Below are 57,671 nucleotides of genomic sequence, written 5' to 3' on the forward strand. Positions count from 1 at the left end.
TTAGGCCTGCCGCCAGCGTTCAATCTGAGCCATGATCAAACTCTTCAATTAAATATATCGAAATATGAATCGTCGTTATGTGACACTCTTAACGAGTGCCCACACAGATTGTCTTGTCTAAATTTTTAAAGAACATTCACTTGAAGCCGCTGCTTCTTAGTGACTCACCCTGTTCGAGTGAGGTGCGCATTTTACATCGTTTATTTTCGATGTCAACCATGTTTTTAAACTTTTTATTTGTTTGAAAACTTGGTTTCGCACTTGTTGCTAAGTTGGCTTTGTTTTTCTCGAAGCCCCCTCAGAACGTGGAGCGCATTATAGATACCTCTTGTGAAAGATCAACACTTAAATTGGATTTTTTTGCTTTTTAAGGCACTTTTGGTGTTAACCGCTCATTTCTGCATCATTTCTAGCGACTCAATCCATCTTTAGACTAGTTTTTTCACATTTTATTGTTCAATTTGTTACAAATGAGTAAACTATATACAGCCTCCAACACCATAATAAACAATAGAAAGGTAGGTATATGAAAGTAGGCTTTATTCAATGCGCTGTTATTAGCGCTATTTTTGCAATTGCAGGTTACTTGTTATTTTCTTCTGCTAGTTTAAACGTCCATGTTCCACTGACCGTCTCAGCAGCTCTGCTGATCAGCGGTATCGTTACTCCTTGGCTAGCGTCTCTTATTCAAAGTCCATCTTCCTCAGATGCCAGAGCACATTCTAATGACGGATCAGTAGAAACCTTATATGTAGGTAATTTGCCTTATAGAGCAAACGAGAACGCAGTAAAGGAATACTTCAGTAGCTTTATTGAAGTACAGTCGGTTCGCTTAATGAAGGATCGTAAAACTGGAAAAAGAAAAGGATACGGTTTTATCGAAGTTGTAACTGACGACTTAAACAGCGTTATCGATAAAACTAACGACTCAATCTTCCAGGAGCGAACCCTAAAAGTTCGCCCTGCAAAGGACAAAGTCGAACACGCGTAATTCTACGTACGGTTTAAAGGCTATAAAAAAGCCCGGTTAGCTCTCGCTACCGGGCTTTTATATTAGTAAATAGTTAGTTATTCACTTGTCTCAGCAGATTGAGGAAGTCCATTAAGTAACGTTTGATTGAAAGCGTGAAACCTATTTATAGCAGATACAAGATCTGGCACCTGCACGTCTTTCATCTCATTAATCAACCCACCTAGTAAGGTATTATAGTCTTCGTTACTTTCTAACGTACTTTCGGCATTAGCAAAAGTATCCATCATCTTTTCTAGATATTGCGCTATAGGGCTAACCACATTTCCAAACTTCGAATTATCGCTTTTGTCTTCATTGTAATGTTGGATGTTCTCATACGTCTTTAGCACTTCGGTCTGTGTTGTTCTATTTAACTGTAACGCGTAGCCAACTAACTCTTTATCGTCAAAGCCTAAACTTAACGCTTCTTCAAATGCTTTGTCGATGTCACCACTGTAAAAGGTGTCGGCGAGATCCTGAACTTGACCAACCAAATCAGCTATCGACTCTAACTCATCTTCATCAAGCTCGCCTTTCAATGAAAAGCTAATACCGCTTCGCTCGTAGTATTGGTACGAAGTTTGTTGTTGGTATGACGCTGAAAAATTGTTTTGGCCTTGCTCGCCACTACCGCCTGATTGCTCCTGAGATGCCTGCGCTTGGAAATTAAGTTGTTGAGACGCTTGGAACGAGCGAAGACTCTCAAAACTAAAACTCACTTCGTCGCCATCTTTAGTTCGAATCAGCAAGCTTCCGCTTTTCTCATCCGATGCAGCTACCGCGTTTAAGGACGAAAGCGTTACAGCGTTCGGCTGCTGGCGACCAAATATGTCAGTTTCCAGATCGTTTATTCCTGTATCGATGAGATCGCGGCTTTTTGTCATCCCTTGCTCAATCTCTTCATTCATAAAACCAGCGAGGTCTTTTTCAGCCCAAGCGAATCCACGGCTTACGCCTTCTCTCGCTTGGCTAAATAAGCCATTAAGCTTTTCTTCGCTGGCACCACCGTTTGCCGCACCTCTAATGACGCCACCTACGAACTTAAGTACGTTTCTGGCAACTTTTTCAAAGTCGAACAAACTGTTCGACTTATCTTCAATGCTTTTCTCTTTGGCTTCTTGTGGCTTTTGGCCATCTATAACTAACGCTTGGTTAAGACTACTACTTACCACACGTAAGCCGATGCTAGTTTGGCTACTGGAAACAGATACTGATGCCGCTTGTTGTTTAGAAAACTCAGCCGCTTGCTGCAATCCGTCTTGCTGTAACTGCTTTTTCAACATTTCGTTCGGGTGAACTGATGCCTTTTGATCTGCTTTTTGATCGACCTTCTGGTCGCCCATAAAAGCCTTAATTTGACCCACGTTCATAATTTGATCCTCACTATCCTCAATCTTATTATCGGCAAAGAATCAGTATTGTTTAATTTTAATACAGCTTTTTTTACAGGGTCGTTCCTAATAATAATGCAGAAGTAGATAGCGCTTGTTGCAGTTATTTTATAAGGGACTACAATTCGCGACCTCAACATTGAATGGAGAATTTTATGACCGCGACCGAACAACAACGCTATCAAGCTCAGTTGGACGAAAAAGTAGAACGTCTTACTGCGTTACTTTCTCCGTTCAATGCGCCTGACTTAACCGTATTTCCATCGCAACCAACGCACTACCGTATGCGCGCCGAATTTAGAGTATGGCATGAAGGCGATGATTTGTTTCACATCATGTTCAACCAGGAAACAAAAGAAAAGTACCGCGTAGATAGCTTTCCTCCTGCTTGTAAAGCAATAAACGATGCTATGGCGCTGTTGCTTGAAGAAGTAAGACCAAATGAAGTGCTAAGAAAGAAGCTTTTTCAAATCGATTATCTTTCTGCACTATCTGGCGAGCTTGTCATCAGCCTTTTATACCATCGTCAACTAGATGAGAAGTGGCAAGAGGCTGCAAAAGAATTAAAGGCGAAACTCGAGGCTCACTTTCCGAAAGTAAACATCATCGGCCGTGCGAGAAAACAAAAGCTTATTATCGACAACGATTTTGTTATTGAGCGCTTACCCGTTAATGGCAAAGAATTCATATTTAAGCATATCGAAAATAGCTTCACTCAGCCCAATGCCGAAGTGAACTGTAGCATGATTGAATGGGCACTAGATTGCGTAAAGCCGCTCTCTGGCGATTTACTGGAGATGTATTGCGGTGCAGGTAACTTCTCACTGCCGCTAGCGCTTCACTTCGATAATGTTGTGGGGACCGAAATAGCCAAGCCCTCTGTACAAGCTGCGCAGTTTAATATTGAACAAAATCAGCTCAACAATGTGAAGATCGTAAGACTCGCCGCTGAAGAATTCACTCAGGCTATGAAAGGTGAACGTACGTTTAGTCGCTTAGAAGGCATTGATCTAAGTACATATAATTTCACAACTGTATTGGTTGACCCACCAAGAGCTGGGTTAGATGAAGACTCACTTAGAATGATTCAGGATTACGATAATATCGTGTATATCTCGTGTAACCCTGAAACATTGGCGCAAAATCTTGAGCTTTTAAGTGAAACTCACGACGTTGCTCAATCGGCATTATTCGATCAATTCCCGTTTACTCATCACATTGAGGCTGGCGTTTTACTTACACGCAAAAGCTAGTTTTGGTACAAATTGACAAGGCCTTTGGAGTCACAAAGGCCTATGAAGACGTATTAAAATAAGGTGGCTTTGATTAGAGCAAACGATGTGGACTTAAACCACTAATTCAATTATACGCTTTTTTGCGTTGCACCTAGTTGAACGAAGCGAAGCTGCGCTTTCACTCTCTCACCGATTTCTCGGCGAAGTTTATCGTCTGCTTCTAATGCCTCTGCCCCAGCACTGAATACGAGCCTTACCATAGCATCAGCTTGAAGCTGCGCGCATGCGTATTCTACGCCCTGCTGTTCAATAATGTAGTCGGTCAACTCGTCGATGAAGTGTTGAATCTCTCTAAATACTGCCAACCGATAAGCCGACGACGTACCAGTATGCTCGCGTAGTAATAAACGAAATACGTTTGTATTTGCCGCAATAAATTCCATGAAGGTTTCAACAGAAGTATGTATTACGCCGCCTCCAGAGGCTATACGCCGCCTTGCCTGACGCATAAGCTGCCGCAATGCTAAACCGGCTTCATCCACCAGCGTTAAACCCAATTCGTCCATATCTTTGAAGTGTCGATAAAAAGACGTAGGTGCTATACCTGCCTCTCGGGCAACTTCACGCAAGCTGATTGCCGATAAGCTGCGGTTTTCATCGAGCAAAGAAAACGCAGCATGAATGATATTTTGGCGGGTTTTTAATTTCTGTTCTTGTCGACTCACATTCGCACCATAGGTTGATTAGCTCTGAACGGCTTGATGATTTTTAGCGCTTGGGGTTGAAGCCCTTACGTCATCTGTATAGCCATTAACGCAATCAAACTTCGTACATCAAAGACTAGCATGTGTAGTTTATCGCAACACACACCAGTGGGGAAAGAGAAACAGAATCATCTCTTTTATAAACAAGCATTAAGCAGAAAAAGCCACAATTAACGAGCGCTTCAGCGTAGCTTTACTATAATTAAACTTTACACATGTAAGCAGAACTAATCTGGGTTTTGCTTGCCTGAAGCCTCGTAAAACGATAAATTAGCGAACAGTTGTAAGCCAAGTTGTATAAAATGAAAAAACCTCCTCTTATCCTTACTAATGTGCTGGTATTTATTATATCTGGCGCAATTGCGTTTATTGGTGTGCCGCTATGGGTGGCGTATCAAGGCATCGATTGGGCAGAAATCGGTGCGGCTATATTCCTATTTTACTTTACCGGTATGTCTATAACTGCCGGCTACCACCGCTTATGGTCGCATAAAACTTACGACGCCAATGTGGTTGTTCGTGTGATCCTTGCGATTGGTGGCGCTATGGCGCTGCAAAATAGTATTTTGCACTGGTCGTCAGATCATCGCGTTCATCATCGTCATGTTGATGATAACGACAAAGACCCCTACTCTGCCAAGAAAGGGCTATGGTTTGCGCATATCGGCTGGATGTTGCGTGAGTACCAGGCCAAACGTTACGATGACTACAGTAACTGTAAAGATCTTCAAAAAGATAAAGTGGTGATGTGGCAGCATAACTACTATTTGCCCATCGTGCTGGCGGCCAACTTTGGTATCACAGGTCTTCTGGGCTATTTAAATGGTGACGTATTAGGCATGATCTTGGTAGCCGGTGTACTTCGCCTGGTGCTAGTGCATCACGTAACCTTCTTCATCAATTCTCTTGCTCATTTTTGGGGTAGCCAGCCTTACACCGATAAGAACACAGCACGAGATAACGGTATTCTTGCGTTTTTTACCTTTGGTGAAGGTTATCACAATTACCATCACATCTTTGAGTACGACTATCGTAATGGCATTCGCTGGTATCAGTTTGATCCTACAAAATGGCTTATTAAAGGGTTATCACTGGTAGGACTGACATCCAACCTTCGCAAAGTGCCAGAAGAGCGCATCGAGAAAGCATTGGCTGCCATGCAGCTGCAAAGAGCAAGTGAAAAAGTATCGCTACTGCCTAATGCTGAAGAAATGATGCATACCATTCAAGAAGAATACGACTTGTTAATGCAGCGCATGAGTGAATACTACGCCACGAAAAAACGTGTTATGCGCGTTAAACAACGCACCCTAAAGCGCAGTATCGAAGGGCTTGAGCTTGCATACAAGTACAAAGAGCTGAAACACGCATTTGCTGTACAGAAAGAGAAATGGACACAGTTACATAGTTTGTCATTGCAAATGGCGTAAATTGACGCCCTCTTTTATACGTTTGAACGCTAAAAACCACATAAGTGTCTGCTTATGTGGTTTTTTTTTATTCTATAGTTGGATAAGGTCGTTATACTAAAACCAGAATCATTCATTTTGTATTACGGCTAACCTAGTGGTGACATCGCATTACAAAAGTAACAACATGGGAAAGTAAGATGGCAACGAAGCAAAAAACCAAAGCCCCGTCGTATCATTACGACGCTATCGTTATTGGCACAGGTCCTGGTGGAGAAGGCGTTGCAATGCAGCTTGCCAAAGCCGGAAAAAAAGTGGCGGTTGTTGAGCGCTACGAGGCAGTGGGAGGGGGTTGTACCCATTGGGGAACCATTCCATCGAAAGCGCTTCGTCACTCAGTAAGTCGTCTTATTGAATATAACTCTTCTCCCTTGTTTGCCGACAACCACTTAAGTAAGAGTCTTACGTTTTCTGACATCATGCGCCATGCTAGCGGTGTGGTAAAAAGCCAAACTCGACTTCGCTCTTCTTTCTACGACAGAAATCGTGTGACGCTATTTCACGGCGAAGCCAGTTTCGTAGATGCGCATACGTTAGAGATAACCCGTAAAGATGGCTCTAAAGATACTGTCACTGCAGGCCAGATTGCTATAGCCACAGGGTCGCGTCCTTATTGTCCTAAAGACATCGACTTTAATCACCCGCGTATTTATAACTCAGACACTATCCTATCTTTAGATCACGATCCCAAATCAATAATTATCTATGGCGCTGGGGTCATTGGCTCTGAATATGCCAGTATTTTCAGAGGACTAGGCGTAAAAGTTGACCTCGTTAACATGCGCGATCGCTTACTGTCATTTCTTGATGACGAGATATCAGACGCACTCAGTTATCACCTGTGGAACAATGGCGTACTCATCCGGCACAATGAGGCCTATTCTTCGGTTGAAGCTACCGATGACTCGGTTATTTTAAACTTAGAGTCGGGCAAGCGTATGCGCGCAGATTGTCTCTTGTTTGCTAACGGAAGAACGGGTAATACAGATACACTTAAACTCGAGAATATTGGTTTAAAAGCCGATGGCAGAGGCCAACTCAAGGTTAACGAAAATTATCAAACTGACGTAGACAATGTATTTGCAGTCGGCGATGTCATTGGCTATCCAAGCTTAGCATCTGCGGCTTATAACCAAGGTCGCTTTGCCGCTGAAGCTATGCTTGGCATAAAAACACATTCGGCATTGGTAGAAGATATTCCGTCAGGCATATACACCATCCCAGAAATAAGTTCTGTTGGTAAAACAGAGCAAGAGCTTACTGCAGCAAAAGTGCCTTATGAAGTGGGAAGAGCTCAGTTCAAACATTTGGCCAGAGCCCAAATCGCGTCAACGCAGACAGGAAGTCTGAAAATCTTGTTTCATCGCGAAACTAAAGAAATCTTGGGCATTCATTGTTTCGGTGAACGTGCCTCCGAGATTGTTCACATCGGCCAAGCGATCATGCAGCAAAAGGGCGAAGGCAATACCATAGATTACTTCGTTAACACTACGTTTAACTATCCAACCATGGCAGAAGCTTATCGAGTTGCTGCTATTAATGGACTTAATAGAATTTTCTAACGGACACAAAAAAGCCGGCGAGATTGTCGCCGGCTTAATATGCGTTAACTAAGAAATTAGTTACGGTTCGCAGCAAGCGCGTTAAGCGAATCTTTATGTGCTACGATGTCGATGTGCATATTTTCTTGATCGAACGTCATTGTTGCAATGGCGTAGTCACCCTGACTATCGCTTGCAATGTCGATCAACTTTGCTTGTGCATCACGGAAACGAATGTTATTGCCGATTTTGTCAGACATACATTGGTTATTCATTTCGAATGTTTTCGCATCCATGCAATCGAAAAGCTGGTTATCACCAGATTCCGCATGCGCAATACCAAAGGCCGCTGATAGAGCTAGGGTTAGTACTACTTTACGCATGTTTCTTCTCCTGTGTTACAGTGTACTACTGTCACTATTAAACATACTGTATATACATAAGATAGTCAAACTGAGATCATAGTTTTGTGACAAAAGTATGACAAAGAGAAATATTTGGAGAAAAATGTGAAAGGCCACGATGCTCTGGTGGTTAAAGCGAGAAATTGTAGACTGTGTGCCCCTCACCTACCGCATCAACCCAACCCCATATTTAGCACTGCACCATCAACTAAAGTGCTTATTATTGGGCAAGCACCGGGGTTGGAAGCCCATGAACGCACCATTGCGTTTGATGATCCCAGCGGAGATCGGTTACGCGATTGGTTGTCTGTCTCGAGAGAGACCTTTTATAACCCTAGCTTAATTTCGGTGCTGCCAATGGGCTTCTGCTTTCCAGGTTATAAAAATGGAGCCGATGCCCCGCCAAGAAAAGAATGTGCTCCCGCTTGGCATAATGACTTTCTTCTTTATTTAAAACCTGAAGTAACGCTTTACGTGGGACGTTACTCGCAACAGTATTATTTACCGCAACACAAAACGTTAACAGAAGCTGTACGCAGTCCGACTGAAACACATTTCGTACTGCCCCACCCGTCAGGAAGAAACAACAGGTGGCTCGCTAAAAACCCTTGGTTTGAATTAGATATCCTTCCCAAGTTGCGAGACACTGTCGAATCTGTATTAAAAGTTTAGTCGTGCTCTTCCAGAAACGCTAAAAGCGCATCGAACGGCATAGGCTTCGCGTACAAGTAGCCCTGTGCTTCGTCACATCCAAGCTTTATCATGTAACTCGCCTGCTCTCTTTTTTCTACGCCTTCGGCAATAGTCAATAAGCCTAGCTTGTTACCCAAAGTCACAACGGTCTCAGCAAGCACTGCGCTTGCACCCGGTTTAATGTCTTTGACAAAAGAACGATCGACCTTCAATCGATCTAACGGGAGCTGCTGTAGATAACTCATGGAGGAAAAGCCTGTTCCAAAGTCATCAATGGCTATTTTCACCCCAAATTCTTTTAACGAACGCAATGCATCTATTACAATTTGCGGTTCATCCATCACCACGCTTTCTGTTATTTCTAGCTCTAAAAGGCTTGGGTCGCAGTTGGCGTTAGATAGTGCCTGCTTAACTTTTTCTACAAATAACCTGTCGCGGAACTGCGGAATAGAGATGTTAACGGCAACTCTTAGATGGCCGTAGCTTTTTTCTTTCAATTCCTGAAGACGACGGCATGACTCTTCTAGCACCCATTCACCGATATCAACGATAAGACCTGAATACTCAGCAAGTGGTACAAACACGGCGGGAGAAACATATCCCCCTTCACCATTGGGCCAGCGTAGTAAGCCTTCCATGCCAACAACTTTTTCATTCAGTAAGTCCACTTGCGGCTGAAACCACAGCTCCAGCTTTCTTGCTGCAAAGTCACTTCGGAGTTGGCGAATCATATCTAGGCGCCAAGTCGTCTGATCTTCAATATCTTTGGCGTAATATTCGAAGTTATCTGTCAGATTTTTCTTAGCACGGTTTAACGCAATATTCGTGCGCTTTAAAATCTCAATGCCGATGTGGCGTTTATTGTCTAACTTGCACAAACCAAGTGTTATATTAACCGGAAGGGTGTGATCACCTACCTGAAATGAAGATTGGAAAATGTTGTTGATGGTTTTGGGGCATACCAGATCGTCGGGACCAATAAGACCAAATACATCAGCACCTATGCGGCCTTTTTTCACTATGCTATCGAAAGAAGATTGAAAGCGATCGCTTATAGCTCGCAACAATTCATTGCCGACTTCTTGCCCTAAACCATCATTTATATCGGAAAAGTGATTTACGTCGATAAGGGCTACGCTATAGTTTTCTCCGGCAAACAAATGAGGTTTATCGAGCATATTGATAAACTCATTGCGGTTTGGCAAACGGGTTAACCAGTCTCTGAACGCCGCATTTCTTAATTCATGGAAAAGATTAACGTTTTCGTATCCCACTGAAATACTGGATAGAAAAACCTCAAGCAAGTGCTTGTCTAGCTCACTAATCTCGTGGGTTTGTCGAACAAATACGGCAGCTTCAAAACCAGCGCGGCTGATATACAGCACAGAGCAACTGGGCTCAAAAATGTGCTTTTTAAGACGTAGGCACCGACTAATGTTTTCTTCAATTTCAAGGTTTCTAAGCGTGAACACAGGCTGGTTTATAAATTTCGCATACTCACCCGCAGCGCCAAGCACGTAAACCTCTTCGTCCTCTCGGTCTAGCAAAGAACCCGCTCTCGCGCATAATAAACCTTCGGAGTCTAAACCAATAAGCGAACTAATTTGGGTAACTACACCTTCGCAAAACTCTTTCACCGAATGTTCTTCAAACAAGTTGGCTGAAGAGGTGATTATTTTTTCTAAACCAGCACGGCTTTGACTAATCGTTACAATTTGCTGATAAGAGCGTAGTGAGGAAATGATAGTAGTTAGTAATTTGGCGCGAGTAAGTTCTGTTTTGGTTTTGTAGTCATTGATATCGTAAACTTTAATGACTTGCTCTTCAGGCGCGTAGCCGGGCTGGCCCGTACGTAAGATAATTCGAGGTTCAACTAACTTCATGTCCTCGCGGATGTATTTAACAACATCAAAACCCGCGTCATCAGTCTCCATAACGACATCAAGTAAAATTATGGCAATGCTGTTGCCATATTCGTGCAGCATTTCTTTGGCTTGTTTTGCTGAATAAGCGTGGATGAAGTTTAATTTGCGATCGTTTACGATGAGATCAGATAGCGCGAGACGCGTTACGGTGTGAATCTCTTCATCGTCATCGACAATAAGAATGTTCCAGTCTTTGCCCAATAAGGTTTGCTCTTCAACTGAACCATCATCATCTAAAAAAATTAATTCGTCGTTATCGTAATCCATTGCCGACATTACCGCTCATTTCCTCGATACAAACAAAACAAGAATGCGCTACTCATTGTATTAAGGCAACGATTACATTGATAAATGGGTTACGCAATGCAATAGTGCTCTCATGTTACATGCCATTTTACATTCGATCATTTAAGCATTTATGAAGATTACATCCCAGCACTTTTCCCCTGAGGTAAAAAAACCACAGGAAACGGAAGAGAAGACTGTAAAGGTGACAGCCCAATCGCCTGCGGCTGAAAAAGCGGCCAGCAACGCAGTGAAAACCGATGCTAGTCGCCAACGCATGCTTTCCTGGTTTGCCAGAGTGGGTATAAGCCCCTCTATGATGTCCCCTGATCCTAAAAAGCAAAAGCATGCACTAGAAAGAAGAAAACAAATATTAGAAACCCAAAAAGCGAGCAATCTTCAAGCTGTATTAAATATAGCATTAAATGTGACGATCAACGAACAAACTAGCGATAATCTTGATCCCGACTGGTTTTTCGCATTTAGTACCATGGCTGAGGAAATTTACAGCCCGCCCATGCAGGAATTATGGGGAAAGATTTTTGCCGTTGAGGTGGCTCGCCCGGGCAGTTTTTCCCTTCGTACATTGCAGCTATTAAAGACGTTAACGCACAGGGATGCACAAGTATTCAATAAGGCTGTCAATGTTGCGAGTAGAAGAAATAACGATGCGGTTCCGCGTATTCTTGTGGGGTATCACAAACGCAAAGGCTTGCTTTCACTATTGAGACGTCCTGTTCCTGAGCAAATTAACTTAGCCAACGTAGGGTTGAGTTACCCTGATTTGTTGTCTTTGCAAGAGATGAAGTTGATTTATACCAGCGAAATTGAAAGTGCCGAATACAATGAAGGTCAGCAAGTAACCTGGCGATGCGTAAATGAAAATATTTCATTAACCAGTAAAACGTCGGGGGTTGCTTTGGTGTATTACAAGTTCACTTCGGTTGGCAGTGAGCTGTATAAATTAGTGACTAAGTTGCCTAATGAAGCGTATTTAACCAGCATTAAGTCGGTGTTAGGCGAGGTATTTAACGTAAGTTAAATACCGTCACCAAACTCGTGCAATCCACACTCGCGTTTCAAACCAAAGAAGCGCGTGTCTTGCTCACTCATTCCTTCTTGGAGCGACTGCGTGGTATGCCAATCACCGATGGATACATACCCTTGCTCCCAAAGCGGATGATAAGACAAGTCGTTATCTTTCAGGTAGTAATGTAAGTCTTTGTTGCTCCAATCAATGATCGGGTAAAGTTTAAACTGCTGCCCTACTTTTTGTAGAACTGGAAGCTTTCCCCTGGTATCTGATTGGCTTCTACGCAAACCTGCAAACCACGTACCTGCTTTCAGGTCACGTAAGGCGCGCTGCATTGGCTCAACTTTGTTCATCTTATTGTATTTCTCAATACCTTCGATGCCTTGTTCCCAAAGTCTGCCAAAGCGCGCTTCCTGCCACGCAGAAGACATCTCTGCGCTGTACACATGCAAATTTAGATTGAGCTTTTCTACAAGCTCATCAATGAACTTATACGTCTCAGGAAAAAGATAACCTGTGTCGGTAAGCACAACAGGAATATCCGGTTGTGCTTGGGTAAGCATATGCAGCATAACCGCCGATTGTGCTCCAAAGCTTGAAGACACAATATGAGTATCAGGCAAGTTGTCCAGCGCCCAAGCTACTCGCTCCTGCGCTGTCATTTTCTCTAACGTTTCATTGATATCAGCAAGGGCTTCCTTACTGATATCAAGCGTTAGTGGTTGCTGCTTAATCGCTGTATTATTCGTCATAGAAATCCCGTGCGGAGTCTACTACTGGTTTTACAACACCAGCGCGAACAACATAATCACCAAAGGCTTCACCCGCTTCACGATCTTTGGCCCACTGGCCAAACAGTGAATCTAGTTCTGCCATGATTTCCTGTTCGCTTATGTTTTCTCGATACATACGTGGAATACGTGTACCTTCTCGGTTTCCACCCAAATGCAAATTGTATTTGCCTGGGCCCTTACCTACTAAGCCAACCTCAGACAACATCGCGCGACCACAGCCATTCGGGCAGCCTGTTACACGGAAGATTACGCTGTCTTCTTCCAATCCGTGTTTGGCAAGCAAACCTTCTAATTCCGTAACGGCATCTGGCAAGTAGCGCTCAGCTTCTGCCATGGCTAACGGACAGGTTGGCAATGCAACACAGGCCATTGAGTCAAGTCGCTGGTTAGAAATCGATGGCGCTATTAAGCCATGTTCGCGGGCTAATGCTTCAATTTTGTCTTTGTCTTGCGGCGCTACACCGGCAATAATCAAATTCTGGTTTGCCGTTAAGCGGAAATCACCTTTGTGGAGCTTCGCAATTTCGGCACAGCCTGTTTTTAGCGTTTTACCTGGGTAATCTAAAATACGGCCGTTCTCAATAAATACGGTCAGGTGATATTTACCGTCAATACCTTCAACCCAGCCAAAGCGATCGCCACGTCCCGTAAATTCATACGCACGGCTGTCTTGGAAAGTCACGCCTGCGCGTTTTTCAACTTCAGCCTTAAAGTTGTCTACCCCAACACGCTCTAACGTATATTTGGTTTTCGCGTTCTTACGATTAACACGGTTCCCCCAATCACGCTGAGTTGTTACAACCGCTGCGGCAACGTCTAGCGTGCTTTCAAGCGGAATAAATCCGAAATCAGAGGCTTTACGCGGGTACGTGCTCTTGTCGCCGTGAGTCATTGCAAGACCACCACCGACAAGTACGTTAAAGCCAACTAGCTGTCCATTTTCAGCAATCGCAACAAAGTTAAGATCATTCGCGTGAACATCTACATCGTTTTGCGGAGGAATCACCACCGTCGTTTTAAACTTACGCGGTAAATAGTTATCACCCAAAATAGGCTCTACAGGCTTTTCAGTCGTTTCGACTTTTTCACCGTCTAACCAAATTTCAGCATACGCGCGGGTTTTAGGTAGTAAGTGTTCACTTATCTTCTTCGCCCATTCAAATGCCTGAAGGTGAAGCTCAGATTCAACCGGATTTGACGTACATAGTACGTTTCGGTTTACGTCGCCTGCCGTAGCAATAGAGTCGATGCCTACCTTGTTTAGCATTTGGTGCATGGACTTAATCTTAGGCTTTAACACACCGTGAAACTGGAAAGTTTGACGGGTTGTTAAACGAATGCTGCCGTACATGGTGTGATCGGCTGCAAACTTATCAATCGCTAACCATTGGTCAGGCGTAATAACACCACCAGGTAAACGGGCACGCAACATCACATTGTGAAGCGGCTCAAGTTTCTGCTTTGCACGCTCAGCGCGAATATCACGATCGTCTTGTTGGTACATACCGTGAAAGCGAATAAGCTGGAAGTTATCAGCGGTGAAACCACCAGTAAGATTATCTTTAAGATCGGTAGTGATGGTGCCACGCAAATTATTACTTTCACGCTTTAAACGCTCGTTGTCAGCCAGTTTGCCCTCAACGATAAATGGTGATTTTTCGTTACTCATTAATAGACATCCTTCTGATAACGTTTCGCTTTACGTAACTCTACAACATAGGCTTTTGCATCGGCTTCAGATTTACCGCCGTGCTCTTGCACAATACTAATTAGGGCGTTCTCTACATCTTTCGCCATGTGCATTGCATCGCCACACACATAGAAGTGTGCGCCCTGCTCTAGCCATTCATACACCTCTTTACCGTTTTCTAGTAAACGGTGCTGAACATATACTTTTTCTTCTTGGTCACGAGAAAATGCCAGCGTAATTTTGTCTAGCAGGCCTTCTTTAACGTAGCCTTGCCATTCCACTTGATATAGAAAATCTTGCGTGAAATGTGGGTTGCCAAAGAACAACCAGTTTTTGCCTTCTGCGCCTTGTACGTCACGCTCTTGCATGAACGATCTAAACGGTGCAATACCCGTACCCGGACCGACCATGATCACTGGCGTATTTGGATCAGCGGGCAAACGGAAGTTATCGTTACTTTCTACGAACACTTCTACGTCGCCATTTTCTTCTAGATATTCACACAAAAAGCCAGATGCGCCGCCTTGATGACGATGTCCAAACGCTTCATAGTCAACGTGAGCTACGGTTAAATGTACTTCTTCTTCCACTTCGGCTTGGCTTGATGCTATCGAGTACAAGCGAGGCGTTAGCGGTCGCAAAGCATCTACAAGCTGTTGTTCAGACAACTTACCCGGATGGTCGCGCACAATATCAATAATTTGACGTTCGGCCATGTAGGTACGCAGCTGCGCTTTATCTTCCATCAATTTAGCCAATGATTCAGAGCCTGTCGCCTCTTGATATGACTTAATGAAATTAGGGTAACTTAAAGTTAATTCAAGCTTCGACGTTAATGCTTCGGTGAGTGACATGGTCGCGTCAGCCACAGACACTTCTGTATTGCCGTTTAGTGACAAGATACTAATAAGCTCTGACACTAGAGATGCTGCATTTTTAAACCATACACCAAGCGCATCACCTGGCTTATAGGTAATTCCGCTATCTTCAAGGCTTATTTCAATATGGCGTATATCTTTAACAGAATCACGACCTGTGATTTTTTGTGCGTCAATTAAGGTCGCTTTAAACGGCGCTTTTTTGGTGTAAGTTTGCGCTGCTACACCCTGCACTGCCGCGCCAGTTTGCGCCGCTACCGCTGCTTGCGGAGCTGCACTGAAATCGTCTTTTAGCGAGTCGATGAGCTTGCTCAGCCATGCTTCGGCTTCCGTTTCATAATCAACGTCGCAATCTAGTCTCTCAACAATGGCTTTGCCGCCAAGCTTACCTAAGCGTTCATCAAAGTCTTTACCCGTTTGGCAGAAAAACTCGTAACTACTGTCACCTAAACCCAAAACTGCATATTTGGTATTAGCAAGCTTCGGGGCTTTTTTGCCAGCCAAGAATTCATGTAGCTCAATAGCATCGTCTGGTGCATCACCTTCACCATGGGTACTAACAAATACCGCAACGTGAGTTTCTGCTTTCAAGTTACGTGGCTTGTAATCTGCCATGCTAACCAGCTTGCTATTAAAGCCCGCTTCTTCTGCTTTCGCTTGACACTGCGCTGCAACACCTTTGGCATTACCGGTTTGTGAACCGTACAAAATAGTAAGCGTTGGCGCGTCACCCGCTACTGCAGAAGTGCCTTGCATCATTGGTGCAACCGAACCACCTTGTGCAGCAGCCATGCCCGCAGCATAACCACTTACCCAAGTAAGTTGATCACGATTTAAGCCTGCAATGGCTTGCGTTATTGCATTCCACTGCTGTTCGTTTAATACCGCGCCTGGCGCTGAGTTCGAATTAGAATCTTGTGACATAGTCTTTTAGCCTTTTATCAATGGCGCTAAGGCTAACGGCTTTCTTCAAGAAGAGAAAAGAATAAATGAAACTTTTTTATTACTGAAAGTGCTAATGACTGTGCGAATAGGTAATAACACAATTGAATTTGGGCGAGAAGCAATAAAAAGGGCGAGGCTGCAATCGCAGCCCCGCCCTTTAAAATCCGTATTTGAGGCTTAGAAGTGAAGTTCTAGCCCTGCGAATACACCATCAAATTCCATGTCAGCGTACACATCATCAAGGTCTTCAATATCTACCGTTACATTTCTGTAACCCACCTGAAGCGTCATATCAACCGCTAAACTTTCAATAAACGAGTACTGAATTGCAGCTTGATAATCACTAAGCTCATGGTCGTCGAACGACAAATAGCTTCCTTCAAAGTATGCTGATAAACCTGTAAACGGTAAACCTAGCTGAACCTTTGAGTAAGCCATTGGAACAATACCAGAGAATTCTGCAGATCCGCTTGTGTCACTCGCTCTATCCACAACGAACAGTGCGCCGTCGATGTACTTCGCATTAACACCTAAGTCAAAGCTCACCAGATCGTTATCAAATAACTCGTAGTACAAAATGAAATCTGTAGCATCAAGCTCTACATCTGTATTAACCGTGGTGCTTTCAGTAAACAGTTCGCCGTCAAAAGTGAATTCAGACTGAAGCGTTGTGGTGCCCGAGTTATCTAATGTCGTGTGATTTACTTTTACATTAGGTAAAAACGGTACAGGATGCTCAAAGGCAATGTATAGCGCCGTATTGGTCTCATCATCAAAGTTAAAGTCAGCGGTGTTGTTGCTATCAGCAAAACCGCCCTGCGTGTCGGTTTGCCATACTTGGGCTCCAACATATACGCCTGCGATAGTGTCTGCATGAGATGAAACTGAAACTAATGCGCATCCCAATGCGGCAGCTATAAGACCCTTTTTCATTAATTATCCTTGATTAAGAAGTTCTGAAAGTTCAATTAAAGCAGCGTTTGCACGAGAAATATAGTTTGCCATTACCAAAGAATGGTTCGCTAACATGCCAAATCCACTACCATTTAAAATCATTGGACTGAATACCGACTGCTGTGTCGCTTCCAGTTCACGAATAATTTGCTGAAGACTAACCAATGCATTCTTATCTTCCAATACGTCGTAAAATTCAATTTCCACGGCTTTTAGAAAATGAAGTAAAGCCCACGTAGCACCGCGTGCCTCATAGAAATTATCGTCTAGTTTCCACCAACTCGTTTTAACTACACGCTGGCTGGCTACAGGAGAAGACTGCTTTGCATTCGAGTCACCCGCCAGATCAGTGTTCAATCTAGCCGATCCTACGCTGGCACTAAGTCTTTGTGAATAACTGCCCAACCGTTTTTCTACCTGTTTCAACCATTCGCGCAAGTTGTCTGCGCGAGTATAAAACTGACTGTCGGTGTTTCGGGTATTCGCTAGCTCGTCACGGTATTTTTTTAGAAGCTCTATACCGTCAGAGTAACTCGATTCAGAAGAAGGCAACGCCCAGCTTTTGTGATCCATATTAAACTTAGGGTGAGCTTTTGTAAGGTATGGATTTTCAATAGATTGGGATTGAGAGCGGCTGAAGTCTTTACGCATAGAGAGTGCAAGGTCTCGCACCATTTCCAGCGCACCGAATTCCCATGCGGGCATGTTATCTAAAAAGATGCCAGGAGGCGTAATGTCGTTAGAAAGATATCCACCAGGCTTATCAAGTAAGGTTTCCGACACATCAATCATGGTTGTTGTTAATGTGTAACCCGCAATATTAGTTGGATTCTCAACAGGCGAGTTTTGCTTTAAACGTTGTCTAACATCAAACGTGTCTGGGGATAGGCTCCAATACCATCCTATTAGCCAGAAAAGTAAAACTATCACTACAGCGACAATCGCTATCCGTTTTGAGTTTATAGATTGTCTCATATAACACCAACCTTCCTTTTAAATAACAAATAGCCGACGGAGGTCAGCTATTTGTAGTCTTAATACTATGTGAAAAATGCGAAACCTTTGTGACGGTCGTCTTTATATCACCATCTTTTACTACGTTAACACAACTTAAATAAAATTATGATGATTATACATTATGGTGCATATTTCGGTCATTTTGCTGCTTATAAGCGGCAGAGTTTCGATTTTTCAAAGCATATAGCGCTATCGCGATAAGTATAATTGGCCAAAATGCACTTACTCCCACCACTAATAATGCTAAAAATCCTGCGCCTAGCGCTAAAAGAATTGTGCCCATAACGCTTACAGCAACAACGAAACCAACGATAGCGAGGACTACGCCGACTAGCGATAACACTGCTACGTTTTCCCAAGGACTTAGCAATTCATCTGACATGATTAAGTGCATACCCAACCAGCTATCTACTAAGCTGCCTAAACAATTCACCAAAATAATGGCGATGACCAATGCAATCAGAAAGTTCTTCATTACACTAATCTCGGTAATAAGATAACGGCTGCAATATAAGCCACTAGCGTAATAGGCGTAGCGATGAACAAGCCTGCTACAGCTGCCGCTCTAACCCATACTGCATCTATATCAAAATAACGTGCAACTCCTGCACACACACCTGAAATGATTCCAGAATCAAGGTCTCTATAAATTCGTTTTTGTGATGGTACTTTCATCATCTTCTCCTAAAATGCTTACTTCGATATCTACAATGCGGGCTGCGGCTCTCAAGGTCGCCTACGCGACCTTCTTCTTCTTAAGTTCAGCCAATTCCTTTTCGATAGCTTCATCTGCTTCCATTGCATCGAACTCGGCCTGCAGTGACGTTGCTTCATTCGACTTTGTTAGGTCGTACGCATCAACTTGCGCTTCTAGATGATCAATGCGCTGCTCGTAACTCTCAAAGCGCATCATGGCATCATCAATTTTTCCTTCGTGATCAGCTTGCTTCACTTTTAAGCGTGTTTGCGCTGAATGCTTGCGTTGAACCAGCGTTTTTTGCTTGGCTTTTGCTTCGGCTAACTTACTGTTCAGACGCGCAGTATCGCCTTGGATTTTTTCGATACTTTCTGCAATATGCGCTTCTTGTTCTTCAAGAGAAGCTAGCTTTGCAACATACTTTTGTTTTTCGATTAGTGCGGCTTTAGCCAATGACTCTTTGTCATTATTCATTGCGATCTGTGCTTTGTGCTGCCACCCTTCCACTTCTTTGTTTGCTGATGCCATATGGCGTGCAAGGGTTTTCTGCTGAGCAATAAAGCGCGCTGCATCAGTGCGAACCTCAACTAAGGTTTCTTCCATTTCTTGAATAATCAAACGAATGATTTTTTCAGGATCTTCCGCTTTATCTAACATTGCGTTGATGTTTGCTTGAACAATATCGTTAATGCGCGAAAACATACCCATGATTATTTCTCCGTTAAAAGTAGTGTTGTGGTTTCCAGCACTTATTCTTAGTTACGCTGACCGCTGGTTACCGCTGACTGAGTTCTCCTCAACACTCTAACTATTACAATCACCGTGCCATTTATTTAAAGCACTGTTTTCAAAGAACTTTAATTTAATTCCGGAAATCACCAACTGTTCAACAAGCGACCAAATACAATTTTTTAGCGTATTTAACCAATAGATTTGTTAATTTGACCACCCCTGTTTTTTGCGTTTTTAATGTCTAAGTCACTGTGCTACACGCACAAAAAAAGCGCCTTTCGGCGCTTTTGCTATATACCAATATCGAATTAGTCGGCATCTTGTTCTGTAGAACTACCTTCAGACGGGGTAACAACAACTAAATCAGTCACGCTGACCTTACCACTTCCGCGCATTTCTTGTGGGCTTAGCTCAAAGTGATACGTTGCGTTTGCTACTGCTTGGTACACGTCAGCCTTAATTTCCTGTGATGTGGTAGCCACTGCGTTTGAAACCACATTAGTTAAAAACGTTTGAAGCACTGACTCTTCTGCATTTGCTACGCTGCTTGCCATGCTTGCTGTCAGTAAAGTTGCTGCGATTAGTGAAGTTTTCATAATTTCCCTCTGAAGTTAGTCAGTGCAACAACAAGCCGTTGTTGCGATACTTAGAGGATTGCGAGAGCTGTGCCAACTCCTTTAAAAACACTTAAAGCATTGATATATATAAATTTAAATAAAAAAGCTCGCGAGACAGCGAGCTTTTAAGAATTGAACAAATATTAAACTTTGGTCAAAATTACTAAATCGTTAGTCTTTTTGACTATTAAACGCGGCGACTTCCTTTTGTGCACTTTCTACAGCGTCTAGCGCATTTAGCAGCAGATTGGGATCTGGATTTTTTCCTGTTCCATTTTGGCTTAAGTATCTACGCCAAATACGTCCACCCGCTTGCCCTTGATAAAGACCCAAAATATGCCGAGCTGCATGCCAGGGTTTGAAATAGGGATCGTCTTGGCGTTCAATATACTGCTGCATTTTCAGCACAATTTCTCGGCGTGACATGCTCTGAGCTTCAGTATCTCCGAAAATCTCTTTATCTACGGTAGCCATAATGTAAGGATTAGCGTAAACCTCACGCCCTACCATAACGCCATCAACAAGTTCTAGCTGTTGCTGGGTTTCTTCTAGCGTTTTAACCCCACCATTTATGCTAATTGATAATTCAGGGCGAGCCTGTTTAAGTCTATGAACCCGCGGATAGTTTAACGGCGGAATTTCGCGATTTTCTTTTGGGCTCAATCCCTGTAGCCACGCTTTCCTTGCGTGAACAATAAAGGTATCGCATCCGGCATCTGCCACGGTATCGATGAAACGAGCGAAGTCTTCATCTTCGTCCATATCATCAATGCCAATACGGCACTTTACCGTAACGGGAATATCTACCGCAGCCTGCATGGCTTTGACACAACTTGCTACCACCTCTGGCTGGGCCATCAAGCAAGCACCGAAGCTACCGTTCTTAACTCGATCACTTGGACAACCTACGTTTATGTTAACTTCATCATAACCGCGCGCTTGTGATAGCTCAGCACACTTGGCCATGTCAGACGGATCGCTTCCGCCCAGTTGAACAGCAACAGGATGTTCCTCTTGGTTATAACCCAGATAGTCACCCTTGCCGTAAATGATCGCGCCTGTGGTTACCATTTCTGTATAGAGAAGTGTGTGCTTAGACATTAATCGTAAAAAGTAGCGACAATGGCGGTCTGTCCAATCCAGCATTGGAGCGACAGAGAATTTACGATTTAGCGGAGTGATAGACACGACAGGAACCTCAGACACAGTTATTACTTATATACCTCGCGTACGCGCGAGCGGCGTATAGTACCTATGTTCAATAAAAAAACAATGTCGCTTGCCATTATTTGATAGGCCTATTCCAGCCTTAAAAAACAGCTCAAATCGTAGAACGCATAAGTAAATCTTCATAGATTATTCAACTTACTGAAAAGATGGCGTTTTTTGTATAAGGATTTTTGTAGGTATTTGCCACTATTATGCTTTTAGCGTATTTCAAAGTTCACGATTAGCGGCTATTGTATAAAGTAATAACCATAATTAGTAGCACAGACAAAAATGTGATTGCAGCTCATTAGCGTGTTCAACGCAAAGAACTGCGCCTTCCGGAGACATTTTATGGCGGACAAGAAGCCGAAGGATCAGCAAGCGCAAGACGTAACTCAAACTGAAGGCGCGCCCAAACCAGCAGACGAACTTGCTCAACTTAGAGAAATTTTGTTTGGTCAAACAAACCGTGCATTCCGTGCAGATCTTTCTGCGTTGGAGTCACGGGTCAACGACAGCTTCTCTAAACTGAATACGCATCTTGATAATCAGTTCAACGATATACGTAAGCTTATTGACCAACAGATCACAGAATTATCGAATCAGTTGGCCAGTGCTAACGACAACCACAGTAACGTGCAAGAGCAACTTCAAAACACCACTGACAAATTGCAAAGTGAATTGGAGATAGCGGAAACTGCTGCAAAGAATGACAACGATGCATTGGAAGCTCATGTGGTTAAAGAACTAGAGTCGCTTGATAATTTATTTAGTAAGCGTCACCAAGAGCTGCTAGAGAAGCTTCAGCAGGTAACCAGTGAGCTTTCAGAAAGTAAAACCGATAGAAAAACGTTGGCAAACTTACTTTCGACTATGGCCACCAACCTCGCTACAGATCATTAATTAATGACTGAAAAAGTGCCGCCGTCGGAGCTATCTGACAACTCTCTAGACAAAGTCAGAGAGCTACTCATTGGAAGGGACGACAAGTTCGTTCAAGAAAAGTTGAATCGCGATGCAAAAGGCATCGTGACAAACGTCGTTTCTGAAGCGCTCTTTGAACGCGAAACAAAGGACGGCTCAGTTAACAAAGTACTTGTTCCTCTTGTAGAGAAGTCGCTTCACCGCTCTATAGAAGCTAATAGCGACAAGATTGTTGGTACACTTTATCCCTTGGTTGGCACGCTTGTAAGAAAGGCGGTATCTTCATTTCTTGTTGAGTTTGTCGAGCGCACTAACGCGCTTATCGAAAACAGCTTAAGTCCCAAAAGCGTATCTTGGCGATTCAAAGCTTGGCAGTCCGGAGTCAGGTATTCTGAATTTGTCGCATCTCAAATTTACCAATACCAAGTCCAACAGCTGCTGGTCATTCATCGAGAGACCGGCACGCTACTTCACAGCATTTCTTCAGATCCTGATAAAGAAAAAGACGCAGACTTAATTTCGTCAATGCTAGTGGCCATTAATGACTTTGTGGCAGATGCGTTTGGCGTTACCAGTACTGAGTCAGAAAACGAGCTCGGCGAGATAAAAACGGAAGACTTTACGCTGCTAATAAAAATTGGGCCACAAGCGCTGCTTGTTGCTGCGGTTACGGGCAGTATTCCTCCAGAGGTACGCGGAAAACTTCAACAGGCGTTGGAAGACTTTCATCAGTTCTATCAGCAACCGTTGCTCACTTATGAAGGTGACAATGCGCCCTTCGACGGTTGCGAAACCATTCTTTCAGACTGCTTAATAAGCGAAAGAAAAGAGGGTGAAGGAAAAAAATCAAACCGATTAATAGGTGCACTAGTGCTTCTGGTGATTTTTTTCGCACTTGCAGTGCTGTCTTTTATGCGTTTGTCGCTAAGCATCTTAAAAAGCGACTTGCACGAGCTTCCCCCTCCACCTGGCATCATAGTAACTGATACTTATGTTTCCAATGGGAATGTGCACGCTAAAGTCCTTCGCGACCCAGTCGCTACCAGCATCGAACAATGGTTTAGCGATAATAACATCGATGCAGAAAGAGTTACTGTTATTGAAGAACCCTTTGTTTCTTTAAAACCAAGTGTGGTTGAACGCAAACTTGAAAAGCTCGTGAGCGACTATCCACTCAGCGAATCAGAAAGCCTATTAATTAAAAAAGGTGATGACCATAGCTTTATTATTTCAGGAACCGTATTCACCCCAACCGCAATTAACTTTACTCAGCAAATAAACGCTATTCCTGGTATTTCGACAGTTAACGTTGATACCACCGCGCTAAACGTCAAAGCAGCCTATCAAATTGACAATGCTGAGCTCCAGAAGGCCGCATTGAACCGACTAGTTAATAAGGTTTCCTCACAAAATGTACTTTTTGCTACTAACCAAGAAGCGCTTTCTGAAGTACAGTTAGCAAAATTAGAACCTCTGGCAAACGACATAAAACAATTGTTAACCCTTGCTGACAAGACAAAAACTGTTGTCAGTATTGTTGTAATGGGTGCCAGTGATAATTCAGGCTCAAGCGCACGAAATCGCGCATTGAGTCAAAAACGAGCAGAGAATGTTGTGAATTCATTAATTTCACTTGGCGTAGAAAGTGATATTATTATACCTGTAAGCTTAGGAGAGCTACCATTGCAGAAAGCATCAATGGGGCGTTCAGTCATGTTAAACGTTTTAATATCCAGTGAGCAGCAGTAAGGAAGCTTTGCAGTGATACAGAAAAAAGTATGTATTTTAGGGCCCACTGGTGTTGGCAAAACAAGCCTGATAAAACAGTTCGTTGAAGGTATTTTCTCCGAAAAATACAAGACCACTATTGGCGTAAAAATAGACAAGAAACAAGTCAATAAAGACGGACGCGGCGTTCAGCTTCTACTTTGGGATTTAGAAGGTATCGACAGATACTGTGGCTTCAACCCTCGCTACCTTCGCGGCGCAAGCGCCTACATTATTGTAGTTGACCAAACTCGGTCTCAATCCTTGCTTGAAGGCATGGAAATTCTAGAACTCGCACGCGAACACTACCCCGATATCCCCGCATTTTTTGTTGTAAATAAAACCGATCTCCCCACAAGTTGGCACTGGAGTGAGGAAGAACTCAATTCTTACGCTCAAAAATTCGCTTCACTAACGAAGACCAGCGCAAAGACCGGCGAAAATGTAGAGAGTTTATTCAGTACAATTGCGTTTTGGTAGGAGATTGCCATGGATATTCATTTATTAAATGCATTGGGCATTACTAACTGCGCGCTATTTAGGTGTAACTCCGAAAGCGACATTGAATGCTTAACGCCAGAACTTCCATGGCTAGGAAATGTTGTTACGATTGACGAAAACAACAAACTGCAAAAGAAGCATATCCCCTCCATTTTTTTAGACGACTTTTTTCTCGATGCCGACGAAGTATGGAAAGGCGAAACGTCATTTACGCTTTCATCTGGCTTTTGGACGGAGCACAATGAGAGCCAAGTACTTCGCTTAGAAGCATTGGCAATTAATAGCGAATCGGGTTCTCGCTATCTGGTCGTTAAAAACGTAGAAGAGCAATTTGACGAAAAACGTAAAACGCTGCAAGCCGCGCGGGAATTATTGCTAAGCCATCACGAAATTGTAGGTCAGCATGAGTATATTAGGCACAAATTAAATGGTGTTTTACGCAAGAACACCCGACTTCAAAAGCTCGTTCCGCCCATTCAGCAAGCTATTCACAACCTGGAAACCGGCGTTGTCATTTTAGACGACAAAGGCGGATTGATATTGGACAACAAAGCGTCTCATAGATTGCTGCTGTGTAATAGCACAACGCCAAGCTCTATTCGCGTCAACGAGCTTCTTACTGATATTGATGCGCCGGCAACGTTTCTTCCCGCACTGGTGCAGCGAAAAGCCCCCTGGCAAGGGGAGCTTTATTGGCAACCTGTTGACGATTATGGTGTGTGGCTTCAGGTTACCATTCACCCTGTATTACAAGGGGATGAGTTAACCCATTGGGTTTACCTACTTACCGATATTACCCATATCCACAATAAAGAAGAGAGCGTATTGACTGCCAGTGGAATGGACTCGTTAACAAAGGTAGCCAATCGCAATTTGTTTACCGATACAGTAAGAAGACTGGTTCAGGAAGAAATCGCATTCAAGTTGTTCATCATAGATATATGCGACTTTAAAAAGATAAATGAATCACTTAGCTATCAGTCGGGTGACGAGATCCTTAAATCGTTCGCACTGCGACTGCAAACCTTTGTCGGCAACAGCGGGTTTATAGCGAGAATAGGCAGTAATGAGTTTGCATTGGTGAAACGTGAAGATACCTTTAACGAACTTACCAGTGCTGAGTATATTGAACAGCTAGTCAAAAAGCTCACTCAAACCTATACCGTTCTCAATGGCAGCGAGCCGAACTTAGGCATTAATATTGGCGAGGCAAACTTCCCCCCGACACTGCCCGTCAACCGAATCACTTCTTCAATGTGCTGACATCGCCTTGCAGGCCGCTAAATACCAAGGTCGCAATGTGGTACTTACCTACAGTGAAGAACTGCACAAACAACATCATGCAATTAGCGAGCTTGAGAGTCAGCTACGTTCTGCCATCGAAAACAATGAACTCAAACTCTTTTTGCAGCCTATTGTCGATTTAGAGACTGGCAAAATTGTTAAATGCGAGGCATTGGCAAGATGGATAACGCCGGAAGGTAAGTTTATTTCCCCAGAAGTGTTCATTCCTCTTGCTGAAAAAAGTGAACTCATTTTCCCTTTCGGCGAGTGGCTTATCAATGAAGCTTGTGATGCTATAGAAGCGTTAAAGGCTTCTAATTTAGACATTAGGTTGGCCATTAATATCTCTGGCCGCCAAGTGTCAGATTTAGCACTACTAAACCAAATTAAAAACGCATTGGAAGATCACCAACTCCCCGGCTCAAACTTATCTATCGAGTTAACCGAAAGCGTGTTTGTGGAAAGCTTGGATACCGTTTCAGTATTACTCAACGAGCTTCGAGCAATGGGGATCACCGTGTCGATTGACGATTTCGGTACAGGTTTTAGTTCACTGGTGTATCTGAAGAAACTGCCTATCGATGAGCTTAAGATTGACCGTTCCTTTGTCAGTGAACTTGAGAAAAACACCGACGACCAAGCTATCGTTCAGGCTATTCTTGGACTGGCGAGCAACTTAAACATTAAGATTATTGCAGAAGGTATTGAAACCCAACAGCAGCAACAGTTTTTGCAAAATCATCGGTGTGCTTATGGTCAGGGTTACTTATATCAGCGCCCCGTTGCCATACCTGAATTTATAACTTTAGCGCAAAAGCTAAAGTAAGCTTAAGCAAAGCTTCATCAGCCATAAACAAAAAAGCCGGAGTACGATCCGGCTTTTTTACAGCTTGTATTTTACGCTTAAATTAGCCCCATATGTCCTGCATGGAACTCCAAGTGCTCTTCAATAAATGATGCAATAAAGAAGTAACTATGATCGTAACCTTCATGCATGTTAAGCGTAAGTTGCGTATCTGACTGTTGCGCAGCATGAACAAGTGACTGAGGTTTCAGCTGCTCGTGCAAGAACTCATCTTTTGTCCCTTGCTCTACTAGCAGAGGTACACTGTGTGTTTTGCTTGCTAATAGCAACGAGGCGTCGTAATCCTGCCATGCTGCCTTGTCGTCGCCTAAGTATCGACCTAAGGCTTTCTCGCCCCACGGACAATCTGAAGGATTTGAGATAGGGCTAAAGGCCGATACCGATACAAACTTATTAGGATTACGCATGCCAATAACTAAAGCACCGTGTCCGCCCATTGAGTGGCCGCTAATAGCGCGCTCTTTGGTTACAGGGAACTCGCTTTCAATAAGCGCAGGTAGCTCGTTCACAATATAGCTATACATTTTGTAATGCTTATCCCACGGCGCCTGCGTAGCGTCAACGTAGAAGCCTGCCCCAAGGCCAAAGTCATAAGATCCTTCTTCGTCATCTGGAACGTTCTCGCCACGGGGAGATGTATCGGGCGCTACAATAGCCATACCTAATTCCGCCGCTAGCTTCATTGCACCGGCTTTTTGCATAAAGTTCTGGTCGGTACATGTCAGCCCTGACAGCCAGTAAAGCACGGGCACTGGCTTTTCTTTCGAGGCGAAAGGGGGAAGAAAAATTGCGAAGGTCATATCGCATTGTGTTGTTTCAGCTTTATGGGTATAGCGTAAATGCCGTCCCCCGAATGCTCTATTTTCGCCAATAAGCTCCATTTCAGCTCCTTAAATACGTAAATTTGCACCTTTATTGTGGAATCAGTAAAGGCTCTATCGGATTTTAGATCAAGTTCGTTTACACTAAGCGCCTAATTTTTGAGGTAAGTACAATGGTAAAAGCACTGTTGCATCATATTGTTGGCACTATTTCGGTCATCTGCTATTTCGTCAATACGGTAGTGTGGTCAACGCCTATTTTTATTTTGGCTATTTTTAAACTTATACCTATTGCGCCGTGGCGACGATTCATTTCTTATTTACTCGACGCATGCGCGACTGCGTGGATCGGCGTTAATAACCTGAATCAGCGCATCAGCGGACGCACCAAATGGCAAGTAAACGGACTAGAAAAACTCACTCGAGATGATTGGTATCTCGTTGTTGCTAATCATCAATCTTGGGTCGATATCTTAGTTCTTCAACGTGTATTTAACCGAAGAATCCCATTTTTGAAATTTTTCCTCAAAAAAGAGCTTATCTATGTTCCCATTTTAGGTCTGGCTTGGTGGGCACTCGATTTTCCATTTATGCGCCGGTATTCCAAATCATTTTTGGCTAAAAACCCGCATTTGAAAGGAAAGGATATGGAAACCACGCGTCAAGCGTGTGAGAAATTTAGGAATAAGCCTGTAAGTATTATGAATTTTGTTGAAGGCACCCGCTTTACGCAAGCCAAGCACGACAAGCAGGCCTCGCCTTTCACTCATTTACTTAAGCCTAAAGCAGGCGGCATTGCATTCGTTTTATCTGCGATGGGCGATCATTTGCATAAGCTTATTGATGTCACAATTGATTATCCGAACGGCGTACCGTCTTTCTGGGACTTCGTTAGTGGTAAGGTTCGTGATATTCGTGTGAATATCAACGTAATGCCCATCAAAGACATTATGGAAAACGGCATTTTCAGCGACAATTATTTTGATGATCCGCAAGTTCGAGCCCGTTTTCAGACGTGGTTGAATGAACGCTGGCATGCCAAAGATCAACTTTTAGATTCACTAAACGCAACACAGAAACCATTATGATTCGCGCAGTACTCGCTCCTTTTATTTTCGTATTACATACTTCACTACAAATCCTCAATCTTGCGTTGTGGGGAGGCTTAATTATCTTACTGGGTTTGGTAAAACTTATTATGCCTAACGGAAAGATAAGAACGGCATGGAATAAAGTGATGCACGGGCTAATGTTTAGCTTCGGACGGGTCAGCGTTCTCATGATACGCTTGTTTAACCGCGTCGATATTGAGTGTTCGGTACACGGCGAGCTGTCAAAAGACCGTTGGTATCTGATTATTGCCAATCATTTAAGCTACCTCGACATTATTCTGCTCATCGAATTCGCAACGAACCGCATTCCTGCACCCAAATTTTTCCTTAAGAAAGAGCTTATTTGGCTGCCATTTGTCGGACTGGGTGCCTGGGCACTTGATATGCCGTTTATGCACAGATACACCCGTGCGTATTTAGAAAAGCACCCAGAGAAAAAAGGAAAGGATCTCGAAACCACCAAAGCGTATTGTGAGAAGTTTAGAACGGTGCCCACAACGGTCATTAACTTTGTAGAGGGAACTCGATTTACTTCATTGAAGCATCTGTCAAAGCAAAGTCCCTATAAAAACCTCCTGCCTCCCAAAGCCGGCGGCGTTTCCTTTACGCTCTCAGCTATGGGCGAATTATTTACCAACGTGTTAGATATCTCGCTGCTTTACCCGGAAAATAAGCGTCACCCTATGATGGCAATGCTTAGCGGTCAGATGACAAAAATCGTGATCGATGTGAACGTTACGCCGGTACCTGAATTACAACAGCATTCAGAACGCACTGAGTCTGAGTTTCGTCTTTATTTCCAAAACTGGTTGAACGGTCTATGGGAAAATAAAGACAACCGTATAAAGAAAATGTTGGAGTCGTAATTAATGGAAGTCAGTGCTTCAGTACGCGATAACTTTATTCACATAGTTAATGATATTTTCCCGAATCTTACTACTGAAGATCCGCTGTATAACGTCATCGCACTAAGTAGTATTTTAGTGGTGTCGGCGGTAATCTATATTATCGCAAGGCTATTGGTGCGCCCCCAGATAGCCAGTTGGGTATACAAATCCAATAACCTTTGGGACAACGCCTTGCAGCAGCACGGATTTTTCCGTCGCTTAATGCACCTGTTTCCTGCCCTGTTTATTTACTTAACCACACCGGTACTTATTAGCGATGAAGCCGTGATGCACGGTATGGTGATAAAGAGCGCTCAGCTATACATGTTATATAGCGGCCTTCTTGCCTTATATGCCATGTTGAGCACAGTGGAAGACGTTTATAACGCCTCAGCGCTTGCTAAACGCGCACCTATCACTGGCTTTATTCAAGTTACCAAATTGGCATTTGCTATTGTCACCATACTATTAAGTATCTCTTTAATTGTAGACAGAAGCCCGCTACTTATTGTGTCTGGCTTAACCGCCATTGCCGCTGTTTTACTATTGATATTCAGAGACACCATTCTGGGCTTTGTTGCCGGCATTCAAATAGCCGCTAACCGCATGTTTAATACGGGCGACTGGATTGCCATGCCTAAGTATGAAGTAGATGGTGAAATACTCGAGATAGGCCTTACCAACGTCAAAGTACAGAACTGGGATAAAACCATTTCTACGCTGCCGACTTACAGCCTTACTACAGAAGCAGTTAAGAACTGGCGCGGTATGCAAGAGTCTGGCGGACGCAGAATTAAGCGCGCCATTTATATTGATGTGCACTCTATTAAGCTTTGTGACAACGATATGCTAGAGCGCTTTTCGAAAATTCGCTATATCAACGAATATATCGATAAGAAGAAAAATGAGCTCCGGGCTTATCACCGAGATTACTCCATTGATGAGTCGGATCTGCTAAACAGCCGTCGCCTTACCAACATCGGCACTTTTAGAGCTTATTTAGAGGCATACTTGCGCAAGCACCCAGATATAAACCAAGAACTAACCCTAATGGTTAGGCAGCTACCGCCTAATGAGCTTGGTTTACCTTTAGAAATTTACTGCTTCAGTGCACAAAAGGAATGGGTGAGGTACGAAAAAGTACAGGCGGATATTTTCGACCACGTTATGGCTATGCTGGATTTGTTCGATTTACGCGCTTATCAACGTGATGGACATTTGTCGCTGCTTGCCCATCGCGAACAAAGCGCTTATAGAAACAGTCCCGAAAGCGACAATGCGCCTGAGGATGCTCTGGAGAAGAGCGAACCTAATCGATAAGGCAGTGATGAATAAAGACTTGTTCAAGACGAAAAAAAACCGGCTGAGATAGCCGGTTTTTTTAATGCTTATCGCTTAAGCCAATGCGTAGGCCATCAGTAAGCAAAGTACTAAACCAGTAACGCCAAAAAAACCGTACTCGATTTTTTCCTGCATACCTTCAGCACCTGCTTTAGCAGTCATAAAGCCCATAACGATGCTGCTTAGCCCTAGCGTAAAGGCAATTAGCGCAACACCAAACATAATTGCATTAATCCAATCAGCCATTGTGATAACCCCTTAAAAATATTGGCGGTATTATGCACCAATAAATAAGATTTAACCATGCTTGGATTGGCTTAAATGTACCGCTATTGGTATTAATTGATCTTAGTCAAAACTACTAATTAGTTGGTAATCTCACTAAATAGTGTATTTAGCAGAGCATAAAGAAATCATCAAATATCACTAACTATTTGAAAGATATATACTTTAAATATTGGCAAGGCCATTGCTCTACCTTAGGTATAACAGCGAGTATCGTTAGCGTCTATCTGACAGTGACACTACAACGCATTGCAGTTTGCTTCGAGCACTTTCGTTAACGCGTCACACGTAAATTAAGGAATGAACAATGTCTAAGAAACTATTACTTTCAGTTGCCCTTACCAGTACTTTAATGAGCGGCCACGCATTGGCGCATGACAGCAGCTTTCAAAACAACAGTTGTGACATGGAGCTTGATGGTCATATTCAATATTACCAAGGTGATCTAACGGTACAGATGGACAATGGCTCAGTGATGACGATTGACTCCCATCACAATATGACCATTAACGGCGAACCAGTATCGCTTGACAGCGAACAACAGCGCTGGGTAAGTGAATATTACAACAACATTGATATCGCCATCCCTATGACCTTGAATATCGCCAGTGAAGGGCTGCAAATTGCCAACGTGGCAGTAACTGAAGTATTTACTGAACTGTTAGGCGGCGATCAAATGGGTGACGATTTTCGTGAACTGTTCGACTCACTTGAAACCAAACTAAACACTTCATTCTATGATGACGCAGGGAATATTCGCGTTGATTCAACTAAATTCGATGAGCCAGGTTGGTTTGACGAAAGCTGGGAGCAAGAATTCGAAGCGCAAATTGAGTCTTTAATCAGTGAGTCTATGGGTAGAATACTTATTGCCGTAGGAACACAAATGTTGTGGGAAGGCGGTGATATGTCTGAGTTTGAGCAAAAGATGGAGCGCTGGGGTGAAGATTTAGAATATCGCTTAGAAAGCCAAGCGGCTGCGCTAGAAGAAAAAGGCGATGCATTGTGTAAGGTACTGAAGAAAGCGGATTATGCCGAAGGCAAAATGCAGGCATCCATATCTGGGCTAGATGACTTGAACCTGCTAGATCTTGATCAAGACAACCACCATGACCACAACGACGAAATGAAAATGTAGTTGGAGCATTTAGCGAACTAAACGCGCAAAACGAAACGACTTGCAACGCTAACCACTCACCTTAGAAAACCGACTTTAACCCAGTCGGTTTTTCATTTTTACAGTTAACGACAACCGCCCTCCAATTAATGTACTCTTAAGCCCTAAACAAAGGGGTATTTAATCGATGACTCAAAATGTAGTAATTAGTGGCTACGGCTGGTTAGCCAGCTATGTGGGCAAAGCACTTTCAGGCAAGGTCAATATTGTTGGCACCACTCGAAGCCAACAGAAACGTCTCGCGTTAAAAGACCAAGGTATCACCGCAATTGAATATGCCCTGGGCGAAGATACATCAGCGCTTTGTAACCATTTGCCAAACGCTACCTTGTTGCTAAATATTCCCCCTGGCAGGAGAAACACAGATCTCGCGTCATACACCAACAATATGCTGCAGTTGATAGACGCAGCCATCAGCGTAAAGGTAGCGCATATCGTGTTTATCAGCACCACGTCGGTTTACGGCGATGCAACAAATGAGGTAGTGTCCGAAGTCAGCACTACACAGCCGCAAACAGCCTCGGCCAAAGCCCACGTGACTATTGAAGACTATTTATTGTCTAAACGAGGTCAGGTTGATATCAGTATTGTTCGCCTAGCCGGTTTAGTAGGCCCAGACCGTCACCCCGCCCGCTCGTTAAGTGGAAAACAGTTAGATGCAGGAAATAAGCGAATAAACCTTGTACATGTGTACGACATTGTATCTGCGCTGACGACCATCATTTGTGGCAAGCCGCTTAACGATGTTATTCACCTTTGCAGCTTGTCTCATCCTAAGCGCGGTATTTATTACGTGGATGCAGCGAAGGCGATGGATATTGATGCTCCTCGCTTTTCTGATACTGAAGCAGAACCTGCTGGCAAAGTGATTGACGCCGAACAAAGCTGGGCAAGGCTAAATATTACACCAGAGTATAGCGACCCCTATCGCATGTTTTAGGCTTTACACTTAGTGAAAATACATACTCTGACACAAACAAAAACGGCAAGCTTTAGGCTTGCCGTTTTTAAGTTGAGCTCACTGCTAGCTCACGTCATTTCTTGTAAAACCTGACTATCCGAATAGGCTCAACCCGAAGTATTTTACAGCTACCGTGTTTACAAAAATCACGAGTAAAATAAGCGGAATAAAGGTTTTCAGCGAAATATCCACGTACTTTTCAAACCAGCTGCCTTTGTAACCACTGCTGCCCTCTTCCAAAGAAGCATTGAAGTTTGCACTCTTCCAACGATAAATAACAAACAAACAAATTAGCAAGCCGTTTAAAGGCAAAATCGTGTCGTAGAACACATCGTAAATGACATCAAACAGTGATTTATCTGCGCCAGCGTAGTGCATAAACGACGTAAGCATATCAACTTTACCGAATGACAACGCACTTAGGATGGCTAGCAAAATCATAATGCTTCCTAGCGACCCAAGCGCCCATTTACGGCTTACACCTTTTTCATCCATAAGCGCCGCAACAGGTACTTCAAAAATAGACACTAGCGACGTAATTGCCGCAAAGAACACTAATAAGAAGAACAAGCTAGCGACAATCGATGCGCCCATATATCCAATCGAGTCTTGTAACGCTAGAAAGATACTAGGCAGGTAAGTAAAAATCATGCCCACTGACGATTCACTTAAATCATCAGGGTTAATGTCTGGGTTAAAAGAGAAGATGGCTGGAAGGATCATCAAACCCGCAGTGAACGCCACGGCTGTATCCGTTAACGCCACCAGCTTTGCAGCGCTCGGTACATCTGCACGCTTATCAATGTAGCTACCATAGGTTATAAGAATACCCATGCCCAACGATAGAGAGAAAAAGGCCTGCGATAGCGCACCATTCACCACTTCAGCAGTAATTTTTGAAAACTCAGGAACGATGTAGAACTCAACGCCAGCCATCGCATTTTCGCGGGTTAATACGAAGATAACGAGACCGATTAGCATCACGAATAGCGCAGGCATGAGCAGCTTTGCCGCTTTTTCTATCCCTTCTTTTACACCGCCTTGAAGGATGAGGTAGACCACACCAACAACGGCCGCCATATATAAAAATATGGCTTCTGAGTTAATAAACAGCCCAAAGGTTTCTGGGTTAGCTAACTTGTCTAGATTTCCGCTTACTGCTTCGAACAAATAGCCGAAAAGCCACACGGTAATAACCATGTAGAAAACGGCAATCATGAATGGCGTAGCAATAGCTAGCCACCCCGCGACTTTCCATTTCTTTTCATTACCGCTTATATCACTGTATGCACCAAGCGGGTCTTTTTTAGCATGGCGACCAACTGACATTTCCGCCAGCATTACCGGTAAACAAATGGCAAAAACGAAAATAGCGTACATTAAAAGAAATGCACCACCGCCATTTTTAGCTGCACCGACAGGAAACCCTACCAAATTACCTATGCCTACCGCAGAACCTGCAGCAGCCAAAATAAAACCTATGCGCGATCCGAACTGTTCTCTGGCCCCGCTCATATCCCTTCCTCTTGTTGAGTTATTGTTATAGCAGTTCGCCGTATCATGCCTTGTGATGCACAAAAACGTCGTGTGCTCACAATTTATGCTGGTTGTCGGTACTTACTATTCGTAAGAATCAAGCCGAGCGAACTGGTATTATTTATTATCAGGATGGCGTTTGTTGTTATGACTCACGTGTGGCGTCAACGCGTTGTATTGCTACCTCTATGGGCTTATCAATACGCTGCACCATTCCCAAAAATAGCATGGTAACAGCAGTGAAATAAAAAGTCTTGATGTTGGACTTGCTGAAATGATGTTAGACCGTATCACCAAGTTACCACTTCGCCATTCCAGTCGATAAAATGACAAGCTTGGTCTCGATTAAGCGCCGAAAGGTGGTGAATGAGCTGTTTAGCGGTAAACTCAGGCGTGAACAGTTTCTTGGCGGCGACGTTCTTTTGAAAAGGCTTAGAAAGCCCCGTATCAACCGTCCCAGGGTGATAACAAACAAGCATCACGTCTTTCAATCTGCGCTTGTATTCTACCGACGCCGTTTTAACCAACATGTTGAGCGCCGCTTTCGACGCGCGGTAGCCGTACCACCCGCCAAGTCCATTATCTGAAATACTCCCTACTCTCGCGCTTAAGCAAACAAGGGTTGAGCCTTCTTTACTCATAATATTCACCAAATGCTTGAGCCACATTGCGGGAATAATGCTGTTAGTCGAAAAATAAGCCGCTAAGGCCTGCTCGCTGACATCTTCCAAACGTTTCTCAGGATGAATGCCATCGCTTTCGCGGTGTAGAAAGCCTGTTGTGATAATTACCGTAGTTAACACAACCTGCTGTTCAGCCAGCTGTTCAACAAATTCGCTAATGTGCCTATCGTCCTGTTCGGCCAGCTGATGATAGGTAACATCCCCAGAATGATTAGTGTCAGCTAAAGGGGCGCGACTAACCGCAAACACCCTAGCACCTTCACTGCTATATTGCTCAATAAGCGCAGACGCAATGCCGCCCGACGCGCCCACTATGAGTACGTTATTTTTCACTGGCTTCTCCTGGTATGCAGCGATCGCACTGGCGTTTTTTACCTGTTAACAGGTATGAAATGGTGTATCTATGCTTTGCGAATACATTGTAGAAAGCATCGGCCACATGACGAATAACAGGCCAGCGAAGCGGTGCATATAGCCAACCCATGCCCACGGCTTTCCATGCTTCATGAGTGACATCAAGGCCAGTTATCAACGTCCCGTCTTCACGAAGTCCGTGAATTCTTGCATTAAGTGCATGCCAATCCATGGTTGGATAACGGTTCGAAAAATCGGGGGCCTGAATATCTACCAATGTTAATTTGTTGTGCTTGTCTCTTTTTCTTAAATGACGCATTTCAGCGATACACAACGGACAATACCCGTCATAGAAAATAATCACGACTGAATACCTCTGCCAAATTTTGAACACGTTTATACGCATTCTTACCAGTTGCAAACTGCTTGAAAGAAAGCAGCTAACTTCACATGTTAAAACCTTTCACTTAGCTCGCACATTATTCTTATTTAATATTCGTTTATACGATAAAAAAACACGCTTGGATGACTTGTGTTGTGACCTACCCGCACCCACACTACAGACAAAGATTAAGAGAGGTTTTTACTATGGCAAATTTACAAGTCGCCACGTTGGCAGGCGGATGCTTTTGGTGTATCGAATCAGCGTTTAATAGCGTTGAAGGCGTGGAAAAAGCAATTTCTGGCTATGCTGGAGGCGAAAAGGCCGATCCAACCTATGAAGAGGTATGCAAAGGAAATACTGGCCATGCTGAAGTGGTACAAGTGACGTTTGATGCCGACAGCATTAGCTACCGAGAGATACTAGAAATTTTCTTTGCGCTGCATAACCCTACACAGCTTAACAGACAGGGCAATGATGTAGGCACACAGTATCGCAGCGCGGTTTTCTATCACGACGATACACAAAAAGCTGAAGCAGAAAAAATTATCGCAGAAATCACAGAAGAAGAGATTTGGCCCGATCCCGTAGTGACTGAAATAGTAGCAGTAAATAACTACTACGACGCCGAAGACTACCACCAAGATTACTTCAAAAATAATCCACAAAACCAATATTGCTCTATGGTGGTGGCGCCTAAACTTGCGAAGTTCAAAAAAACCTTCGCTTCTCGACTTCGCAGCGACGCATAAATAAAACAGCGATATTAAGCGCGCTATCAATAGCGTTAGCCAACAATAAAAAGGGTTGCTTAAAAGCAACCCTTTTGTTTTTCAATCTATTCGTTTTCTTATTATTCAAACCAAACGCTGTTAATTTCTAGTGGAAATAATAAAGGCGCTAAGTCTTCATAACGCTTCTTATGCGCTTCACACGTCGCGTTTTTAAGGTAGTTTTTCTCCCAAGGATCGTTAATGATCCACAATGTATTTTCAATGTTCACTAATCCTTCCATCGACGAATTATCCATTGTGTACTGTTCGCAACTCTGATCGCCGGCAACGTCGAAAGTAATAGGGATACGCTTTGTTGGCTTACTGCCACTCACATCAATTACCCACAGTTCATTGTCGTTTCTTGCTGCGCCAAACAAATAGGATGCGCCCGTTGAATGAGTATATAACGCCAGTCCATTGATAGGGTGATTACCTGAAGTAAACGAAGGAAGTTGAAGGTTAGGCTCGCTCACTGTGGCAAAATCATTCGACGAGAAAAAGTCTTCATCAACAGCCAATGTAAAAATTCTTGGCTGTCCTGCTTTATCTTTCTCTAGCGCCAGATATAACGTGCCGTCTTCAGCCATCGTCAACCCTTCAATGCCGTCGTTAGGAAAATTACCTACTTCAAAATCGTTGGGAAACTGAAGAGGTCGCACATCCGACATTTCAACCGAGCCATTATCTTTTCGTGTCAATTTTACCAACAAGGTAGGGTAATCTGTTGACCCTGTTTCCTCGTATTTGGTTTCACAGCGAGGGCTTAATGCGCCGGTACGGGTAGCATCTTCGGTAACCGTATAAATTACGTTAGTATCTCTGGGGTCTACGGCTAGCGCTTCTAAATCAGGCTGCTCACTCAAATAGCTATAAAAACAGCTTCGGCGCACGGTGTTGGAAAATGAAAAGCGTTCGCTCGATGCGCTCAGCGTTGCGGTATCTGGTGAAATGCTATGAAGTTTCAACTGTTGAGTGGTATCAGCGCTAGCATCTGCGATAGTGACAAGTTGACCGTCTAGCACCACTAACCCTGAGGTTTGAGGATCAAACATAACGTTGCCTTTTTCATCAAGGATCCATTTACCCACAGTGACTTCTGTTAAGTCTTGAGGTTCAGGAGTAATAACAACGTCTTTCGGCTCGCTACAGGCGCTTATCAGTAAAGTGGTTAGCACAGCACTGGTTAAATATTTTAGCATAGTGTGAAGTCCTCTCTCCGTTTATTAAGACGAGAGCAAAAGGTAAAACTGAAAAAATTGTAAGGGAGTATATCGAGCATACCGTTTATTCACAAAAAAGAGTAAGGTTATGCGATAGACATCAGGTTTGCTGAGTACATATATGATTTGGCAACGTTAAATAGTCGTGCTGTCATCATGTTTTCGATTAATGTGCAGCATATTTAGTTAACACGCTTACGTGTATTAATATTGACGAAAATTAAAGGAGAGCGTCATTTCTACGCAGCACTTGCCCCAAGTTATTGCAGGTCCGATAGTAAGAAAGGTGACATCTACAGAATGTCATATTTGGGTAGTAACCAGTAACGCCGATTCACCTGCTCTAAATCTATCTGCAAATGAAGTCGTCGTCAGCGGCAATTGTCAACGCGAAACCATACGCGTAGGTAAGTACGCATTTATACACTTGCTCTCTTTCACTTCGTCAGAGCCCTTCGAAGATACTGCGCGGATAGGTTACTCGCTATCTTTTAGCGACGATGCTCAGCAGGCTTCATGGGAAAATGAACAACGCGGGCTTCTTTACGATGGGCAGCCTTCCTTATGTTTCCACTACACCGAGACTCCCGAGACCATACTGCACGGCTCATGCCGTAAGCCTCACTTTCACAGTGATGATGCCCTAGCACAAGTAGATGTACTCCATAAAAATGCGTTCAAAAAGCAAAATGATTTTCCCGATCTCCTGTTGATGACGGGCGATCAAATTTACGCTGATGATGTCGCAGGTCCTATGCTTAAAGCCATACACAGCGTGATTGACCGTTTAGGTCTTTATCATGAAGCACTGGAAGGGGCAGTAGTAACCAACACTAATGAACTTGCCACACATGAACATGGGTATTACGAACGAGAGCAGCTTCTGCCACAAATTGCGACCAATACGGTACTGTCTTCAATATTCTTTGGTGCTAAGAAGAAACCGGTATTCACATCAGTAAACGCGCAAAACCATTTGATTGGCAGTGCGGAGATCATCGCTATGTATTTACTGGTGTGGTCCGACACGCTTTGGGCTGATATCAATATAGATAAAGATGGGATCCCCCCAAAATACCACGCTATTTTCGACAAAGAACACGAGGCGCTTAACGGCTTTGTAAAACAGCTACCGCAGGTACGTAGGGCTCTGGCACATATTCCTACCTATATGATCTTTGACGATCACGATGTTACCGACGATTGGAACTTAACCCGGGGCTGGGAACAAGAAGTCTATGGAAACCCTCTATCAAAACGCATGATCGGCAATGCGCTTATCGGCTACTTGCTTTGCCAAGGATGGGGAAATGCGCCAAAAAAAGTAGCGCCATTAATTGCTAAAGTACAAGAATCAATGGGAGAAAGCGGTTTAAACTCGCACGATGAAGTCATTGATGATCTTTTGGATTTTGATCAGTGGCATTACCGTTTAGATACCACACCACCTATTGAGGTTTTAGACACCCGCACGCAGCGTTGGCGCAGTGAATCTAATATGAATAAGCCCTCGGGGCTAATGGACTGGGAAGCACTGTGTGATTTTCAGCATTCCATAATCGGCAAAGAATCTGTCATCGTTGTCTCTGCCGCTCCCATTTATGGCGTAAAGGTTATCGAAGCCATTCAAAAGGTGTTTACGTTTTTTGGCAAGGCGCTTACTGTTGATGCTGAGAACTGGATGGCCCACAAAGGCACCGCGAACGTTATATTAAACATATTCAGGCATTACAAAACGCCCCCCGATTTCATCATTCTATCTGGCGATGTGCACTATTCCTTTGTATACGATGTACGCCTGCGCTTTAGGCGCAACAGCCCCCACATCACCCAGTTCACCTGCAGCGGATTAAAAAACGCCTTTCCGGATGGATTGATCAAATGGCTAGATAGATTAAACCGCGTGCTTTATCGCTCTAAATCGCCTCTAAACCTTTTCACAAGACGTCGAAATATGTCAGTAAAAGCGAGAGAGCCAAGTTTGGGCTATGGCGAATTATTCAACGGTTGCGCCATTGGTGTATTAAAAATTTCACAGAAAAACACCGATGTTCAGTGCAAAGCTTTGTTGAGCAACGGTAAAGAGGTAGAATTCCCTGCTTCTAAAGACGATTAGTTCAAAAGAGGTATCTAATGAGTGATAGCGCACTGTCCATCGGATTATTTTACGGCTCAACAACCTGCTATACCGAAATGGCAGCAGAAAAAATCCAAGCGCAGCTCAATAGCCTTTTCGACGAAGATATTGTTGACCTTCACAACATTAAAGACGTTAACCTAACGCGCACGGCCGAATACGACATTATCATTTTTGGTATTTCAACGTGGGACTTTGGCGAGCTGCAGGAAGATTGGGAGTCTCATTGGGAAGAAGTGCACGGTTTGGATTTATCAGGGAAAACCATCGCCTTATTCGGACTTGGCGATCAACTTGGTTACGGTGAATGGTTTCAAGATGCACTAGGCATGCTTCACGATGCAATATTGCCATCAGGCTGTAAGATCGTGGGTTATTGGCCAAACGAAGGATACGAGTTTACCGCCTCAAAAGCGTTAACCGAAGACAAAACTCAGTTTGTTGGCCTGTCTCTTGACGATGAAAACCAATACGACAAAACAGACGCGCGCATCGAAGCATGGTGCGAACAGTTATTGGTCTCGATGGCTTAACGCCTATTAATTCCGGATGTCAGTGTTGGAAAGTAAAGGCCGTATTCATCAGCAGTTTTATCGCAACGGCCCAAGCCACAGGGACGGCGCTGATGTTTCATTTCAAGATATTCGCAAACTGTTTAATTTCGCTACGATCACTGTGGGTAGATGGGTAACAGCAGAAGAACAACAGATCGCTGCTAACCTCTTTTTCGATGCGCTTTACGATCTGGTCGCGATCTTAAATATCAATGAACAGGTGTTATCGTTAAACGGATCCCTGTCACTGGCTTTTGGCAGTGGCGGTCAAAAACACAGCAGTGCCCACTACAACAGTGCGAAAAGACAGCTTGCGCTAGCAAAAAATGCAGGAGCCGGAGCGCTAGCCCACGAATGGTTTCACGCTTTCGATCATTATATTGCGCCGCGCATGTTCGACGGTATTGCTGCCGGTAGCTTTGCCACACAGGCCTGGCTCGACAATGCCCCGATGAATCCTCATCCGTTGAATCAAAAATTGAGCGATTGTTTCTCGCTATTGTTCCTAAATGATCAAAAAAGACCAAATGAGTACTTTGTGCGATCCGTAGAAGCTGATCGCGCGTTAAAAATGTATTATTATGCTATGCCTCAGGAGATGGCTGCCCGCGCATTTGAAGCCTGTATTCAAGATCACGAGATCAAAAACGCATTTTTGGTGCAGGGGACAAAAAAATCAACGGAAGCTAGACTTGGCATTTATCCTCATGGTAACTTGCGTACATCACTCAATCAGGCATTGATGTTGTATTTTTACCAATTAGGTGTCGCTATTTCACATAAACAAACCTAGTTTGTTGTTTTATTACTGTGAAACTGAGTATTTTTTCAACAACAAGTGTTAATGAGCACACTGTTTTTGTACAAAACCCTGTATATTTTTGTAACAAGCAGTATACTAAAGCGCTCGAACGTAACAGAAGAAAGAAGACGAGATGAAAAGAAAGAAGCATACCTCGGCTGAAGACGAGGCTCAGATTGATATGACCCCCATGTTGGACATCGTGTTCATCATGTTGATTTTCTTCATCGTAACGACCTCGTTCGTGAAAGAGAAAGGTTTGGACGTAAACCGTCCTGAAGATAATCAAGCGAAAAACGATAAGCCTTCAAAAGCGCTTTCTATCCGTATTGATGCTGATGGCACAATTATGATGGGCGGCCGCGAAGTTGATATTCGTCGTGTGGTTGCAAACACGCAAACATACCTAGCGGAAAACAACACGGATTCAGCTGCTATCCAGGCTCACGAAGACAGTGAGCACGGTACTGTGGTAGAAGTTATGAACCAAGTTAAAATTGCAGGTATTGATAAAGTATCTGTTTTGGTTAAAAAGAGCAGCTAAAACGCCTTTCTGACCACGCAAATTAAAGAAAGCCACCTTCGGGTGGCTTTTTTCGTATAAGACCTTATACCAAAGTATCTCTTGTGCTATCGCATGAATTTTGTTCAGATCGTACCATTCGGTGTGTCTGGAAAATCCATGTTGAAACTCGGTTCCAGACTCTGATGTCACTGGAGCCATTATGCACAAAAAAATACTCTATACTGCTGTACTTGCAGCGGTTATGTCAGCACCACAAGTGTCTGCCGCCAAAATTGAATTAAGTGAAGCGTTTGAATACAACGCATTCATCTTCGATAGCTTTACCGGCCAATCTTCCGATGTTGAAGGAAGACTAGCTGTCGGTGGCGAAATGAACGTATCCGATTTCAATGTCGGCTTACTGCTATCGCCAGATATGTCTGAGTCTGCTCTTGCCGTAGGCGGTAACCTTCATTTCACGCGCGGTGATGTTCACGGTGGTTCAACTACCGTGTCAGGTATGGTGTTTGGCTCTGAACTCACATTCGATAAAGCGGTTAACGCTCAGCAGACTGTAAATCTCATTAATTCTACGGTGAAGTCTGGCGGTATCTCATCCAAAGGTGATGTCAAACTAGGTAACTCAAATGTTGTATCAGGTGATGTGCACGCCAATACTGTGAAACTTGGTGGGCCTAATAGTGTTTACGACAGTGTGAGTAACCCTACTTTATATGGCTCCCAAGTTGAAAACGGAAACGTATTTGCTGAGTCTAGCGTTGAACTTGATAGCAGCGAAGTTAACGGTACCGTAACGCTTAACGACGTTAACAATTACACCGCTATCAATGGTTCGACAGCAACATCTGTTGAACAGGGCAGCGTGAGTAAGGCTAACGTTAACAATATCGACTTTAATGCTATTGCTGCCGAAGTAACAGCGCAGTCTCAGGAGTTTGCGTCAATGTCGGTGAATGGCACAACAACATTGTCGTGCACTGACGCTAACGATTCGGATCAAGCGGTTGCTTGTACCGACGCTAGCAAGGATGTATTAAATACCATTACCTTCTCTGGCTCTGATGATATCAATATCTACAATATTGACGCTAGTTGGTTCAGCGCTGCTGATAAAGGCATTGTTTACGATTTCTCAACCACCAGCTACAACATCATCAATGTGTACGGTGAATCAGTTGAGTTATTTAACACTGGCTTCTTTAATACGGCCTTTACGCAGGAAAATGAATATTTCAGAGAAAATGGCCAGTACAGAGACAATGACAACAATGTAGGTCAGCGTCATGATGGCCTTTATACCAACAACATCTTGTTTAACTTTGTTGATGCTGATTTTCTTACACTACATAGTGTGGGTGTTAAAGGTAGTGTACTGGCGCCATATGCAGAGCTAAGTTTCTACAATGGTCATGTAGACGGTAATGTCATTGCTAATAGTTTGGTCACTCCGTTGGTGCAACTGATTAATGACGACGGCGAAACCTACAATGCGCCGACAGGCCAAGTAAATAACTATCAGTTCGGCGCTATCAACGTAAGTGAACCTGCATCAATCGCCCTTTTATTTGGCGCTGGATGTTTCATGCTAGCTAGACGTAGAAAAGCGAATTAACGCTTTAAAAAGAGAGTGAATCTTCAGGCAAAAGCGGCTTTATAGTGCAAAGCCGCTTAATCTTGGCGAAGACAGCAAAAGCTCATCGCTTGTTACACCAGCACCTCGCCCTTCTCGCCACCTTATCTGAATACCCGCTTCAAATGCTTGGTACTCAACCGCAAATGCTTTTCCTATATACCCAGCCACAATCCAGTTGTGATTGATTCGATACTGACCTTCAGCCATAAAATTTCCGCTTAAACCCGTATCTGAGCTTTCACCAAGGGTCGCGTTCTCGTCTGCCGTAGGAAATGCACCTCCAATCGGAAAGCGCAGATCATCGTCTTGTTCAACACGTGAAAGCGCAAGTGAACTTCGAAGTTTAACTTGCCAGTTTAGCGCCTCAAGCGTTAACAGCTCTGAATAGCCCCCGATGCTGACAAACTGACTGGGGCTAAAGTAGCCACCATTGCCGACCGTAAAGCCGCTTAAATTTTTATCGTAGCTTGTATAGCTCAAGAATGGCCCTACGCGCCAATAATCAAGCATGGGAGATATCATGGTAGCAATATCGTAACTCACATCACCCCGTAGAGAGAGTGCGCTATTGTCGTCAACCTGCTCGCCTTCTAAGCGACTAACCTGAGCAGTACCTGCAACAGACCAGTTGTCGGCCACTGCATGCGCTACTAACCCTCTTATGCCACTTTCTATCACGTAGCCCCAAGGTTTCGCGTGATCAGCATTGAAGGTTCCGGTTTGGCTTAATAAGCTGTCTTCTTTTGCCTTTCTAAATAAGGTTGCAGCTACCGTTGTACTGGTAAGAAATTTGGTTGCAGATATCTGCCCCGTTACTTTAGCGCCAACGGGTTGATCGAACATGGCATATTCAAGGTTAGCGTAAAAATTGAAATCAGGTGCCTGATAATGCGCTTCGGCGCGAAGCCCCTTATCTTCAAAGCCGCTTATTCCCGAAAATGCTCCACTCAATTGGTCGTTACCAAACCAGTCTCCAACTTGAGGGCGACCGCTGTAGAATTGCTTATAGTCGAGTGATACTTGCCACAGCCAGTTTTCATAACCGCTGCCAATACCAATATATTGCGACAGAACATCGAAATTACCGAGCCCCTCACTTCCGCTTCGACTGCGAGTATTAATACCGTAGACTGCACTTAGGCCACCTTTAGTTTGTGCTGTAACTCCCCGCGCATCGCGATTTTGATAGGCTAACCAAAACTGTTTTCTGGGCCAGGCGTTACGTGTGGTGCGTTCTTGCAATATGCTTTTTACCGCACTGTATCTCAGCGCCAATCGGTTCAGTGTGGCTTCGTCGTCTTGATTAATTGTAACCAATTCATTGGCAATTACCGCATCGGTTGGCGTCTTCGCGAGCACTCGCTCGAACGCCGCGGTGGCGGTTGTGGTGTCTTGTATCTCTTTAGCAGCCCACCCAATTAGTGCTTGCTCATCTACACTTAACGATCTCAAACGGGCGAGTGCTTCGCCTGACTCAATACTTTGCTTGTAGCGCCGTGTATCGTAAAACTGAGCCTGTCGGCTAGCCAGACCATCAGCACAGCGTCGAATGAAAACCTCAGTATTGACACTACATGCTAGGTCGAACGCGCTTTGCTTGGCCGTGTCGCTGCTTTGCGCGCTAAGTGACAAATACCTGCCTTCATTACCGTTCACCAAACTAAATAGCGCGTCGGCAAAGTCGTAATTTTTCAAGTCGTATTGTTGCCATGCCGCACCCTGCAGCACTTCTTTCACGTAGCCGCTGTTATCAGATTTGAGAAATTGCTCCAGCGTTGTCGTATCGCGCAAAGACAATGCCTGCTGTAGCTTAATACCAGTGACACTGTTAAGGCCTTGTTGAGCGGATTGTTTATCGATATCACGAACTGCCGATTGTTGGGCCTGAGAGAACTGCTGCGTTGCCATTTCTAACATGCCTTTATCAATGGCCGTCCACCCCATAAGCAAGTAAAAATCAGTTCGCTTAATTTGATTGCTCAATGCAATAAGCGTTTCTACTTTTTGCTTCGACGTATTTGCTCTGGCTTTCGGCGTTAACTGAGCAAATTGTTCGAGCGGGAGGGCTTTAGAAGCGGGCTTATCTGGCTGCTTTTTTAAAGCCTGAAACGATTCTCTTGGCTCTGAAACTACAGGCTTGTTAGTACCTTTTAAGCGGCCGTTTATTCTGTTTAGTTCGGTTTCGACTTCTTGTGGCACCTGCCACGTAGGGTAACGAGCTTTTAAACGCGTAAACTCTTCATTGGCTTGCTGAATCTGTCGCTCATTAATATGGTACCAAAGCCCTGTTAAATCCGGCTGATCTTGTTGTGCAGGTAATATACCCAGATCTTTTTCTTTGTACGTTGTTTTAGCTTGTCCGTATGCCTGCACCGACACAAGTGACGTGGCCAAAGCGCCTAGTGCCAGATACAAAGAGGTGCGAGTAAACCGAGTTTTCACGATGCGTTATCCAAAACTGCTAGCATAGAAAGCAGCGTTAAACTTGCCGAGTAATAATCCATGTTTCGATTGATCTCAGGCCACTCTGGCCTTTGCTTTTCTTCTGATTTCATCAAGCTGTTTACGGCCATCTGCACTGAACGCATTCCCTTAGACATTTCGTACTCAGCGGTTTCCTCGTTTAACAGGTTGATGGTAGCTGGCGTAGGCGTTATCGCCCACCATGCATTGTAGGGGGAAAGTAGCTTCTCAGTTAACCTAGCGTTTTGGCGAAAACGTGGGGACCATGCAAGCTGAAGCGGTATACGGATCGCATTAAAACCAAACTCAGGCGATATCACATTATCTAAACTTAACGCACCAATCTTACTGTTATCGGACTCAGTACTATTAGGGGTGAAACGCACCCAATCACTGGGCAATTGGTAGGTAGAAAACTGCATATTCGACAGCAAGATCAAGCCCGACTCGAACAGGCTTTCCCAACGTGACGGAGTATCCGACAGCGAAGACAGGTCAGTTATGGCGGGAAAAACCCAATAGGACAGATTTAGCTGAAGGCTGCTATTTCCTGTTTGGTCAGATGCAAATCCGTATTCCCCAGGCAAGAGCACTACACTGTTATTATTCACCACCAGAAGTTTCTGCTCTACAGCACGTACAATATTCCTGGCGTCCTCCTCATACTTACCAACGCCCCACTTTTCACTTGCACGCAATAATGCCCACGCAATAAGAATCTCACCATCAGAGGCATTATTAGGGTCATCGATACAAGAAGATGAATTATCCACACAAGGTCGGTAGCGCCAGCTAAATAGCCCGTCTTCGCGCATGAGCGTACGTTGGGTCCAGTGCCATAATGCATCAAAGGTGTCTTTGTCGTTGGCGGCGACGGCAAAGAGCATACCGTATCCTTGCCCTTCGCTGTGAGACACATCATCATTTCCTGTGTCTACCACGCGCCCGCCGTCAACAAACAATGCCTTATACGCTATGTACTGAGACTTGAATTCGCTATCTTCCTTGGTAGAGCACGACGCCAACAGGAACAAAAAACCTATCACTAGCGTCGCTTTTGTAGCGTAATGCAGCTTTACCATGAGTCTTGCACTTGTTTATTTCTGCGTTTAAGCAACAGATAAATAAGTAGGCTCACAACAAATACAACCAATATAAAGCCTATTAACCAATACCACGGGTTGTTAGACAGCCATAGTCGTAAATGCAGCCAGCTGTCGTCGGCTTCACCCACTTCATATTTATCGCTTACCTGCATGATGAGTGATGGCGAAAGACCATCTTTCCATGCGAAGAAATCCCCTGCCATCTGCCCCCACATCGACAAACTAACCAGATCCTCGACTCTAGCTTGAAGAAGTTCCGGCGTCTGCGCTGCAACAATGAACAAGGTATCGGTTTGTGATGAAACAGGGTGTGCCTGTGCAGTAAGTACTGCTTGCTCACCTAAGTCACTTTCTTGAACGGTATGACCGTCTATGCGCATTTCTTTGAAAGACTGATCGTCAGTCAGGTTTCTTACGCGATTGTACAGATTGTTCTGTAACCGATAAGACCAGCGTTTCGTTGCCTCAATGGCCGTACTGAATTCAGACTGCTCAATATTCGTTAAGCTTTCAGGGGTACCTAGAACAATCACAGAACCTTCGGTTGTAATGTCGTTTCCAGTTGCTATTTTCACGTTCAATAAAGGCACTTGGGCTACTTGCGCTAATTTCGCTGAAAGAGTTAACGCTGTATCTAAATAGTCATCTGACGGAATAGCAATGGTTGACGATGGTGCTGACTTAAAGCGCGCAAACGGGTAAGCCGTTTCTGAAAGCAAGACGAGATTAGGTTGAACTGCCACGTTTCCTGCATCAGGTAGCTTTATTGCCGAAGAATCATCAAGCTGGAACACGAGGTGGGAACCAGGAATATCATCACAAGGCACACCTGCTAACGGCGCTCTCATGGTTACCGCAAAGTCTAAATTATTCGTCCCGCCTTTGAAGAACCGTGCAGGTATTCTTAGCTGATAGTCTCGGTAGGATTGTCCGTTAATATTATTAAGAGACAAACCGTGTACAAGTTCGTCATTCACGCTTACATTCATCACCGAACCTGGCCCAAAACCTGCGCCATATCCAAAGTCTAAGAGCAAGCTCACGCTCGCGTTTTCAGGTACATAAAAATCTGCAGGCAATCTGAATGACACCCGTTTGGTGAAGTTCCCCTCATCCCTAAACTGAGTGGTCGCCACACCAAAGTCTTGGAATGTGTAGTGATTGTCTGGGTTCAGAATGCGATGACGCTGCAGCGTTTCCGCCTGCATTTGTGACTGTGAAAGTACGGTAACTTGTGAAATAGGGTTAATCGCATCGTCCATTACCGCCAAGGCTTTCGCTGCCTCAAGTACTTCATCTTGCGTAGTACCGCTGACAATAAGGCGGTAACTAGCCGGTACAATAACGTTGCTGTCCTTAACAAACGCAGGTGTGCGCTGTGCTTTTAGAAACGCGCCATCAATGTCGTTAATCACTTCGTCAGATAATACCGGTGATAACGCGTCGACTGTACCAACTAGAATATGAACAGGCTGTTTTTGCTTGGCTTTGAGATACCATGCAGAACGCTCGTAGCGAGCAACATTTTGGTCGTTCCAAAAACTATTTTCTGTGTCTTCTAGCTGGGGCAAAACGTAACCATCATCAAAGCTGTCATGCTCGATAATAAGCGGCTGATATTGATTCCTAAGAGACAGTGCTTGAGCAACAATGGGAAGTGTCTGATATTTAATTTGATCATCAGCTTCTCGCGCCGTGTAAAGCTGAACGTTTCGCTGTCCGCCAATTCCTGGATTAAAGAATCCGCTCAGCTCATCTAACGTGAAGCGCTTTTCATTCACCGACGTCGCAATTTTTAGCGTTGAGTTGTATGCATTAATTTCGCTCCACAATTCAGGCGCACTGCCGTCAACACATTGCTCGGCATAGTGCTGACTTACCGCTAGTGTCAGAGAGTTAAACCCGGCTCGCCACAATGAAGTAGGGATCGCAATTTCAGATACAAGAGAAGGTCTGTCTGGGTCGAACGCAATCTGTCCAATGGTCGCATTATTGAATCTCACATACAGCTGAGAACGTTTTTTGATTAACGCCTGCGAGCTGACCACTTCTAATGTAAGTAGCGCGCTGTCCACATCAGTTACTGAACTAAGGGGAATTGGAATATCAATGGAGGCAGATTTTCCCTGCAAGCGCACGGTACTTTCACCGCCAAAAAAGTCGGTTAATCGATACGTGTCAGTTTGCGCCGCTAGGGTAAAAGGCATGCACAAACATACGATGAACATAAGGTATTTTTTTATCATTGATTTTCCTTTGCCGGTTTAGCAAGCAAACCTAATTTCCCGGCGAACTTCCCCATTAATACAAGCATATGCAATAAAACAGGCTTTAACCCAACTTTCAACACATGTTTTGCGCCGAACCAGTATGAGATAGCCCTTGTTCTTCTTCGTTGAAACGACATCCAGCGCAAACTATCACACAGTGAATAGGCGACGACTTCGTTTTCTTGTTCTTCGTTTTGAGGCATAAAGCGTACTCGAAGAATTTTTGACCTATTGTCGTAATGCAGAACGCTAATTGGCAAATGAACGTTCTTTTTCAGTGCGTGACTCCACGATGTGAGCGTGGCATTTTCAGGTACTAACGCTCCCTCACCTTTCAAGCGTAAGCGAGCTCCACCTAGCGAAAGATCGACCAAATCTCCAACCCAAGCTTCATCACTTGTAGTCTTAATAACGACACTGTTCGTAGCTGGTAGGCGTGCCTGACTACGCACCTGTTTCCGCTCTAATAACACACTAAGAACAGACAACAATAGAATCAAATTAAATACATTCCACAACATGACCACCACAGTAAGTTCGCGTGTAAGAGGCTCTGTTATGAACTTATAGACACCGCTCCCTAATGCGAATGTGATTACCAATATTAGCCAGTAAAACACGCTCGATAGTGGCGATACAAAGGTTCTGTCAAGACTCTCTCCTTTTGGTGTTACAACAAATGAAGGTGCCCGCGGCTTTAAGAAAACCTTGATTAATGCGTTTAGCGTAAATGCGCACTGTAGTATTTCATATAACTCTGACACTAAGGGCCATCGGGTTCGCCCAAAGAGCATGGTGGATATCATGTATGTGGCAATAACGTGAGGCAGGGTGAAGGCAAGAATTTCCAGCATCGATGCATGGTAAACCTGAAGCCCAAAGACCAAATACGCCAGTGGCATAAGCAAAAAGATGATGCGAGCAAACGGGAACAGCCAAAACATGATTGAACTCATGTAGCCCACTCGCTGATACCATTTTAGTCCTTGCGCTTTAAAAGGCTTTTTAAGTAGTAAAATCTGCGTCATGCCTTGTGCCCAGCGCATACGCTGCTGAATAAACGCATCAAAAGTTTCTGGCGCAAGGCCGCTTACCATAGGTCTGTCCACATATACAGACTCGTAGCCCATTTTGTGAAGATCTAACGCGGTTTCTGCATCTTCAGTGATAGAGTCGCCGGAAATCCCCCCAACCAAATCGAGGTGCTTTCTTCTCATCAATGCGGCTGATCCACAGAAGAAGGAACTCCCCCAGTAGTCTAAGCCTTTCTGTATAGTGCCGTAAAACATGTCGTTTTCTGAAGGCATGCGAGTAAACGCAGAGAAGTAGTTACGCTCAACAGGATCTGGGTTAGCCATAAAATGAGGGGTTTGAACGAGAAAGACCTTCTCGTTTTTAAGCATCCACGGCACGGTTCTATCAAGAAAATCCGAAGTAGGAACATGGTCAGCATCCAAGATAACAATCAAATCACCCGTGGTATTTTGTATTGCACTGTTCACATTACCCGCCTTGGCAAACTCATTTTTTGCTCGAGTGTGATAGGTAATGTCTAAACGTTTGCACAGTGCTTGCAAATCTTGTCGCCGCTGTTTTGCAGTGGCCGCTGACACAGGGTTTTCAGCGTTAATTTTCTGGTCGGTTCCGCCATCGTCAAGCAAATGAATACGAAGCTTTTCTTTAGGGTAATCGAGCATTTTTGCAGCGCGGATAGTAACTTCTAATATCCCTTCATCTTCGTTATAACTCGGGATCATGACGTCTACGCTGGGCAGAGTTGATTTATCTACCCCTTCCAGGGACAAAAGCGGTCGACTGAGCGGAAACGCGTTAACGATCGCCCCTAACACTGAAGTGATCCCCGCATAAATTTCAGCGCCAAATAATAGCCAGACGGCAATCATTGAAAGAAAATCTGAGTAGGTTAGCGTGTAAATACCACGCCACAACAAATACCTGACGCTAAGCGCAATGGCTAGCACCAGAGCTAAAATGCGGAATAAATGCTGGTATTTTTGCGTGTGTCGCGCTTCTTTGCTGCACAAGGATATTGCGATGAGGATAACGATTGAAGAGAGAAGCTGGCCCAATGCATCCATGGGTGCCAGCAGTAGCACCCCAAGAATAAAGGATGCTACTAACAGAACAATAATGAACTGAGAGGTGTAGTGTTGCCTACGAGTTTGCGAATAGTCCAAGTTTGCGATCCAGTACGTGTATTTGCGTTACACTTGCATAGTTCGCCCTGTTAATTAACGTAATTTTACCGTCCGACATTTCAATCTCGTGATTACTTTTATAAAACAAACGAGAAATGTCATCTCTCTGCTTTTTATTGCTTTTAGACGCTAACAACCACGCTGGGTACGTTGCCATTCCAAATGCAGCCACAACAATAAGGCCATAGAACAATACTGGCGACATTGTTGGCGCTATGTACAGGGAAAATAAAAACATAGCCATACTTGCTACGGTAAATATACCAGTAATTTTGCGAAAACGTATAACTTTCATAAGTTTATTTTCTGCATCTAGCAGCATCGAAAGACGCTTCTTCCACAGCTGCTCTGTCTCTAAACTCGTGCGTTCTTCAACCAGTTGAGGTTTTTTAAAAGCAGGGTTGGTATTTTTAAACTGTTGAGCAAGCTCAAACACGTTTACCGCAGCGCCTTCATTAATAGCGCTCTGAAACGATTGTTCAAGCGTAGGTGATTGGTCAAATTGTTGTGAGTTATCTACTAATTTCACTGCGCACACTCCCCTCATTACTACACACTGAGTCTACTTCCGTACATTCAGAGGAAAAATTGCTGAAACCATACTTACTGATTAATAATGATACGCTTACATACGCAAATTGATATTGAACTTTAGCTCATTGAACTTTGGTATAAGTCATGTAGGGCAAGGCCTACAAGGGTGTGCAGACTATATGAAAAGCCATATAGCAGGTAGCGTAAGTCGCAGAAAAGAAGCCCGACTAAACGGGATTAAAGTGGGCAAATTAGACTAATTGATAAGGTGAGTTTTATTGCTAAAGCGTTAGGGCTTGCGCAGCTTACTTAAAATACTGATCAAGTTACTTACATTGAATACCGTTCCAAAAATACTGCCCACGGAAATGGCATATAACAACCCCAAAGTTTCAGCAACAAGAAAAACCTTTCTAATAGTGTGCGTATTGCGGATAACCAAAGATCCCACTGTAAAAATAAGTGAAGACGCATAGGCAATGAAGATTATCCAGCTGTGCTCTAGCACAAACCACTCATAAGCGAGGAAGCCTAGATTCACCGCAACAAAGAAAAATAAAATGGCATTGCTTCTATGTTTAATGGCAATAAAGTTACGAACGCTGGCAAGCAGTGTTCCAATGCCTGCGGCCATGGCATCTAGCATAAAAAAATGCACGCTAAGTGCACTTAAGGCAAACGCAGAAATAAGCAAATACTTGTCTACGTTAGTTTGGCGATACCCAATAAAATTTAAAACAACGGCTATTGCGCCAAAGCCTTCTGCAACTATGTTCATTAATATAAGCTCATTAAAATTTAAGGTAGAAAGGCTGACAAAGGGCTTTGTATTCACTGGTATATTCGCCCTTTTGATCCCTAATTATCAGCTCATTTTTGATTGCATTTTTCGCTATTAAGCTCGGCCATTCCCGATGTGCAGTAACGTTTTTAAGATTATCACTTGCGCCCTCCATTACTTTTTTAAAGTGGAACGCGCAAAGATAAGGCGATTTGTTAGATGTATGCTTTACATAAAGAATATCTGCCAGCGATAGGCCATAACCTTCAGCCGTTTCGATAACCGAGGCTTCCATCGACGCTGGGTACACACAGTACATTTGCCCTTGTTCTATTAACAACTTGCTGCTTGCACTAAAAAGTTCATCTGAGCCCAATGCAGACGTTTGCCTTGCCACCGAGCGAGATTGACTTTGCTTGCTGTACGCATTTGAAAGTGTAGCTGGCGTGTCAAAGTAAGGTGGATTAGAAATCACTAGGTCATACAAGTGGGGGGAGGTGTAGCCAGTTACATCACAGCAGTAAATAAACAGCTGTTTGGCCCATTTTGCATTTTTAAAGTTGGTAGCGGCCTGCGCTGCGGCTTGCTCATCTATTTCTATCGCGTCAATTCTGGCTGCGCCATTATCGAACGAGCTGATGTCAATTGAACTGCTTTGAACATTCTGCTCTTCACCGTTCGGATTGCAAAAGTGCGCTGCTTTTTGGGCCATCATCAACGCTAAAATGCCACTGCCGGTGCCGATATCCAAAATACGTGGGGCATGGCTGAGGTTTGCGCGAAACTGTGCCCAACTTCCTAAAATCAGACTGTCGGTATTCACTTTCATCGCGCATTTGTCCTGTGCTACGGTGAATTGTTTACAGCGGAACATAAGGAAGTCGTATTACCTAGTGCGTTAAAAGGCGCGCATTCTATATCAAGTCGGGTTGTGCTTCACGTTAAGGTTGTGACATTTACTGTGAGCGCTTATTTCCAGCGCTGCAGCGACATCATATTTCTGGCCACGTCAACGGCATGAACGGGTCGGTATTTCTTTAACGGGCCTTTCATTATGCTTTGCCATATGGGCGCCGTTTTCTGCGCTATATCTTCTAGCGTCCGCGACTCGTCGCGATTGCCTAACAATAACGAAGGGCGTACGGCAGAGGCATGGGGTAACTGAGGCATTCGCATAATCGCGTTTTCTAGCTCGCCTTTTACTCGTAAATAAAAGTTACTGCTTTTAGCATCAGCGCCTACCGATGATATCCATACAAAACTGTCCGCGCGCTGAGCTCGGGTCAGCTGTGCGGCAACATGAACATATTCAAAATCAACGCGGCGAAACGCTTGTTTCGATCCCGCCTTTTTAAGTGTGGTGCCCAGACAACAGAACACATGATTTACGCTAAAGTAGCCTTGATAGTCCTGTAGATTGTCGAAGTCGATAACTACAGGTTTTAGGCGATTGTGAGGGTCGTTAAACATACTGGAGGAGAGCGGTTTTCTGACTAAGCAGGTTACCTCATTGTACCGTCTATCCTGTAACAGCATATTTACAAGCGTTCGTCCCACTAAACCTGTCGCTCCTAGCACCATTGCGGATTTCATATGTCGCACCTTGTATCATAAATTGATATAACTACAATCAAACCTTCGACAGTCAAATATGCAGATAAAAATGAAAAAAGCCCTTTTAATTGGAGCCGCTATGCTCTCTACTGCTTTAAACGCTGAAACGCTCACTATTGAGCGTATTTTCTCTTCTCCTTCACTCGATGGCAACGCACCCCGTTCGTTAAAAGTATCACCTGACGGTCAACGGGTAACATTTCTTAAAGGTAAGCAAACCGACTACGAGCGCCTAGATCTATGGGAATACCATATTGAAAGTGGCCAAACTCGCATGCTTTTCGACTCAAACGACCTACAAAGCGGCGAAGAAGTGCTTTCTGATGAAGAGAAAGCGCGACGCGAGCGTATGCGTTTATCTGGCAGCGGTATTGTAAGCTACCAGTGGTCGGACGATGGTAAAGCATTACTTTTCCCATTAGGTGGCGATGTGTTTTATCACAAGCTGGGCGAAAAAGGGGCGAAGCAACTTTTAGATACTGACGCTTTTGAAACTGATATTAAATTATCACCAAAAGGTAACTACATTTCCTTTATTCGCGACCAGAACCTTTATGTAAAACACATTGAATCGGGTAAAGAAACGGCAATTACCAAAGAAGGTGGCGACAACATTAAATTTGGTATGGCCGAATTTGTGGCGCAAGAAGAAATGGGCCGTATGACCGGATACTGGTGGTCGCCAGATGAGACTAAAATTGCTTTTACCAAAGTTGATGAAAGCCCGGTAGATGTGATCACGCGTTCTGAAATCTATGCTGACGACATCAAGCTTATCGAACAAAAATACCCGAAAGCGGGCACGCCAAACGTCTTGGTGGAACTTGCTATTCAAGACATCAACTCTGGCGATCGCACTTGGGTAGATTTAGGTGAAGATAAAGACATTTATTTTGCTCGCGGTAAGTGGATGCCAAACAACACCACCTTCACATACCAATGGCAGACACGGGATCAGCAAACGTTAGAGCTGCGAGCGTTCGACCTTAACAGCAAAAAAGAAAACGTGCTGCTTACAGAATCAAGCAACACGTGGGTAAACCTGCACAACGACCTTTACTTCCTAAAAGACAAAGGCCAATTTATTTGGGCGTCAGAGCGCGACGGTTTTAAACACCTTTACCTTTTCGACAATAAAGGCAAGTTGGTTAAGCAGTTAACCAAAGGTGACTGGGTTGTAGACAGTGTTGAAGCTATTGATACTGCAAACAACCGTTTGTACTTCTCTGGCCGCAAAGACACCCCACTAGAAAGCCATGTTTACAGCGTGCCTTTAGATGGCGGCGAAATTTCGCGTATCACTGAACTAGGCGCATACCATAGCGCGGCATTCAGCAAAGATGCCTCTATCTTTATCGACCGTTTTTCAACGATTAACTCTCCTGCACAAGTTAGCCTAAATAGCGCTACTGGCGAGCGAATTACCTGGCTTGAAGAAAATAAAGTTGAAGAAGGCCACCCTCTGCACGCTTACATGGATAGCTGGACGGCACCTGAGTTTGGTGACATCACCACAAAGGATGGCGCAACCCTTAAATATCGAATTTACACGCCTGACAGTGCCAAGCAAAACCCTAAACAGAAGCACCCTGTTATTGTTTACCTTTACGGCGGCCCGCACGCACAGGTTGTAACAAACAGCTGGGCGGGTAACCGTGGCTTGCTTTTCCAACACTGGGTTGATCAAGGCTATGTGGTATTTACGTTAGATAACCGCGGCTCTAATTATCGCGGTAAAGGCTTTGAAGATCCTATTTATAAAAAAATGGGCTTTATTGAAGTGGACGATCAGGTTGCTGGCGTAGAGTTCTTACGCACACTTCCTTTCGTTGATGCTGAGCGTATTGGTGTCCACGGTCACAGCTATGGCGGCTACATGACGCTAATGACCATGTTCAAAGCGGGCGATTACTTTGCAGCGGGCGTATCAGGTGCTCCGGTAACTGACTGGCGCTTATACGATACCCACTACACTGAACGCTACATGGGCAACCCAAATACAGATGATGATGCTTACACTGCGTCTTCAGTATTCCCTTACGCAAAAGATCTGAAGGGCGACCTTTTGATTTACCACGGCATGGCAGATGACAACGTGTTGTTTACCCATTCAACAATGCTCTACAAGCACCTTCAAGACTTGGCAATTCCATTTGAAACTATGGATTACCCGGGCAAGAAGCACAGCATCCGTGGTAAGCAAACGGGCATTCATTTATACAAAACTATTACTAACTTCTTTAACCGTAACTTGAAAGACTAATACGGTTAGAGCCTGGGGCCTGTTGATCTCTGTACATCTAAGCTCAACAAGCCCTAGAAAGCAGTAAAAAGCAAAAAGCGATGCTTATGAAGGCATCGCTTTTTTTGGTCAGTTTAATTAACGCTTATTTTGTGCATGTTTGCGTTGTAGCGCTTTGTGCACTTGTAGGGTGATTAGACTTTCTTTACTTGCTACTTGCTACTTGCTACTTGCTACTTGCTACTTGCTACTTCAAAGCATCAATCAAATATGACAGATGCAGAAACTAGCTAAACATCTGGGTTGCTAGATTTTGCTGTACCGCCTGAGCAGACGATGCACTTAGTTCAATCTCAATGGGATCGGCTTTGCCCGACAGCCAAATTTTAAGCTCGGCGTCAGTATCAAAATGCCCTGCCGTCTCAACGATAAACTGCGTGATAGATTTATAAGGTATTGAATGATAGTTCACTTTGCGCCCGGTAAGGCCTTGCTTATCAATAAGGATTAGGCGCTTGTTTGTGAATACGCTCAAATCGCGCACTAATTTAAACGCAGAGGTAACGGTTTCGTTAGCAGCAAGTATAGGCGTAAGCTCTTCTTGAACATCTGAAGCGCTAGTCTCGCTT

General features: G+C 44.0%; 52 protein-coding genes (1 of these 52 running past the window's edge). 23 read left to right on the top strand and 29 right to left on the bottom strand.

The features are described 5' to 3' along the window. Window positions 1–526: 526 nt before the first annotated feature. Window positions 527–991, top strand: coding sequence for an RNA-binding protein (locus NO989_RS13930; RefSeq protein WP_014950707.1), 465 nt, complete (start codon window positions 527–529; stop codon window positions 989–991). Window positions 992–1,068: 77 nt separating this feature from the next. Here the strand turns inward: NO989_RS13930 and NO989_RS13935 are convergent, their stop codons facing one another. Further along, window positions 1,069–2,382, bottom strand: a complete 1,314-nt coding sequence (locus tag NO989_RS13935) for a DUF5610 domain-containing protein (protein ID WP_321824830.1) — start codon at window positions 2,380–2,382, stop codon at window positions 1,069–1,071. A 176-nt stretch (window positions 2,383–2,558) separates the two neighbouring features. Here NO989_RS13935 and trmA point away from each other — a divergent pair, with 176 nt between their 5' ends. Then, window positions 2,559–3,656, top strand: a complete 1,098-nt coding sequence (trmA, locus tag NO989_RS13940) for a tRNA (uridine(54)-C5)-methyltransferase TrmA (protein WP_081099447.1) — start codon at window positions 2,559–2,561, stop codon at window positions 3,654–3,656. 110 nt (window positions 3,657–3,766) lie between these two features. Here the strand turns inward: trmA and fabR are convergent, their stop codons facing one another. Further along, the gene (gene fabR / locus NO989_RS13945) at window positions 3,767–4,363 is read right to left on the bottom strand and encodes an HTH-type transcriptional repressor FabR (protein ID WP_014950710.1); all 597 of its coding nucleotides are present in this window, start codon (window positions 4,361–4,363) and stop codon (window positions 3,767–3,769) included. A 341-nt stretch (window positions 4,364–4,704) separates the two neighbouring features. Between fabR and NO989_RS13950 the strand changes: the two genes are divergently transcribed. After that, a complete protein-coding gene (locus NO989_RS13950; RefSeq protein ID WP_014950711.1) occupies window positions 4,705–5,832 on the top strand; it encodes a fatty acid desaturase in 1,128 nt (375 codons plus the stop codon). Between the two features lie 179 nt (window positions 5,833–6,011). Next, window positions 6,012–7,433 (top strand): Si-specific NAD(P)(+) transhydrogenase, encoded by a 1,422-nt coding sequence (gene sthA, locus NO989_RS13955; RefSeq protein WP_014950712.1) that lies wholly within the window; start codon window positions 6,012–6,014, stop codon window positions 7,431–7,433. 56 nt (window positions 7,434–7,489) lie between these two features. On the opposite strand, the gene NO989_RS13960 is transcribed toward sthA, so the two are convergent. Then, on the bottom strand, window positions 7,490–7,795 hold the full coding sequence (locus NO989_RS13960) for a hypothetical protein (RefSeq protein ID WP_014950713.1): 306 nt from the start codon (window positions 7,793–7,795) through the stop codon (window positions 7,490–7,492). 114 nt (window positions 7,796–7,909) lie between these two features. On the opposite strand from NO989_RS13960, the gene NO989_RS13965 reads away from it, so the two are divergent. Beyond that, the gene (locus NO989_RS13965; RefSeq protein WP_061095870.1) at window positions 7,910–8,488 is read left to right on the top strand and encodes a uracil-DNA glycosylase family protein; all 579 of its coding nucleotides are present in this window, start codon (window positions 7,910–7,912) and stop codon (window positions 8,486–8,488) included. Here the strand turns inward: NO989_RS13965 and NO989_RS13970 are convergent. After that, the gene (locus NO989_RS13970) at window positions 8,485–10,710 is read right to left on the bottom strand and encodes an EAL domain-containing protein (RefSeq protein ID WP_321824831.1); all 2,226 of its coding nucleotides are present in this window, start codon (window positions 10,708–10,710) and stop codon (window positions 8,485–8,487) included. The genes NO989_RS13965 and NO989_RS13970 overlap by 4 nt on opposite strands. A gap of 214 nt (window positions 10,711–10,924) precedes the next feature. Between NO989_RS13970 and NO989_RS13975 the strand changes: the two genes are divergently transcribed. Next, window positions 10,925–11,761, top strand: coding sequence for a TIGR03899 family protein (locus tag NO989_RS13975; RefSeq protein WP_168534080.1), 837 nt, complete (start codon window positions 10,925–10,927; stop codon window positions 11,759–11,761). Here the strand turns inward: NO989_RS13975 and NO989_RS13980 are convergent. The 10 genes from NO989_RS13980 to dusA all read right to left on the bottom strand — a co-directional run bounded on the left by NO989_RS13980 (window position 11,758) and on the right by dusA (window position 21,222). Beyond that, on the bottom strand, window positions 11,758–12,504 hold the full coding sequence (locus NO989_RS13980) for a phosphoadenylyl-sulfate reductase (protein WP_014950717.1): 747 nt from the start codon (window positions 12,502–12,504) through the stop codon (window positions 11,758–11,760). The two genes, NO989_RS13975 and NO989_RS13980, sit on opposite strands and share 4 nt — an antisense overlap. Next, window positions 12,494–14,215, bottom strand: coding sequence for an assimilatory sulfite reductase (NADPH) hemoprotein subunit (gene cysI, locus NO989_RS13985; RefSeq protein ID WP_371342752.1), 1,722 nt, complete (start codon window positions 14,213–14,215; stop codon window positions 12,494–12,496). Before cysI ends, NO989_RS13980 begins: the two co-directional genes overlap by 11 nt. Continuing rightward, window positions 14,215–16,038, bottom strand: a complete 1,824-nt coding sequence (locus NO989_RS13990) for an assimilatory sulfite reductase (NADPH) flavoprotein subunit (RefSeq protein ID WP_014977413.1) — start codon at window positions 16,036–16,038, stop codon at window positions 14,215–14,217. Before NO989_RS13990 ends, cysI begins: the two co-directional genes overlap by 1 nt. A 198-nt stretch (window positions 16,039–16,236) precedes the next feature. Then, window positions 16,237–16,992, bottom strand: coding sequence for a TIGR04219 family outer membrane beta-barrel protein (locus tag NO989_RS13995; protein WP_014950720.1), 756 nt, complete (start codon window positions 16,990–16,992; stop codon window positions 16,237–16,239). Window positions 16,993–16,995: 3 nt separating this feature from the next. Next, a complete protein-coding gene (locus NO989_RS14000; RefSeq protein ID WP_014950721.1) occupies window positions 16,996–17,988 on the bottom strand; it encodes a DUF2333 family protein in 993 nt (330 codons plus the stop codon). Between the two features lie 154 nt (window positions 17,989–18,142). Further along, window positions 18,143–18,505, bottom strand: coding sequence for a hypothetical protein (locus NO989_RS14005; RefSeq protein ID WP_014977415.1), 363 nt, complete (start codon window positions 18,503–18,505; stop codon window positions 18,143–18,145). Beyond that, the gene (locus NO989_RS14010; protein WP_014950723.1) at window positions 18,505–18,705 is read right to left on the bottom strand and encodes a PspC domain-containing protein; all 201 of its coding nucleotides are present in this window, start codon (window positions 18,703–18,705) and stop codon (window positions 18,505–18,507) included. Before NO989_RS14010 ends, NO989_RS14005 begins: the two co-directional genes overlap by 1 nt. A gap of 61 nt (window positions 18,706–18,766) precedes the next feature. Next, the gene (pspA, locus tag NO989_RS14015; protein WP_014950724.1) at window positions 18,767–19,435 is read right to left on the bottom strand and encodes a phage shock protein PspA; all 669 of its coding nucleotides are present in this window, start codon (window positions 19,433–19,435) and stop codon (window positions 18,767–18,769) included. A gap of 332 nt (window positions 19,436–19,767) precedes the next feature. Next, the gene (locus tag NO989_RS14020) at window positions 19,768–20,055 is read right to left on the bottom strand and encodes a hypothetical protein (RefSeq protein ID WP_371342753.1); all 288 of its coding nucleotides are present in this window, start codon (window positions 20,053–20,055) and stop codon (window positions 19,768–19,770) included. Between the two features lie 192 nt (window positions 20,056–20,247). Beyond that, window positions 20,248–21,222 carry a tRNA dihydrouridine(20/20a) synthase DusA gene (gene dusA / locus NO989_RS14025; protein ID WP_222936674.1) on the bottom strand — a complete coding sequence of 325 codons (975 nt, stop codon included), beginning with the start codon at window positions 21,220–21,222 and terminating at the stop codon, window positions 20,248–20,250. Between the two features lie 414 nt (window positions 21,223–21,636). Here dusA and NO989_RS14030 point away from each other — a divergent pair, with 414 nt between their 5' ends. Genes NO989_RS14030 through NO989_RS14050 form a run of 5 tightly spaced genes read left to right on the top strand, consistent with a single transcriptional unit; the run spans window position 21,637 to window position 26,587 of the window. After that, window positions 21,637–22,188 carry a hypothetical protein gene (locus tag NO989_RS14030; RefSeq protein ID WP_014950727.1) on the top strand — a complete coding sequence of 184 codons (552 nt, stop codon included), beginning with the start codon at window positions 21,637–21,639 and terminating at the stop codon, window positions 22,186–22,188. A gap of 3 nt (window positions 22,189–22,191) precedes the next feature. Continuing rightward, window positions 22,192–23,958, top strand: coding sequence for an OmpA family protein (locus NO989_RS14035; protein WP_371342754.1), 1,767 nt, complete (start codon window positions 22,192–22,194; stop codon window positions 23,956–23,958). 12 nt (window positions 23,959–23,970) lie between these two features. Beyond that, on the top strand, window positions 23,971–24,456 hold the full coding sequence (locus tag NO989_RS14040) for a Rab family GTPase (RefSeq protein ID WP_371342755.1): 486 nt from the start codon (window positions 23,971–23,973) through the stop codon (window positions 24,454–24,456). Window positions 24,457–24,465: 9 nt separating this feature from the next. After that, the gene (locus tag NO989_RS14045) at window positions 24,466–25,740 is read left to right on the top strand and encodes a GGDEF domain-containing protein (RefSeq protein ID WP_371342756.1); all 1,275 of its coding nucleotides are present in this window, start codon (window positions 24,466–24,468) and stop codon (window positions 25,738–25,740) included. Next, a complete protein-coding gene (locus tag NO989_RS14050; RefSeq protein ID WP_371342757.1) occupies window positions 25,679–26,587 on the top strand; it encodes a putative bifunctional diguanylate cyclase/phosphodiesterase in 909 nt (302 codons plus the stop codon). The genes NO989_RS14045 and NO989_RS14050 overlap by 62 nt, the downstream gene beginning before the upstream one ends. 77 nt (window positions 26,588–26,664) lie before the next feature. Here the strand turns inward: NO989_RS14050 and fghA are convergent, their stop codons facing one another. Continuing rightward, window positions 26,665–27,507 (bottom strand): S-formylglutathione hydrolase, encoded by an 843-nt coding sequence (gene fghA / locus NO989_RS14055; protein ID WP_014950731.1) that lies wholly within the window; start codon window positions 27,505–27,507, stop codon window positions 26,665–26,667. A 113-nt stretch (window positions 27,508–27,620) separates the two neighbouring features. Here fghA and NO989_RS14060 point away from each other — a divergent pair, with 113 nt between their 5' ends. Genes NO989_RS14060 through NO989_RS14070 form a run of 3 tightly spaced genes read left to right on the top strand, consistent with a single transcriptional unit; the run spans window position 27,621 to window position 30,766 of the window. After that, window positions 27,621–28,535, top strand: a complete 915-nt coding sequence (locus NO989_RS14060) for an acyltransferase (protein WP_014977421.1) — start codon at window positions 27,621–27,623, stop codon at window positions 28,533–28,535. Then, entirely contained in the window at window positions 28,532–29,425 is an 894-nt protein-coding gene (locus tag NO989_RS14065; RefSeq protein WP_014977422.1) for an acyltransferase, read from the top strand. Before NO989_RS14060 ends, NO989_RS14065 begins: the two co-directional genes overlap by 4 nt. Before the next feature lie 3 nt (window positions 29,426–29,428). Further along, window positions 29,429–30,766, top strand: a complete 1,338-nt coding sequence (locus tag NO989_RS14070) for a mechanosensitive ion channel family protein (protein WP_039231214.1) — start codon at window positions 29,429–29,431, stop codon at window positions 30,764–30,766. 75 nt (window positions 30,767–30,841) lie between these two features. Here the strand turns inward: NO989_RS14070 and NO989_RS14075 are convergent, their stop codons facing one another. Continuing rightward, window positions 30,842–31,033, bottom strand: a complete 192-nt coding sequence (locus NO989_RS14075; protein WP_014950735.1) for a hypothetical protein — start codon at window positions 31,031–31,033, stop codon at window positions 30,842–30,844. A gap of 346 nt (window positions 31,034–31,379) precedes the next feature. Between NO989_RS14075 and NO989_RS14080 the strand changes: the two genes are divergently transcribed. Then, complete coding sequence (locus NO989_RS14080; protein ID WP_321824834.1) at window positions 31,380–32,210, top strand: DUF2884 family protein; 831 nt, start codon at window positions 31,380–31,382, stop codon at window positions 32,208–32,210. Window positions 32,211–32,376: 166 nt separating this feature from the next. After that, window positions 32,377–33,189, top strand: a complete 813-nt coding sequence (locus NO989_RS14085; protein WP_321824835.1) for an NAD-dependent epimerase/dehydratase family protein — start codon at window positions 32,377–32,379, stop codon at window positions 33,187–33,189. A 114-nt stretch (window positions 33,190–33,303) separates the two neighbouring features. On the opposite strand, the gene NO989_RS14090 is transcribed toward NO989_RS14085, so the two are convergent. The 3 genes from NO989_RS14090 to NO989_RS14100 all read right to left on the bottom strand — a co-directional run bounded on the left by NO989_RS14090 (window position 33,304) and on the right by NO989_RS14100 (window position 36,147). Further along, a complete protein-coding gene (locus tag NO989_RS14090) occupies window positions 33,304–34,725 on the bottom strand; it encodes a sodium-dependent transporter (RefSeq protein ID WP_014950738.1) in 1,422 nt (473 codons plus the stop codon). A gap of 311 nt (window positions 34,726–35,036) precedes the next feature. Continuing rightward, window positions 35,037–35,762, bottom strand: coding sequence for an SDR family NAD(P)-dependent oxidoreductase (locus tag NO989_RS14095; RefSeq protein ID WP_287498176.1), 726 nt, complete (start codon window positions 35,760–35,762; stop codon window positions 35,037–35,039). Beyond that, the gene (locus tag NO989_RS14100; RefSeq protein WP_014977428.1) at window positions 35,752–36,147 is read right to left on the bottom strand and encodes a thiol-disulfide oxidoreductase DCC family protein; all 396 of its coding nucleotides are present in this window, start codon (window positions 36,145–36,147) and stop codon (window positions 35,752–35,754) included. Before NO989_RS14100 ends, NO989_RS14095 begins: the two co-directional genes overlap by 11 nt. A 224-nt stretch (window positions 36,148–36,371) precedes the next feature. Here NO989_RS14100 and msrA point away from each other — a divergent pair, with 224 nt between their 5' ends. Continuing rightward, window positions 36,372–36,917, top strand: coding sequence for a peptide-methionine (S)-S-oxide reductase MsrA (msrA, locus tag NO989_RS14105; RefSeq protein WP_014950741.1), 546 nt, complete (start codon window positions 36,372–36,374; stop codon window positions 36,915–36,917). Window positions 36,918–37,018: 101 nt separating this feature from the next. Here the strand turns inward: msrA and NO989_RS14110 are convergent, their stop codons facing one another. Then, window positions 37,019–38,140: a hypothetical protein gene (locus NO989_RS14110; protein ID WP_371342758.1), complete on the bottom strand. Its 1,122-nt coding sequence runs from the start codon at window positions 38,138–38,140 to the stop codon at window positions 37,019–37,021. Window positions 38,141–38,411: 271 nt separating this feature from the next. Between NO989_RS14110 and NO989_RS14115 the strand changes: the two genes are divergently transcribed. From NO989_RS14115 to NO989_RS14135, 5 genes are all read left to right on the top strand, one after another. Further along, the gene (locus NO989_RS14115) at window positions 38,412–40,277 is read left to right on the top strand and encodes an alkaline phosphatase family protein (protein ID WP_371342759.1); all 1,866 of its coding nucleotides are present in this window, start codon (window positions 38,412–38,414) and stop codon (window positions 40,275–40,277) included. Between the two features lie 17 nt (window positions 40,278–40,294). Continuing rightward, complete coding sequence (gene fldB / locus NO989_RS14120) at window positions 40,295–40,831, top strand: flavodoxin FldB (RefSeq protein ID WP_014950744.1); 537 nt, start codon at window positions 40,295–40,297, stop codon at window positions 40,829–40,831. A 25-nt stretch (window positions 40,832–40,856) separates the two neighbouring features. Next, entirely contained in the window at window positions 40,857–41,645 is a 789-nt protein-coding gene (locus NO989_RS14125) for a CLCA_X family protein (protein WP_014950745.1), read from the top strand. Window positions 41,646–41,787: 142 nt separating this feature from the next. After that, window positions 41,788–42,198 (top strand): biopolymer transporter ExbD, encoded by a 411-nt coding sequence (locus NO989_RS14130; RefSeq protein WP_014950746.1) that lies wholly within the window; start codon window positions 41,788–41,790, stop codon window positions 42,196–42,198. 181 nt (window positions 42,199–42,379) lie between these two features. Further along, window positions 42,380–43,792, top strand: a complete 1,413-nt coding sequence (locus tag NO989_RS14135) for a collagen-binding domain-containing protein (RefSeq protein ID WP_061486562.1) — start codon at window positions 42,380–42,382, stop codon at window positions 43,790–43,792. 39 nt (window positions 43,793–43,831) lie between these two features. On the opposite strand, the gene NO989_RS14140 is transcribed toward NO989_RS14135, so the two are convergent. The 8 genes from NO989_RS14140 to NO989_RS14175 form a co-directional block, all read right to left on the bottom strand. Further along, window positions 43,832–46,255 carry a cellulose synthase subunit BcsC-related outer membrane protein gene (locus NO989_RS14140; RefSeq protein ID WP_371342760.1) on the bottom strand — a complete coding sequence of 808 codons (2,424 nt, stop codon included), beginning with the start codon at window positions 46,253–46,255 and terminating at the stop codon, window positions 43,832–43,834. Then, window positions 46,252–47,358: a glycosyl hydrolase family 8 gene (locus NO989_RS14145; RefSeq protein ID WP_239220162.1), complete on the bottom strand. Its 1,107-nt coding sequence runs from the start codon at window positions 47,356–47,358 to the stop codon at window positions 46,252–46,254. The genes NO989_RS14140 and NO989_RS14145 overlap by 4 nt, the downstream gene beginning before the upstream one ends. After that, the gene (locus NO989_RS14150) at window positions 47,352–49,628 is read right to left on the bottom strand and encodes a cellulose biosynthesis cyclic di-GMP-binding regulatory protein BcsB (protein ID WP_371342761.1); all 2,277 of its coding nucleotides are present in this window, start codon (window positions 49,626–49,628) and stop codon (window positions 47,352–47,354) included. The genes NO989_RS14145 and NO989_RS14150 overlap by 7 nt, the downstream gene beginning before the upstream one ends. Then, on the bottom strand, window positions 49,625–51,850 hold the full coding sequence (gene bcsA, locus NO989_RS14155; RefSeq protein WP_371342762.1) for a UDP-forming cellulose synthase catalytic subunit: 2,226 nt from the start codon (window positions 51,848–51,850) through the stop codon (window positions 49,625–49,627). The genes NO989_RS14150 and bcsA overlap by 4 nt, the downstream gene beginning before the upstream one ends. Then, window positions 51,828–52,400, bottom strand: a complete 573-nt coding sequence (locus tag NO989_RS14160; RefSeq protein WP_014950752.1) for a hypothetical protein — start codon at window positions 52,398–52,400, stop codon at window positions 51,828–51,830. The genes bcsA and NO989_RS14160 overlap by 23 nt, the downstream gene beginning before the upstream one ends. Window positions 52,401–52,694: 294 nt before the next feature. Beyond that, the gene (locus NO989_RS14165) at window positions 52,695–53,183 is read right to left on the bottom strand and encodes a YgjV family protein (RefSeq protein WP_014977436.1); all 489 of its coding nucleotides are present in this window, start codon (window positions 53,181–53,183) and stop codon (window positions 52,695–52,697) included. 13 nt (window positions 53,184–53,196) lie between these two features. Next, window positions 53,197–54,015, bottom strand: coding sequence for a tRNA1(Val) (adenine(37)-N6)-methyltransferase (locus NO989_RS14170; protein WP_075177903.1), 819 nt, complete (start codon window positions 54,013–54,015; stop codon window positions 53,197–53,199). A 140-nt stretch (window positions 54,016–54,155) separates the two neighbouring features. Continuing rightward, on the bottom strand, window positions 54,156–54,779 hold the full coding sequence (locus tag NO989_RS14175; protein ID WP_371342763.1) for an NAD(P)H-binding protein: 624 nt from the start codon (window positions 54,777–54,779) through the stop codon (window positions 54,156–54,158). Between the two features lie 70 nt (window positions 54,780–54,849). On the opposite strand from NO989_RS14175, the gene NO989_RS14180 reads away from it, so the two are divergent. After that, window positions 54,850–57,063, top strand: a complete 2,214-nt coding sequence (locus NO989_RS14180; protein ID WP_269351317.1) for a S9 family peptidase — start codon at window positions 54,850–54,852, stop codon at window positions 57,061–57,063. A gap of 265 nt (window positions 57,064–57,328) precedes the next feature. On the opposite strand, the gene NO989_RS14185 is transcribed toward NO989_RS14180, so the two are convergent. Next, a protein-coding gene (locus NO989_RS14185) for a PH domain-containing protein (protein ID WP_014950757.1) crosses the window boundary here: on the bottom strand, window positions 57,329–57,671 show its 3' portion. Its footprint extends 32 nt past the window's final position; only the last 343 of its 375 coding nucleotides appear in the window; its start codon lies beyond the right edge, outside the window; its stop codon occupies window positions 57,329–57,331.

Source organism: Alteromonas sp. DY56-G5, from assembly GCF_041414725.1.
In the GTDB taxonomy this organism is placed as follows: domain Bacteria; phylum Pseudomonadota; class Gammaproteobacteria; order Enterobacterales; family Alteromonadaceae; genus Alteromonas; species Alteromonas macleodii.

What these genes read in the sequence shown, in the direction of transcription:
- NO989_RS14060 (WP_014977421.1), top strand. Translation starts at nt 27,621, where the DNA reads ATGGTAAAAGCACTGTTGCATCATATTGTTGGCACTATTTCGGTCATC.
- NO989_RS14000 (WP_014950721.1), bottom strand. Translation starts at nt 17,988, where the DNA reads ATGAGACAATCTATAAACTCAAAACGGATAGCGATTGTCGCTGTAGTG.
- NO989_RS13995 (WP_014950720.1), bottom strand. Translation starts at nt 16,992, where the DNA reads ATGAAAAAGGGTCTTATAGCTGCCGCATTGGGATGCGCATTAGTTTCA.
- NO989_RS14065 (WP_014977422.1), top strand. Translation starts at nt 28,532, where the DNA reads ATGATTCGCGCAGTACTCGCTCCTTTTATTTTCGTATTACATACTTCA.
- NO989_RS14045 (WP_371342756.1), top strand. Translation starts at nt 24,466, where the DNA reads ATGGATATTCATTTATTAAATGCATTGGGCATTACTAACTGCGCGCTA.
- msrA (WP_014950741.1), top strand. Translation starts at nt 36,372, where the DNA reads ATGGCAAATTTACAAGTCGCCACGTTGGCAGGCGGATGCTTTTGGTGT.
- NO989_RS13960 (WP_014950713.1), bottom strand. Translation starts at nt 7,795, where the DNA reads ATGCGTAAAGTAGTACTAACCCTAGCTCTATCAGCGGCCTTTGGTATT.
- NO989_RS14170 (WP_075177903.1), bottom strand. Translation starts at nt 54,015, where the DNA reads ATGAAAGTGAATACCGACAGTCTGATTTTAGGAAGTTGGGCACAGTTT.
- NO989_RS14145 (WP_239220162.1), bottom strand. Translation starts at nt 47,358, where the DNA reads ATGGTAAAGCTGCATTACGCTACAAAAGCGACGCTAGTGATAGGTTTT.
- NO989_RS14085 (WP_321824835.1), top strand. Translation starts at nt 32,377, where the DNA reads ATGACTCAAAATGTAGTAATTAGTGGCTACGGCTGGTTAGCCAGCTAT.
- NO989_RS14150 (WP_371342761.1), bottom strand. Translation starts at nt 49,628, where the DNA reads ATGATAAAAAAATACCTTATGTTCATCGTATGTTTGTGCATGCCTTTT.
- NO989_RS14010 (WP_014950723.1), bottom strand. Translation starts at nt 18,705, where the DNA reads ATGAAAGTACCATCACAAAAACGAATTTATAGAGACCTTGATTCTGGA.
- NO989_RS14080 (WP_321824834.1), top strand. Translation starts at nt 31,380, where the DNA reads ATGTCTAAGAAACTATTACTTTCAGTTGCCCTTACCAGTACTTTAATG.
- NO989_RS14005 (WP_014977415.1), bottom strand. Translation starts at nt 18,505, where the DNA reads ATGAAGAACTTTCTGATTGCATTGGTCATCGCCATTATTTTGGTGAAT.
- trmA (WP_081099447.1), top strand. Translation starts at nt 2,559, where the DNA reads ATGACCGCGACCGAACAACAACGCTATCAAGCTCAGTTGGACGAAAAA.
- NO989_RS14165 (WP_014977436.1), bottom strand. Translation starts at nt 53,183, where the DNA reads ATGAACATAGTTGCAGAAGGCTTTGGCGCAATAGCCGTTGTTTTAAAT.
- fldB (WP_014950744.1), top strand. Translation starts at nt 40,295, where the DNA reads ATGAGTGATAGCGCACTGTCCATCGGATTATTTTACGGCTCAACAACC.
- NO989_RS13935 (WP_321824830.1), bottom strand. Translation starts at nt 2,382, where the DNA reads ATGAACGTGGGTCAAATTAAGGCTTTTATGGGCGACCAGAAGGTCGAT.
- NO989_RS13990 (WP_014977413.1), bottom strand. Translation starts at nt 16,038, where the DNA reads ATGTCACAAGATTCTAATTCGAACTCAGCGCCAGGCGCGGTATTAAAC.
- NO989_RS14030 (WP_014950727.1), top strand. Translation starts at nt 21,637, where the DNA reads ATGGCGGACAAGAAGCCGAAGGATCAGCAAGCGCAAGACGTAACTCAA.
- NO989_RS13970 (WP_321824831.1), bottom strand. Translation starts at nt 10,710, where the DNA reads ATGTCGGCAATGGATTACGATAACGACGAATTAATTTTTTTAGATGAT.
- NO989_RS14070 (WP_039231214.1), top strand. Translation starts at nt 29,429, where the DNA reads ATGGAAGTCAGTGCTTCAGTACGCGATAACTTTATTCACATAGTTAAT.
- NO989_RS14035 (WP_371342754.1), top strand. Translation starts at nt 22,192, where the DNA reads ATGACTGAAAAAGTGCCGCCGTCGGAGCTATCTGACAACTCTCTAGAC.
- NO989_RS14020 (WP_371342753.1), bottom strand. Translation starts at nt 20,055, where the DNA reads ATGAAAACTTCACTAATCGCAGCAACTTTACTGACAGCAAGCATGGCA.
- dusA (WP_222936674.1), bottom strand. Translation starts at nt 21,222, where the DNA reads ATGCTGGATTGGACAGACCGCCATTGTCGCTACTTTTTACGATTAATG.
- pspA (WP_014950724.1), bottom strand. Translation starts at nt 19,435, where the DNA reads ATGGGTATGTTTTCGCGCATTAACGATATTGTTCAAGCAAACATCAAC.
- NO989_RS14135 (WP_061486562.1), top strand. Translation starts at nt 42,380, where the DNA reads ATGCACAAAAAAATACTCTATACTGCTGTACTTGCAGCGGTTATGTCA.
- cysI (WP_371342752.1), bottom strand. Translation starts at nt 14,215, where the DNA reads ATGAGTAACGAAAAATCACCATTTATCGTTGAGGGCAAACTGGCTGAC.
- NO989_RS13980 (WP_014950717.1), bottom strand. Translation starts at nt 12,504, where the DNA reads ATGACGAATAATACAGCGATTAAGCAGCAACCACTAACGCTTGATATC.
- NO989_RS13930 (WP_014950707.1), top strand. Translation starts at nt 527, where the DNA reads ATGAAAGTAGGCTTTATTCAATGCGCTGTTATTAGCGCTATTTTTGCA.
- NO989_RS13950 (WP_014950711.1), top strand. Translation starts at nt 4,705, where the DNA reads ATGAAAAAACCTCCTCTTATCCTTACTAATGTGCTGGTATTTATTATA.
- NO989_RS14180 (WP_269351317.1), top strand. Translation starts at nt 54,850, where the DNA reads ATGAAAAAAGCCCTTTTAATTGGAGCCGCTATGCTCTCTACTGCTTTA.
- fghA (WP_014950731.1), bottom strand. Translation starts at nt 27,507, where the DNA reads ATGGAGCTTATTGGCGAAAATAGAGCATTCGGGGGACGGCATTTACGC.
- NO989_RS14090 (WP_014950738.1), bottom strand. Translation starts at nt 34,725, where the DNA reads ATGAGCGGGGCCAGAGAACAGTTCGGATCGCGCATAGGTTTTATTTTG.
- NO989_RS14110 (WP_371342758.1), bottom strand. Translation starts at nt 38,140, where the DNA reads ATGCTAAAATATTTAACCAGTGCTGTGCTAACCACTTTACTGATAAGC.
- NO989_RS14175 (WP_371342763.1), bottom strand. Translation starts at nt 54,779, where the DNA reads ATGAAATCCGCAATGGTGCTAGGAGCGACAGGTTTAGTGGGACGAACG.
- NO989_RS14075 (WP_014950735.1), bottom strand. Translation starts at nt 31,033, where the DNA reads ATGGCTGATTGGATTAATGCAATTATGTTTGGTGTTGCGCTAATTGCC.
- sthA (WP_014950712.1), top strand. Translation starts at nt 6,012, where the DNA reads ATGGCAACGAAGCAAAAAACCAAAGCCCCGTCGTATCATTACGACGCT.
- NO989_RS14130 (WP_014950746.1), top strand. Translation starts at nt 41,788, where the DNA reads ATGAAAAGAAAGAAGCATACCTCGGCTGAAGACGAGGCTCAGATTGAT.